Here is a 57,671-nt window from a genome sequence, read left to right on the forward strand (position 1 = left end):
CCCTGCCGAGGCCCTCGCTAGGATGTTGTCCGAGGAGCCGGATCCGCCTGGTGTTGCGACGACCGCATGAATCCACCGGCTCCTGGAGGGTGCAATCGGTAACACTTCCGGGCGCGGGCGGCGGCACGCACGCCGCTCGGAGAACGGCGCGGGCAGTTGTGGAGGACTGCAGCGCCCCGCACGCAATTCGGCTCAGCAGTGGCGCCGCCGCGCGCAGTAGCTAGCGCCAGGTCTGCCTTGTCGGGTGCCCGCGGAGCATCAGCGCAGTTCAAGACTCAACTATGCGCAAGCTCTTGCAAGCACTTTGGCCCATTCTGCTTGCTGGGGTTAAAAACTGAATCGATACAGTTAGACAAAACATTGACCCGTGTCTAGTGTGCAAACGGGCTAGGGCTTATAGTCAAACAGGAAAGCCGCTATGACATCGGGGTCTAGCGCATGGACAAAGTTAGGCATGATGTAATGACTGCATCGACGCACGATGCGTCCGCCGGGTCCAACGGTGACGCGCACGAGTACGACGACAACCTCGAGCGCTGGCGGGATCGCAAGCGCCACCTGTGGATCTACTCGCTGGTCCCAGCGGCCGCTGTCTTCATCGCGGTCGGACTGGTCGAGCTCACCGGCTGGGGATGGCTCTACTGGGGCGGGCCGATCATCGTATTCGGCTTGATCCCGCTGCTCGACATTGTTTTCGCTGCCGACGGCCAGAACCCGCCGGATGAGTTCATGGATGAGCTCGACCAGGACAAGTACTACCGCTGGGTCACCTACGCCTACATCCCGCTGCAGTACGCCGGGTTCGCGCTCGCGATCTACCTCTGGGCCACCGGCAATCTCTCCGTCTTCGAGAGCATCGGCCTGGCCACCACGGTCGCCGTGACCTCCGGCATCGGCATCAACGTCGCGCACGAGATGGGCCACAAGAAGGAGGAGCACGAGCGCTGGCTCTCCCGCATCGTGCTCGCGCAGTCCTTCTACGGGCACTTCTACATCGAGCACAACCGTGGCCACCACGTTCGCGTTGCCACCCCTGAGGATCCCGCTTCGTCCCGCTTCGGCGAGTCGTTCTACAGCTTCTGGCCGCGCTCCGTGAAGGGCGCGCTGACCTCCGCCTGGGAGATCGAGAAGAACCGCCTCGAGCGCCTTGGCAAGTCGACCTGGACGCTGAAGAACGACGTGCTCAACGCATGGCTGATGTCGGTCGTGCTGTTCGGCGGAATCCTGATCGTCCTGCAGGCCCTGAGCTTCGCTGGCGTGCTGGACAACTACAGCATCTGGAACGTCCTGCCGTACCTGGCCATCCAGGCAGTGCTCGGCTTCTCGCTCCTCGAGGTCGTCAACTACCTCGAGCACTATGGCCTCAAGCGCCAGAAGCTCGCGTCCGGCCGGTACGAGCGCTGCTCCCCGCAGCACAGCTGGAACAGCGACCACCTGGTCACCAACCTCTTCCTGTATCAGCTGCAGCGCCACTCCGATCACCACGCCAACCCGACTCGCCGCTACCAGATCCTGCGCAGCATGAAGGGCTCGCCCCAGCTGCCCGGCGGCTACGCGTCGATGATCGTTCTCGCGGTCTTCCCGCCCGTCTGGCGCGCAGTAATGGACAAGAGAGTCCTGGCCCACTACGACGGCGACATCACGCAAGCTAATATCGACCCCAAGAAGCGTGACAAGATCCTCGCCAAGTACGGTCAAGCCAACACTGTGGAAACTGCCTAGGAGGTTGGGCCCGATGAGTCGATTCGTCTGCCCGGTATGCGACTACGTATACGACGAGGAGAAGGGTGCCTCCCGCGAGGGGTTCCCGCCCGGGACCCTCTGGGCTGACATCCCGGATGACTGGCCCTGCCCCGATTGCGGGGTCCGCGAAAAGGTCGATTTCGAGCCTGCATCCTGAACATGACGTGCTCCCAGCCTGAGGTGGACAACCACAGGCTGGGAGTTCGCGCAACTACGGCTGCGCGCCGAAAAGACAACGCCGTCGACGATTGTGAGATGGAAACGACATGAGCACCGAGTACAAGCTCTATCGCTGCCTGCAGTGCGGATTCGAGTACGACGAGTCCGAGGGGTGGCCCGAGGACGACATCGCTCCAGGAACCCGCTGGGAGGACATCCCGGACGACTGGAGCTGCCCCGACTGTGGCGCGGCCAAGTCTGACTTCGAGATGGTCGAGGTTTCGCGAGCGTGAGCGAAGGCGTAGTTCAAGACGGAACCGTTGTCATCATCGGCTCGGGAGTGTGTGGCGCCACGGCCGCGGAGACCCTTCGCAAGGAAGGGTTCGCCGGCAAGGTCGTGATGATCAGCACCGACGCCGAGTACCCCTACCGCCGCCCGCAGCTCTCCAAGGAACTCCTCCAGGGCACTGTCACGGTCGAGCGGTCCAGGCTGCGTCCCCCGACGTTCTGGGAAGAGCAGAACGTCGAGATCGTCACCGGGACCACCGTTGCCGAGATCAAGCCCGCCGACAAGAAGATCCTTCTCGAGGATGGCACCGAGCAGCCCTACGATGCGTTGCTCATCGCCACCGGGGGCCGCCCCCGGATCATCCCTGGCCTGGATCCCCACGCCCAGCCGAACGTGCACTACCTGCGCAGCATGGCGGACGTCCCCACGCTGCGCGAGGCCATCGACGGCAAGGGCAAGCTGCTCATCATCGGCGCTGGCCTGATCGGTTCCGAGGTCGCGTCCTCGGCGCGCGCCCTGGGTTCCGAGGTCATCCTGCTCGAGGCTGCCGAGCGTCCGCTCGCGCGGATGCTGCCCGAGCCCATCTCGCGCCTCTACGCGAAGATGCACGAGGACAACGGGGTGGAGCTCCACACCGGCGTCCAGCTCGACCGCGTCGATGTCGACAAGAAGGGCGTCACGGCGGTCTCGCCGGACGGTCGCAGCTGGAAGGCCGCCGCGGCGCTCGTCTCGGTCGGAATGATGCCCAATGCCGAGCTTGCCGAGGAGGCCGGGCTCGCGGTGGACACCTCGGGCCGCCGCGGCATCATCGTGGACAAGTTCTGCCGCACGTCGGATTCCGCGATCTTCGCCGCCGGTGACGTAGCGATGTTCCCGAACCTGTTGCTCGGCGGAATGCAGCGCGTGGAGCACTGGAGCAACGCGCAGGAGCAGGGCGCGCACGCGGCGCGGGCCATCCTGGGCATGCCCACGCCGTACGCGGATGTGCCGTGGTGCTGGACCAAGCAGTACGGCAAGAACCTGCAGATCGCCGGCTGGCCGACGCCGGAGGATGACCTGATCATCCACGGCGACCTCGATGCGCTCGACTTCACCGTCCTATGCTTGCGCGACGATCAGTTGGTGGGCGTGATCTCCATGGGCAGGCCCAAGGAGTTCCGGAACGCGAAGGCGCTCATCCCGGACGCGCCGTACATCAGCCGCAAGGACCTGGAAGAGGGCGTTCCCGCCACTGCTCCAGTACGGGCTGGCGCGCAGGGCAACAACGACAAGTAGTAGTTGTCTAGAGCTTTGACACCGGGCATAGTTTTGACTAGGGTCTTGACTATGCCCGGTGGACGCTCGAGAGTCACGTACCAGGAGGCTGCGCGGCGTCTGCTGCGAGACTCCGTCCTCGATGCTGTCCGGGAACTCCTCGACGAGAAGGAGTGGTCCGACATCACTATGGCGGAGGTCGCCCGGAATGCCGGAGTGAGCCGCCAGACGCTCTACAACGAGTTCGAGTCCCGGCAGGGCGTGGCCCAGCAATACATCCTTCGCCTTGTCGATCACTTCCTCGATGAGGCCAATGAAGCAGTGCAAACGCACGTCGGGGATGCGCGCGGCGCGATCAGCGACGCGTTCCAGCGATTCCTCGGCGCCGCCACCCAGGATCCCGCTGTGCGCTGGGCGCTGCTCGGCCGCGCGAAGGCCGAGATCCTCAGTCTCATCACCACCGACGGCTGGCCCGTGCTCGAGCGCGCGGTGGACCGGCTTGCTCGGATCATGCAGGACAACTGGCCACGGCTCGATGAGCGGGAGGCGCAGGTCACCGCGATGTACGTCGGTCGCATCGCCCTGAGCTTCATCGCTATCCCGCCACGGGCTCCCGACACCATGATCGAGGATTTCACCGATTTCGTGGCGCCCTATCTCGAGGCTGCCTACCGCAAGGCCAAGGCGCGCGACACCGCGTCCACCGCGTCCACCGCGTGATTCCCCGCGCGCCCAATCCCTGCGCGGTAGCAGCAACGTATCCCTAGCGACGTATTCCAGACAACGATGGAACAGGCCGGCTCGCGGCCCCACCAAGAAGATCCCCCAACAAGAAGATGGTGACGATAATGTCGGCTCTGCCGGTCGCAGACGTCCACAACGGAATCGAGTACAAGGTCGCGGACCTCGGGCTCGCGGAGTTCGGTCGCAAGGAGATCCGCCTCGCCGAGCATGAGATGCCCGGCCTGATGTCCCTGCGCCGCGAGTATGCCGAGGTGCAGCCGCTCAAGGGCGCGCGCATCACCGGGTCGCTGCACATGACCGTGCAGACGGCCGTGCTGATCGAGACCCTCACCGCGCTCGGCGCGCAGGTGCGCTGGGCCTCCTGCAACATCTTCTCCACCCAGGACCATGCGGCCGCTGCTGTCGTCGTGGGGCCTCACGGCACCCCGGAGGAGCCTCGCGGCACCGCCGTGTTCGCGTGGAAGGGCGAGTCCCTCGAGGAGTACTGGTGGTGCGCCGAGCAGGCGCTCACCTGGCCCGCGGCCGACGGCCCTGCCAACATGATCCTCGATGACGGTGGCGACGCCACCATGCTCGTGCTGCGCGGCGCGCAGTTCGAGGTCGCGGGAGTGGTCCCGCCGCTCGACGAGGATCAGCATTCCGCCGAGTACAAGGTATTCCTGGAGCTGCTGCGCGCGTCGACCGCCGCGGACGCGACCAAGTGGAGCACGATCGCCAAGTCGGTGCAGGGCGTGACCGAGGAGACCACCACGGGAGTCCTCCGCCTCTACCAGTTCGCCGCGGCGGGGGAGCTGACGTTCCCTGCGATCAACGTCAATGATTCCGTCACCAAGAGCAAGTTCGACAACAAGTACGGCACCCGCCACTCGTTGATCGACGGCATCAATCGCGGCACCGATGTGCTCATCGGCGGCAAGAAGGTGCTCATCTGCGGCTACGGCGATGTCGGCAAGGGCTGCGCCGAGTCGCTCGCCGGGCAGGGCGCCCGCGTGCAGGTCACCGAGGTCGATCCCATCAACGCGCTCCAGGCGCTGATGGACGGATACGACGTCGTCACCGTCGAGGAGGCGATAGACAAGGCCGATATCATCATCACCTCCACCGGAAACCTGGACGTCATCACCCTCGATCACATGCGGGCGATGAAGCACCAGGCGATCCTCGGCAACATCGGTCACTTCGACAACGAGATCGACATGGCCGCCCTCGAGCGCAGCCCGGAGACCTCCCGCATCAATATCAAGCCCCAGGTCGATGAGTGGGTCTTCGCCGACAAGGCCGGCAACCCGCTCAAGTCGATCATCGTGCTCTCCGAGGGGCGCTTGCTCAACCTCGGCAATGCCACTGGCCATCCCTCGTTCGTGATGAGCAACAGCTTCTCCAACCAGGTCATCGCCCAGATCGAGCTGTGGACGAAGCAGGATGAGTACGACAACGAGGTGTACCGCTTGCCCAAGCACCTCGACGAGAAGGTCGCGCGCATCCACGTCGAAGCGCTCGGCGGCAGCCTCACCAAGCTCACCAAGGAGCAGGCCGAGTACATCGGAGTGGACGTCGAGGGCCCCTACAAGCCGGAGCACTACCGCTACTGATGGGCACCCTCGTTGTCCTGGAGGGCCTGGACGGCTCCGGGAAGCGAACTCTCGCCGCGGCACTGCTGCGGGAGCTCGCCGACCGGGGCCTGCGGGCCACCAGCTTGGCTTTCCCGCGCTACGGGCAGTCCCAGCCCGCTGACATCGCGGCAGAGGCGCTCAGGGGCAAGCATGGCGATCTGCTTTCCTCGATCAATGGCATGGCCGTGCTCTGGGCGCTCGACCGGCACCAGGCCCGGCCCCTGCTCGATCAGTTGTGCGACGAGCACGATGTGGTGCTGCTCGATCGGTATGTCGCATCCAACGCGGCATACTCGGCCGCGCGCGGCGAGGTGCTGGACGAGGACAGCACGGTCGAGTGGGTGCGCGAGCTCGAGCATGGTCGGCTTGCCCTTCCTGAACCGGGCCTGCATATCCTCGTCGACGTCGATGTCGCGGTGGCGGAGCAGCGCGCCCGCCACCGCGAGGCCACCGAGCCTGGCCGAGCGCGCGATGCGTACGAGCGCGACGTCACGCTGCAGGAGCGCACCGCGCGGATCTACCGGCGGCTCGCGGAGCAGCACTGGACATCGCCGTGGATCCTCTACCGCGGCTCGGGAGCGGATGGCGCTGTCGCGGCGCTGGTCGACCGCATCGCGGACATCCGTGCGGACAGCGATGGGCGGGGCTAGAGTGGTAGGCAGCGCGGCGCGCCGGCGGCGTCAAAACCACGCCTGCAGGCATTTGAGTGTAACGATATGGGTATGAAGCCGAAGATTCTGGTTGTCGACGATGACGCAGCGCTAGCCGAAATGCTGACCATTGTGCTCCGTGGTGAGGGATTCGAGCCCTACGTCGTTGGAGACGGCACGCAGGCATTGAGCGCGGTCCGGGACATTCGACCCGACCTCGTGCTCCTTGACCTGATGCTCCCCGGAATGAATGGCATCGATGTATGCCGGGTGCTGCGCGCTGACTCGGGCGTCCCGATCGTGATGCTGACCGCCAAGACTGACACCGTTGACGTCGTGCTCGGCCTCGAATCCGGCGCTGATGACTACGTGATCAAGCCGTTCAAGCCGAAGGAGCTCGTGGCGCGCGTGCGTGCCCGGCTCCGCCGCCGCGAGGACGAGCCAGCCGAGCTGCTCAGCATCGGTGAGGTCGAGATCGACGTTCCCGCGCACAAGGTCACCCGCAATGGCGAGCTCATCAACCTGACGCCCCTGGAGTTCGATCTGCTGGTCGCGCTGGCCCGCAAGCCCCGCCAGGTCTTTACCCGCGAGGTGCTGCTCGAGCAGGTCTGGGGCTACCGGCATGCCGCCGATACCCGCCTGGTCAACGTGCATGTGCAGCGCCTGCGCGCCAAGGTCGAGAATGATCCCGAGAAGCCCGAGATCGTACTGACGGTGCGGGGAGTTGGATACAAGGCCGGACCGCCGTGATCGGTCGCGCCCGCACCCGGCGCAAGATCAATGGTCGGACCACGAGGTGGGTGCGCAGGTTCAGGGCGATAGGGTCGGCGCTGTCCCGCTGGTGGCGCCGTTCCCTGCAGCTGCGGGTCGTCGTATCCACGATGGCGCTTTCCCTCGTTGTCATCCTGGCGCTTGGATTCGCCCTGACGAACCAGCTCACCGCGCGGATGCTCGAGGCCAAGCTTGGTGCTGCGGTGCAACAGCTGGATTCGGCGCGGCAGACCGTGCAGCGCGAGCTCGCGGGAGCGGGGGACACCACTTCTCGGCAGGGCCGCATCAATAGCGCGCGCTCGGCACTGAACTGGCAGGTCGACAATGACCAGAACGCTGGTGGTGCTGGACTATGGACGCCCGTCCTCATCGCGACGGACCCGGAAGCGTCGCAGGGGCTGATCACCAGCGGTGCCGTGGAGCAGATCCCGGAATCGCTGCGCGATTATGTGCGCCAGGGCCAGGTCTCCTACGTGTACTCGACCGTGCCCGCGTCCGAGAACAGTGTCGTGTCCGCATTGATCATGGGCACGCCCACCGCCTCGGACATCCCCGGCCTGGAGCTGTACCTGGTGTTCCCTCTCGAGAGCGAGGCCCGGAGCCTGTCCTTGATGCGAGGGACGGTGCTCACGGGCAGCGCGGTGCTGCTCGTTCTGCTGACGGCGATCTCGCTGCTCGTGGCGCGCCAGGTCGTCATCCCCGTGCGTTCCGCGTCGCGGATCGCCGCCCGTTTCGCCGAGGGTCGGCTCAAGGAGCGCATGCCCGTTCGTGGCGAGGACGACATGGCGCGGCTCGCGATGTCGTTCAACGAGATGGCGGAGAGCTTGTCGCGCCAGATCACCCAGCTCGAGGAATTCGGCAATCTGCAGAAGCGATTCACCTCCGACGTGAGCCATGAGCTGCGAACTCCGCTGACCACCGTCCGCATGGCCGCCGATGTGATCTACGACAGCCGGGACGAGCTGGACCCCATGCTCGAGCGCTCGGCCGAGCTGATGATGCGCGAGCTCGACAGGTTCGAGAGCCTGCTCGCCGACCTGCTCGAGATCAGTCGCCACGATGCGGGCGTCGCCGAGCTCTCCGCGGAGCAGATCGACGTGCGCTCGTGCGTGCAGGCCGCGCTCTCCACGGTGCAGCGACTCGCTACCGACGCCGGCGTCGCCCTGATCGTGGACATGCCCGACGATCCGATCATCGCCGAGGTGGATCCACGCCGCGTCGAGCGCGTCGTCCGCAACCTCCTCGCCAACGCCATCGACCACAGCGAGGGCAACCCGGTGCTGCTCCGGATGCGCTCCGACAACGACACCCTCGCGGTCATCGTGCGCGACTGGGGCGTGGGGCTCAAGGCAGGCGAGGAGAAGCTGGTGTTCAATCGGTTCTGGCGCTCCGACCCCTCGCGCGTCCGGCGCTCCGGCGGCACCGGTCTCGGCCTCGCGATCAGCGTGGAGGACGCCCGGCTGCACAATGGCCGCCTCGACGCATGGGGCGAGCGCGGCTACGGATCGGTATTCCGGCTCGCGCTCCCGCTCTCGCGCGGTCGCAGGGTCACCACATCGCCGTTGCCGCTCAAGCCCGATCCCGAGGACATGGACATGCCGGTGATCGCCACGCCCACGGAACGAAGCACCAAGTCCGAGGTGGAGATCATGCTGGACCCGATGGAATCTGCCTCGGTGTTCACTCCCGACGACGTCGCCGATTCCCGCTCGGGAAGGGACTCCGAGGACGCGGGGTGGCACGCGCAATGAGGATCGATCAGCGCCCCGCCGCTCGGCGGATGCTTGGCTGGATGGCCATCGCCGCGGCCGCCATGCTGGCTGCCGCGTGCACGACCCTTCCGACCGACTCCCAGCCCCGCGCAATAGGCACGATCCCGCAGGAATCCATCTCCACCTCGGTGCCCGAGCCCACCCCCGGCATCGACGCCTTCCCTCTTGTGCGCGAGTTCCTGCGCGCCAGCGCTGACCCGAGGGGGCGGCACGCCGCGGCCCGCGAGTTCCTCACGCCCTCCGCCGACAGCCAGTGGAACGACAACGCGAACATCGTCATCGCCAACCGCATCGACGTGCTGTCCGAGGGCCTGCGCACTGCCGACACCGCGACGTTCGCCATCCGCGCCGACAAGGTCGGCCAGCTCAGCTCCGACGGGGTTTTCACCGCGGAGGAAGGGACCGTCGAGTCCCAGGTCACGGTGGTGATGAGCGATGGCGAATGGCGCATCGATGAGCTCGACAATGGCGTGATCATCGAGCGCCCGCACTTCCTGACCAGCTATGAGCGCTTCTCCGTGTACTTCCTCGACCCCTCCGGGGAGCACCTCGTCCCGGACCTGCGGTGGGCCGCGGTGTCCGAGGACCAGAAGGTCTCCCAGTTGATGGCCATGCTCATCGACGGGCCAAGCTCCAGGCTCGCGCCGGGCGTGCGGACCAGCTTCAATGGCGATGTGCGCTTGCGCGGTCCCATTACCAAGGCCGACGGCCGGGCCTCGCAGGTGGGCGTCGGGCTTGGTGGAGTGAGCATGGACTTCCAGGGCCTTGGCTCGGTTCCTCTTGAGGATCGCAGGCGGCTGGCCGCGCAGATCGTATGGACCCTCGACAGCGCAGGCATTCCCGGTCCCTATCTGATCGAGGCGGACGGGGCTCCGCTCGTGGAGGAGCATGCCTCGGGGTGGGGCCCGCAGGAGGTCGCGTCGATGGATCCGGTGAGCAGCACCGCCACCGAGGTGGGCCTGCACGCGGTTGTCGACGGCCAGGTCGTGGCAGTGACCGACACCTCCATCACCCCGGTGCCCGGGACAGCCGGAGCGCTCGACAGCGTGGAGTACGCGGCCATCTCCCACGATGGGCAGTCTGTCGCTCTCGTCGCCCGCAGCGACCAGTCCGACGAGGCGCCCTATCAATTGCTCATCGGCGACTACGGTGGCGCTTTGTCGGTCGTGGGGGAGGGCATGTCCATCACCCGGCCCACGTGGTCCACTAGCGACAGCGCGGCATGGGCAGTGATCGACGGGGAGACCGTCACCCGGGTGGCCCGGGATTCCGGCACCGGCACGTTCTCCACGACGACCGTCGAGTCCGGATCGCTCTCGGCGCTGCAGGGGCAGATCACCAGCCTGCGCCTTGCCTCCGACGGCACCCGGGTAGCCCTCATCATCGGGGGACGCGTCCATGTCGCTGTGGTCGCCGAGCCCCGTGCGGGCGAGTTCACCCTGGTAAACCCCCAGCCGGTAGCGCTGAACCTGACGGATACCGCGGTGGCGCTCGACTGGGGCACCCCCGATGCCCTGCTCGTCGTGCGCGGCGTGGCTGATGCGCCGGTAGCGCGGGTCGCGGCCGATGGATCTCGCGTCGAGCAGCTTCCGCGCAGCAACCTCTCGCCGCCCGTGACCTCGGTCGATGCCTCGCCGACCACCGAGTACGTGACGGATTCCCGGGGCGTGCTGCGGCTTGGCCGCGACGAGCCGCAGGGCGAGCGGTTCTGGCGCGAGGTCACCCGACTGATGGGCACCGACGCCAAGCCGATCCTGCCGGGCTAGGCGGTCGGCTGTGGATAGCGCGGCCGTTATCCACAGATCCGGCATCGCTGCGGCCTGCGCGTTGGCAATGCCAGAAGATCGTGGCATGCAGGCCTTGTGGGAGCTCATCGTGCCTCGCGAATGCGGGGGGTGCGGAACGCCAGGCACGAGCTGGTGTGGCGCGTGCGATATGACCGTGCCGTGGGAGCCCGCGAGGTGGATGCCCCGGCACGATCCAGGCGTGCCGGTGTGGACGCTGGCCCGGCATCGGGGACCGCTGCGCCGGGCACTCGCGGGGTGGAAGGAGCAGGGGCGCAGTGATCTTTCGCCAGTGCTCGCGTACCGGATGGCCCATGCCCTCGCGGTCACGGCCGGGGTCACTGGCCCAGACGCTTCTGGAGGCGCGAGCCGTACTGTGCTCCTGCCCGCCCCGAGCCGTTGGTGGGCCACGCGCATGCGGGGTCGTGATGCCATCGCCGGACTGGCCTCGCATTCCGCTCGTGTTCTCGAGGAGCATGGGGGTGGCGATGCTGTCGTGGAGCGCGCGCTAGTGCTGCACTGGCGCGCGCGGGACTCTGTCGGATTGACCGCGCGGCAGAGAGCCGCGAACGTGCGTGGACGGGTCCGCGCGCGCGGAGGCCGTCGCCGCTCGTCTCCCAGCATGGAGAGCATGGCGCGGGCCCGCGTTGTGCTGATCGACGACGTGGTCACCACCGGGGCGCTGCTCGCGGAATCAGTCCGTGTTCTGGGAGAGAATGGCATCCCTGTGCACGCGGCAATGGTGCTTGCTGCGGCCTGAGCCGGCCAGTGCAAACTTTCCGTGACTTTTCGGTCCGATCGGTAGCGCAACGGGAAACGACGTACTACCGTCGCGTTCACAACCCATAGCGCGGCGATCTGGGGAGGTGACGTCATCGATCCCTTGTGCCGGGTGCGGTTGATGAGGTTCCCGGCACTCTCGCACTGCAGCTGACACCGCAGGAACGGTGAGCAGCGGAATCTGGGAGGTATTGTGTCGACTGTTTCTCAAGCGGATCTTGTCCGGGCCCGAAACGGCGAGCCAGTAGAGCTCGACGAGGCCACCGAGGATCGCGGCAATCACGCGGACATTGTTGTCAAGGGCCGAAACGTCGAGGTTCCCGATCATTTCCGGATCCATATCGAGGAGAAGGTAAGTCGTCTCGAGCGGTTCCACCACGATGTCCATCTGTATGACGTCGAGCTCCAGCACGAGAAGAATCGTCGCCAGGCGAAACATTGCCAGCGCATCGAGATCACCGCGCGTGGCAAGGGGCCTGTCATCCGTGCGGAGGCGTCCGCCGAGAATTTCTACGCAGCGCTCGAGATCGCGGTGGACAAGCTCGAGAGCAGGTTCCGCAGGACGCGCGACCGGCGCAAGGTCCATCACGGCAGTCGCACCCCCATCTCGTTGGCCGAGGCGACGGCTGTCATGGAGCGCGAATCCATGATGGAGGCGGGCTCGCCCGCGCTCAACGGCAACGCCCGGGAGAGCAGCTCCAACGAGGACACGATGGCTGCGGCCGCAACCGTGCCGGACGACGGGATCGAGGAGTATCCAGGTCCGGGACATATCGTGCGCACGAAGGTGCACTCGTCCAAGCCCATGACTGTCGACGAGGCCCTATACGAGATGGAGCTCGTGGGGCATGACTTCTATTTGTTCCATGATGTGGATTCCGACAGTCCTTCGGTGGTGTATCGGCGCCATGCCTTCGACTACGGTTTGATCAGGCTGGCTTGAGGAAAGCGACGGATCACGATCCGCGCACTACCATGGAGTCCGGCTAGGTGGATGCCTAGCCGGATTTTCCATGGCAGGATGCCGCCCCGGGGGTGGTCACGCCGCCCGGGTGCACGCTGTCACGACGACGATTGAGGAAACCTGTACATGCTCTCGAAGCTGCTGCGAGTGGGCGAAGGCCGGATGGTCAAGCGGCTCCAGGTCATCGCGGACCACATTGGAACGCTCTCGCCCGACGTGGAAAAGCTGTCGGATGACGAGCTGCGCGCGAAGACCGACGAGTTCAAGCGCCGCCATGAAGCCGGGGAATCACTCGATGACCTGCTCCCCGAGGCGTTCGCTGTCGCGCGGGAGGCATCGTCGCGGGTGCTGTCCCAGCGGCACTTCGATGTGCAGGTCATGGGTGGCGCGGCGCTGCATCTCGGCAATATCGCCGAGATGAAGACCGGCGAGGGCAAGACCCTCACCTGCGTGCTGCCGGCGTACCTCAATGCCGTGGCGGGCAAGGGCGTGCATGTGGTCACCGTCAATGACTACCTCGCCAAGCGTGACTCCGAGTGGATGGGGCGCGTGCACCGGTTCCTCGGGCTCGAGGTCGGCTCGATCCTGTCCGGCATGACTCCCACCCAGCGGCGGGCCGCCTACAAGGCGGACATCACCTACGGCACCAATAACGAGTTCGGATTCGACTACCTGCGCGACAACATGGCGCATTCCACCGAGGAACTCGTGCAGCGCGGCCACAGCTTCGCCGTCGTCGATGAGGTCGACTCCATCCTCATCGACGAGGCCCGTACTCCGCTGATCATCTCGGGCCCGGCTGACGGATCCTCCAAGTGGTACGGCGAGTTCGCGCGCATCGTCCCCCTGATGAAGCCTGACGTGCACTACGAGGTGGATATCAAGAAGCGCACGATCGGTGTGCACGAGGCTGGCGTCGAGTTCGTCGAGGATCAGCTTGGCATCGACAACCTGTACGAGGCCGCGAACTCGCCCCTCGTCAGCTACCTCAACAACGCCATCAAGGCCAAGGAGCTGTTCCAGAAGGACAAGGACTACATCGTCCGCGATGGCGACGTCATCATCGTTGACGAGTTCACTGGGCGCATCATGCAGGGCCGCCGCTACAACGAGGGCATGCACCAGGCCATCGAGGCAAAGGAAGGCGTAGAGATCAAGGCCGAGAACCAGACTCTCGCCTCGATCACCCTGCAGAACTACTTCCGCATGTACGACAAGCTCTCCGGCATGACCGGCACCGCCCAGACCGAGGCTGCCGAGCTGCACGAGATCTACTCGCTCGGCGTGGTATCCATCCCGACGAACCGTACGATGCAGCGGGTGGACCAGGCCGACCTGATCTACAAGACCGAGCGCGCCAAGTTCGATGCCGTCGCCGATGACATCGCCGAGCGCTTCCACAAGGGCCAGCCCGTGCTCGTGGGCACCACTAGCGTGGAGCGATCCGAGTACCTCTCGCAGCTTCTGCAGCAGCGCAAGATCAAGCACAGCGTGCTCAACGCGAAGTATCACGAGCAGGAGGCGCAGATCATTGCCGAGGCCGGTCGCGCGGGCTCGGTGACGGTGGCGACGAACATGGCCGGCCGTGGTACTGACATCGTGCTCGGTGGCAACCCCGAGATCATCCTCGACATGCGGCTGCGCGCAATGGGCCTCGATCCCGTCGAGCACGACGAGGAGTACCAGGCCAAGTGGGATGCCCAGATCGACGATGTTCGCGCCGAGGTCTCGGCGGAGGCGAAGAAGGTCTGCGAGGCCGGCGGACTGTACGTCCTTGGCACCGAGCGTCACGAGTCGCGGCGCATCGACAACCAGCTGCGTGGCCGCTCTGGCCGCCAGGGCGACCCCGGCGAATCGCGGTTCTACCTGTCCCTCGGTGATGAGCTGATGCGCCGCTTCGGGGCTGTCGAGGTCATCATGTCCCGGCTCAACCTGCCCGAGGACGTGCCCATCGAGTCGAAGATGGTCTCACGCTCGATCCGCTCCGCGCAGACCCAGGTGGAGCAGCAGAACTTCGAGGTGCGCAAGAACGTCCTCAAGTACGACGAGGTGATGAACCAGCAGCGCAAGGTCATCTATGCCGAGCGCAACCGCATCCTGCGCGGTGAGTCGCTCGACGGCCAGATCAGCCACATGATCGACGATGTCCTCACCGCGTACGTCAACGGTGCGACCGCCGAGGGGTTCGCCGAGGACTGGGACCTCGAGCAGCTCTGGGCGGCCTTGAAGACGCTGTACCCGGTGAGCTTTGGCTGGCAGGAGCTCGCGGGCGAGACCAAGCCCGGCGAGCATTCCGATCTCACTCGCGAGCAGCTTCTCGACGCGCTTCTCAAGGATTGCCACGCGGCATACGCAAAGCGCGAGGCTGACATCGAGGCCGTCGCCGGGGAAGGCGCGATGCGACAGCTCGAGCGTCGTGTGCTGCTGTCCGTGCTCGACCGCAAGTGGCGCGAGCACCTCTACGAGATGGACTACCTCAAGGAAGGCATCGGTCTGCGCGCGATGGCGCAGCGCGATCCACTCGTTGAGTACCAGCGCGAGGGCTACGACATGTTCACCGGCATGATCGACGGCGTGAAGGAGGAAGTCGTCGGCTTCCTGTTCAACGTCTCGATCGAGAAGCAGCCCTCCCGGACGGTCCAGCCGGCGGCTGGGCTCAGCGGTGCTGGCGCGAGCCCGCTCGCCCAGGCCGCGGCCGCCTCGCGTGCCCAGCAGGCACAGGGCGCGCCCGCAGCGCGGCCCGCCCAGGATCCCGCTCCGGCGCAACCGGCGGCAGGCAGTTCCGCGCAGCCGCTCGGCGTGCAGGCCAAGGGGCTCGAGGACGACGAGCAGCCACCGCGGCTCACCTACAGCGGCCCCTCCGAGACGGGCGAGGCCCAGGTTCGCGGCGAGAGCAACACCGTCGAGGAAGGCGTGAGCACCAACCGTCGCGTGCGGCGCCAGGCCGAGAAGGAACGCAAGAAGGCCACCCGCGGGCTTCGCCGCTAGGCCTGCGGCCGTGGCCCCATGAGTGTGCGAAGAACGACAGGTTTGAGCACTGGACCTGTCGTTTTTCGCACTCTCGGGGCCTCGCACTCTCGGGGCCTCGCACTCTCGGGGCCTCGCACTCTCGGGGCCGAGGGCGATAGGCTCCCTAGCCCAGGTCGAGCGCGGTGCAGTGCCATGCGCCATGGCGACCGATCTCGAACCGCGCAGCGATGGCGAACGCGCGCTCGCCCCGCTCGCAGGTGCACGACGCCTCGATGCACTCGGCCGAGACTGGACGCACATGGACGCTGAGGATCCGTGCCGCTCCGGCTCCCGCAGGACACGGCTTCGAGTGCCGGGCGAGCAGAGCGATCACTGAGGGTGTCGCCGCGCGCTTGAGGTGACCGGTATCGCGCCGTTGATCGAGCACGTCGATCATGAGGCGGAACAGCGCAGCCGCGGCGGCCCCCGCGGTGTGCCCCTCGCGCTGCTCGTCGGCGCGGCGGTTGAGGGGCCTGGCCCTTCGAGCCGAGGAGATCCCGGGGAGCCGGCTCGGGCTGGCGCAGGGCGAAGCGTGCCGCCCGGGGGAGGGCTCGCTGCATGGTGGCGCAACGATGCGCGTGCCGAATACGCGCGTGACGTCGGCAGGCGCGCTGGGGCGTGGTGATGATGTGGCCATGATGGTCCCTCCGTGTCCGCTGTGATGCGGTGACCGTTCGCGACGGTGCCCGTATCATCCATTACGTGGTGTAGCGGCCGCGCGGAGAGGAGCGAGGCAGCAATAGACTACCTCGCTGTGTCAAGCGCGCGCGTCGACAGGCCCGCTGGATCGGACATGGCGCGGCCAAACCGGGTAGTCTGTGGTGCGGTATCGCTGACGAAGCGTGAGTGAGGGAGATTACAAGCTTGGTGCCGGTGTGTCCGCGCCGCCACATCGGGGGTGTCGTGAGAAGGATTTCCGCGTCGCGCGGTGTTGATGCGCGCCCGGTGCATGGTGGCGCTGGGTGGCGCGCTGGCGTGGTGGACCGGGAGGTCGTGCTGTGGTGAAGAAGCTGTCCAATCTCGACGCCTCGTTCTATTACATGGAGGAGAGCACGACGCCCATGCATGTGGGCACGTTGGCGATCTTCCAGAGCTCCGACGATGAGCAGCTTGACTATGACAGCTTGCTCAACCTGGTCGAGGAGCGGATCGGGCTCGTGCCCCAGTATCGCCAGAAGGTGCGCGAGGTGGCGCGTGGCCTGGGGCGGCCCATATGGATCGATGACGCGGATTTCGACATCACCTATCACGTGCGCCGGTCGGCATTGCCGCGGCCAGGCGACGATGAGCAGCTGCATGACCTGATCGCGCGGCTCGTCTCGCGCCCGCTGGATCGGTCGCGCCCGCTGTGGGAGATGTATCTCGTCGAGGGGCTCTCCGCGGGTCGCTCGGCGATCTTCATCAAGTCGCACGAGTCCCTGGTCGATGGCATCGAGAACATGGAGATCGGGCAGGTCATCTTCGATCGCAAGCCGCGCCCGGCCGAGCTCTCGGATGACTTGTGGATGCCGGAGCGCGAGCCCGGTGACCTCCGGCTGGTGGCGGGCGCCGTGATGGACCTCGTGTCGCGCCCGCGCGACGGCGTGCACACGTTGCGCATGGCGACGAAGGACGTATCCGCGACCGTGGGCAAGGTGGCGCAGGGCGCGGGCAAGGTTGCCTCGATGGTGTGGTCGGCAGCGAGCACCGCGCCCACGAGCCCGCTCAACGTGACGATCTCGCGGAACCGCCGGTATGCGGTGGCGGCGAGCTCGCTGGATGAGTTCCGGCGGATTCGCGCCCGCTACGGCTGCACGGTCAATGATGTGGTGCTCTCGGTGATCACGGGGGCGCTGCGCAACTGGCTGGTGTCGCGGGGCGAGCCCGTTTCGGCGTCATCGACAGTCCGGGCGCTGGTGCCGATGGCGGTGTACCTGGAGGGCTCGATCGATGGCACGGGCGGCGAGGCTCGCCGGAACGTGTCATCGTTCCTGATCGATCTGCCGGTGGGGGAGCCGAATCCGGTGGTGCGGCTCTCGCAGGTGGCGCATGCCACGGAGGTCCATGCCCATTCTGGTCGCTCCGTGGACGCCGGCACTTTGGTGCAGCTATCCGGTTTCGCGCCCGCGACGCTGCACGCGATGGGCGCGCGCGTCGCGAGCTCGTTCCCGCAGCGGGTGTTCAACCTGATCGTCACGAACGCTCCCGGCCCGCAGTCGCCGCTCTATTCGGCGGGCGTGCGGATGACGGAGATGTACCCGGTGCCGCCCCTGGTGAAGAACCAGGCTCTCTCGATCGGTGTGACGTCCTACAACGGTCGGATCTATTTTGGCCTGAACGCGGATCGGGGGGCGATGTCGGACGTTGACGTTTTTGCATCGATGCTCGCCGAGTCGCTCGATGAGCTGCGCGAAGCGTGTAGCTGAAGGAGTTCGAGTGCGGATCTATGTGCCGGTCACGATCAGGATGCTGCAGCAGCTCGTCGCGGAGCAGCAGTTGTTCCCGGTCGGGGGGACGGCCTTCGCGGTGACCCCGGCGCTGCGGGAAGCCTATGCCTCCGGTGACGAGGAGGAGCTCGCCGAGGTGGCGATGCGGGATGCTGGGCGCGCCTCGCTGCGCCTGCTTGCCGCCGAGACCGATGGCGCCGGGACCGATGCCGCCGAAACCGGCGCGGGGCCCGTGCTGCGGCGCGCGGTGCTGGCCGTCGATGCCGGGGACGCCGTGCTGCGGCCGGATCTTGATGATGCGGTAGTGAAGGTTTCCGGTCCGGTGCTGCTGAGCGATGTGGCGAGCGCGCATATCGATCTGGCCGCCGCCGAAGAGCCGGTCGCGCGCTTGCTGCCGGTGATCGATCAGGCCGACCTCGGGGACGAGGATGCCGAGCTCGCCCTCGGAGACGTGGAGGACCATGATCTCGCGTGGTACGCGACGCAGGAGCTGCACTTCCTCCTCGAGCTGCTGTGAGCCATGAGGCTGCGGAAGTGGCTGGAGAAGCCGGTCGAGGACCTGCCGGAGGTAGCGGATCGCAGGCTGCACCAAGCGCGCGCGGTGCTGACCCGGTTGACCACGCCGCTCATCCCGGATGACTACCTGCACCTGATCAATCCCTTGTGGTCCGCGCGGGAGCTGCGTGGCCGGGTCATCGAGGTCCGTGCCGAGACGGCGGACTCCGCGACAGTCGTCATCAAGCCGGGGTGGGGCTTCGATCACCGCTATCGGGCCGGGCAGTTCGTGGGCATTGGCCTGGAGATCGATGGCCGGTGGCATTGGCGCTCCTACTCCCTGACGAGTTCCCCGCGCGCGGGCGGCGGGGTCATCTCGATCGCGGTGAAGGCCATGCCAGAAGGTTTCCTGTCGACTCACCTCGTCGACGGGGTGGAGCCGGGAACGATCATCAGGCTCGCTGCCCCGCAGGGCGAGTTCGTCCTGCCCGAGCCGCCTCCGTCGAAGATCCTGTTCGTGACGGCGGGCAGTGGCATCACCCCGGTGATCAGCATGCTGCGGACGCTGGGCAATCGTGGCGGGGCGCCCGACGTCGTCCATGTGCATTGCGCGCCGCGCGAGAGCGAGGTGATGTTCCGCGCGGAGCTCGCCCGGCACGAGGCGCGGCCAGGCTATCGGTTGCACCTGCAGCTGACCGAAGATCAGGGCTTCTTCTCGCCCGCGATGCTCGATGCCATGGCCGCGGACTGGCGCGACCGGGAGGCGTGGGCATGTGGTCCGCAGGGGTTGCTGGATGCCATGGAGGCGCAGTACGAGGCCGAGGGGGTGGGGGAACGCTTGCATGTGGAGCGGTTCTCGGTGGATCGCACCGCGCACGCGACCGATGGCGGCACGGTGCGCTTTGCCCTCTCCGGCAAGGAGGTCGCGGTCGATGGCGCGACGACATTGCTCGAGGCGGGCGAGCAGGCGGGCGTCCGCATGCCGTTCGGGTGCCGGATGGGCATCTGCCACACCTGTGTCACGCAACTTGGGGACGGTTTCGCGCGTGACCTGCGCAGTGGCCGGGAGGCGTGCCCGGGGGAGCGGATCAAGACCTGCATCTCGGTCCCCGCGGGGGATTGCCAGCTGATACTGTGAACTGCATCACAGGCTGTTTGCCGTAGCCTACGGTGCACTAACCTGCGCACCAGTGGGTACATGTTGTTGCTCTGCCAAGGACGGTTGCGGATGGCCATCACCGATATCAAGGAGTACGCGCACCTCACCCCGGAGGACGTCGAAGCACTGGGGCGGGAGCTGGACCAGATCCGCGCGGGCATCGAGGCATCCCTGGGCGAGCGCGACGCGCGCTACATCCGAAAGACCATCCGGTTCCAGCGCGGCCTGGAGATCGCTAGCCGGGGCGTGCTCTTCGCGAGCTGGTTCCCGCCCGCCTGGCTCCTCGGCACTGTAGGGCTGGGCATCTCCAAGATCGTGGAGAACATGGAGATCGGCCACAACGTCATCCACGGCCAATGGGACTGGATGAACGACCCCGAGATCCACAGCAGCTCGTGGGAATGGGACATCTGCGACCCCTCCGCGCACTGGAAGCAGACCCACAACCACCTGCACCACAAGTACACCAACATCATCGGGCTCGACCCCGACGTGGGCTACGGCCTGCTACGCGTCACTCGCGATAGCAAGTGGGAGCCCTTCAACCTCGGCAATCCGATCTACAACCTCGTTCTCGCCCTGCTGTTCGAGTACGGAGTCGCGGTCCAGCACCTCGAGCTCGCGAACGTTGCCGCTGGGCTCAAGGACATGGATGAGTTCGCGGAGCAGCGCGACGAGGTCCTGCGCAAGATGCGCAAGCAGATCGCCAAGGACTACCTGTTCTTCCCCGCGCTCACTGGTCCCGGCTTCCTCACCACGCTTGCCGCGAACGTCGTCGCGAACATCATTCGCAACGTCTGGGCGCACGGCATCATCTTCTGCGGGCACTTCCCCGACGGGGCCGAGAAGTTCACCCAGGAGCAGTACCTCAGCGAGACCAGGGGAGACTGGTACCTGCGACAGATGCTTGGCTCCGCCAACTTCAAGGCAGGCCCGATCATGCGGTTCATGAGCGGCACCCTGTGCTACCAGATCGAGCACCACCTGTTCCCGGACCTGCCCAGCAACCGGCTCCAGGAGATCTCCGAGCGCGTGCAGGTCCTCGCCGAGGAGTACGACCTGCCCTACACGATGGCCTCGTTCCCGAGGATGTACCTGCAGACCTGGCGCACCATCATCAAGCTCGCGCTGCCGGATCGCTTTCTCACCGGCACCACCGATGATGCCCCCGAGACCAACTCCGAGCTCAAGTTCCGCATCGCCGGAGGCATCCGCGACTCCTTTGTCGGCGCCGACCCAGTCACTGGTGCCCGGCGGGGCCTGCGCACCGCGCTGGCCGCGCGGCGCAAGCGCCCGGGCATCGTGGTCGCGCTCCGCCAGGCGATCTCCGGTCCGTCCGCCGGGGCGCGGGCTGCCCAGCCCGTCGCCGCCTGACGCTCGGGCCCGCAGGTCGATTCCTAGCGCCGCCGGTCACCACTGGTCATTGGTTCCCAGGGCCGCCAGCAGCAGGCGCACCGCCATCGCCCTGCGCAGCACCGCGCCCTCCAGCTGATCGAACGCGCATCCCGGATCCTCCGGCGCCCCCAGGTGCCCGCATCCGCGCGGGCAGCGCTCCACGATCTCGGTGAGGTCATCGAACGCCCCCACCACGTCCTCCACACCGATATGGGCGAGCCCGAAGGAACGCACCCCTGGGGTGTCGATCACCCATCCGCCGCCGGGGAGGGCCAGCGCGATCGACTGCGAGGACGTGTGCCGTCCCTTGCCCACGCCCGAGACCCGGCCTGTCGCCCGGTACGCATCCGGCACCAGGCGATTGACCAAAGTGGACTTGCCCACGCCCGAATGACCGATGAGCGCGGACATGGTCCCCGAGATGCGTTCGAAAAGCGGCTCCAGATCATCCTCGACGCCCGTCGGCACGATGGGAAGGTCCAGGCCATCGAAGTGCGCGGTGAACACGCTCGGGTCCGCGAGATCGCTCTTGGTGACGCACAGCACCGGCTTGAGCCCGCCCACGTACGCGGCGATCAGTGCCCGCTCCACGAAGCCTGTGCGCGGCGTGGGCTCCGCCGCCGCGACGACGATGAGCAGCACCGTGGCATTGGCCACCACGATCCGCTCGAACGGATCAGTATCGTCGGCCGTCCGGCGCAGCACGCTCGAGCGCTCCTCGAGGCGCACGATGCGCGCGAGGGTGTCGTGGGTGCCGCTGGTGTCCCCAACGATGCCCACATAGTCGCCGACCACGATCGGTGTGCGGCCGAGCTCGCGCGCCCGCATCGCGACCACCAGGCGCTCGCCCGGCTCGCCGTCGAGGACCATGCAGCCCCACCGGCCACGATCCACCGAGACCACCAGGGCCCGCTCGGCATCAAGGTGCTCCGGGCGGTTCTTGGTGCGCGGCCGGGTGCCCTTGCCCGGTCGGATCCGCACATCCGATTCGTCGTAGCGGCGACGGCTCAGCGTGGATCGCCTCCCTCGAGCATGCGGGTCCACATTCCGTCGAAGCCCGGCAGCGTCTTGGCCGTGGTGCCGATGTCATCGACCTCTACATCGGGAACCACAAGGCCGATGATCGCCCCGGCCGTGGCCATCCGGTGATCGGCGTAGGCGTGCCACAGGCCAGCATGCAGCGGCACCGGGGTGATCTCCAGGCCATCCTCGGTCTCCACGCACTGCCCGCCGAGCCGGGTGATCTCGGTGGCGAGCGCGGCCAAGCGATCGGTCTCGTGCCCGCGCAGGTGCGCGATGCCTCGCAGCCGGGACGGAGCGGAGGCGAGCGCGGCGAGCGCGGCGACGGTGGGGGTGAGCTCACCGATGTCCCCGAGGTCCGCGTCGATGCCCTCGAGAGCGCCGGTGCCGGTGACGGTGAGCCCGTCCGCATCGAGCCGGACCTCGCACCCCATGCGCTCGAGCAGGCCGCGGATCTGATCGCCCGCCTGCGTCGTCTCCTTCGGCCAGCCCGGCACCGTCACCGAGCCGCCGGTGACCGCCGCGGCCGCGAGGAACGGCGTCGCGTTGGACAGGTCGGGCTCGATATCCCAGGTGGTCGCCGCCACCGGTGCGGGCGCGATCCGCCAGGTCGTGGGATCTGGTCGCTCCACCTCGATCCCAGCATGGGCCAGCATCTCCACGGTCATGTCGATGTGTGGCGTGGAGGGGACCTTGCCACCCGAATGCCGGACTGTCACACCTTGCTCGAAGCGTGCGCCGGCGAGGAGCAGGCCCGAGACGAACTGCGAGGATCCCGAGGCGTCGATCGTTACCTCGCCACCGCGCACCGCTCCTGTGCCCCGGACGGTGAACGGCAGCGCTGAACCCTCGACGTCGGCTCCGAGCGCCCGCAGCGCATCGAGCGTCACGCCCTGGGGACGGACGCGGGCCTGCTCATCGCCGTCGAAGCGCACCGCGCCGCTGGCGAGCGCCGCGACCCCCGGCAGGAAGCGCATCACGGTGCCCGCGAGCCCGCAATCTATCTCGGTGCCATGCAATGGGCCCGGCTCGACGAGTAGCTCGGTCTGGGCCAGCTCGGGGGCCGACTGCTCGGTGATGCCGGTGCCGAGCGCGCGCAAGCCCGCGATCATCAGGTTCGTGTCCCGGCTGCGGAGCGCCCCCCGCACCGTGGACGGGCCATTTGCGAGCGCCGCGAGCACCAGCGCCCGGTTGGTCGCTGATTTTGAACCGGGAACGGGAACAACAGCGGAGATCGGGGCAGGGTGATGCGGGGCGCGCCATGAGCTCATGCGCCTATCTTCCCGCATCCGGTACGTCCGCCGCGACAACGGGGCCGATCATGGCGTGATCAGCCGGAATTGTCAGGGACCCGTGCCAGGATGGAGGCATGTGCGGACGATATGCCGTGACAGCGGACCCAGCGACGCTCGCCGAGGAGCTCGATGCCCTCGACGAGACCGGGGGCGCGGCGCGGACGGGCTACAACATCGCGCCCACCACGGAGATCGCGGCGGTCGTTGACCGGCACGACCGCTCCGACGGCGACGACAATGCCGGGGCAGCCGTGCGGCGCAGGATCAGGGCCATGCGCTGGGGGCTCGTTCCCGTGTGGGCCAAGGATCTGAAATCCGGTCCCTTGCTGTTCAACGCGCGGTCGGAGACGGTGGCCACCAAGCCCGCGTTCCGGACGTCCTATTCGCGCCACCGGTGCCTCGTGCCCATGGACGGCTGGTACGAGTGGCGGCCCGCCACAACGGGCAGCCGACCCGCCAAGACCCCGTACTTCATGAGCCACCGAGATGGCGAGCGGCTCTACGCCGCCGGGATCTGGTCGGCATGGAAGGACCCCCAGGGGGCGAAAGACGAGGGCTCCCTGCTCAGCTGCTCCATCCTCACCACCGCGGCGGTGGGGAACCTCGCGGCCATCCACGATCGCATGCCGCTGATGCTCCATGCCGGGCAGTGGGACCAGTGGCTCGACCCTGATGGAGGCCCGCCCGACGCGCTGCTCGCTAGCCCTGGCGAGGCCTTCGCGGCGGCGATCTCCATCCGCGAGGTTCGTCCCCTCGTCAACAGCGTCCGCAATGATGGTCCCGAGCTGCTCCAGCCCGTTGCGCAGGCCGACGACAGCGCCACCGACGAGGGGGACGGGCCGGCGTTGTTCTAGCGAGCGCTGGCGTCATCCGCGGCCCACCCGGGAACAAACAACCTCGTCCACGGGTTGCACCGGACGGACGATATACAAGGGCGATCTGGGTTAGAGGTGTCGCGTGGGCTCGTTGTGCATGGAAGCGCCGGTGGATCAGCGCCTCGGGCAGGCGGTAGTCTTGAAGACTGCTATCAGTGAAGGGGCGCCTGTGCCAAAAGCGAATCAGTACAGCCCAGCCGAGGGCACTGACGAGTCAGCCAACGCCGCGGAGACCGCCACGCAGCTCGTGGAGCGGTTCGAGCGCGACGCCATGCCCATGATCGACCAGCTCTACGGGGCGGCGCTGCGGATGACGCGCAACCCGACTGACGCTGAGGACCTCGTCCAGGAGACCTACCTCAAGGCATACTCCGCGTTCAGCTCGTTCAAGGAGGGCACGAACCTCAAGGCGTGGCTGTATCGCATCATGACCAACACCTACATCAATGGGTACCGCAAGAAGCAGCGGCAGCCCGCGCAGTATCCCACTGACGAGATCACCGACTGGCAGATGGCCGCCTCCGCCGAGCATCAGTCCACTGGGCTGAAGTCCGCCGAGGTAGAGGCGCTCGACGCGCTGCCGGACGATGAGATCAAGAACGCGCTGCAATCCCTTCCCGAGGAATTCCGCATGGCTGTCTACTACGCCGACGTGGAGGGGTTCCCCTACAAGGAGATCGCGGACATCATGGGCACGCCCATCGGCACCGTGATGTCCAGGCTGCATCGCGGCCGCAAGCAGCTCCGCGCAGCGCTTGCCGATGTCGCCCGTGATCGGGGATTCATGCGCAACGCCGCCAACGGCGAGGAGGACAACGCGTGATGAGCACCCACGACCACACCGGCTCCGGCATGGACCCCCACGGCGACGATCACGAGCATGGGCTCGACTGCTCCGCCGTGATGGCTGACGTCTACCTCCTGCTCGACAATGAATGCGCCGACGGGGTCCGCGACCGGCTCCAGGCTCACCTCGACAACTGCGGGCCATGCCTCGAGCACTATGGCATCGAGGAGAAGATCAAGCGCATGCTATCCCGCAAGTGCGCGGGGGAGCGGGCGCCCGAGAGCCTGCGCGAGCGTCTCACGCTGGAGATCCGGCGCCAGGTCATCTACGGCGAGGTCACCCGCGTCCGCTACGAGGACTAGCACCAGCGCGGTGCTGGTGGCAGCCGGGGCCTCCCGCCTGCCGCAACCCGCGGGAGTGCCGCTCGTCGGCGCCGGGGCCTCCTGCCTGTCGGCAAAAGCACCGGATACCGTCAAACGCGATAGAAACTGTCCTGCAAATTGCACAGTTTCTATCGCGTTTGCTGTCGCGCCTCGATCAAGCCATCCGCGGCTCTGCTCAGCGGCCACATCCGCGGCGCTGATCCGGCGGCCACATCCGCGGCTCTGATCCGGCGGCGCCCGGTTCCGCCCGCAAATACACCTGTGGGGCCTGACCGGGATCTCGGTCGGGCCCCACAGGTGACGGCTGAGAGCGTTCGATGCTCAGGCGTTTGGGCGCTTGCCGTGGTTTGCCTTGTTCTTGCGGCGGTCACGACGCTTGCGGCCTCGCTTGCTCATGGGCTGTCTCCTCGGACATGAAATGGTTATCCACGCATTGTGTTGCCGATCCAGTGTACTCGTTGCCGGAGGGTGCCCCGCACAGTTGCCGCATGGGTCCGGAGCGTCGTCCCCGTGACCCGCCGAGGCCATCGACGGCCTGCTGCGTCCAGGCGGCTCCACCGGCCGTTCTCGCGGTGGGCTGAGGCGGGGCGGCGCGCGAGATGCCTGCCGGTGCGCGGTGGCGAGTAGTGACTGGGCTAGCCTTGGTGGATCAGTGTGATCGATGTCGCTGCGGAGGAACCCATGGCGGAAAATGTGCGTGCAGAAATGGTCGCGAAGGTGCTCGAAGTCGTGGTCCATGCCGGTGATGTCGTGAAGGAGGGGGACACCCTTGTGCTGCTGGAGTCGATGAAGATGGAGATTCCCGTCTTGTCCGAGTTCAATGGCACGGTCGACGTGGTGAACGTCACGAAGGATGACGTGATCCAGCAAGGTGACCTCATCGCGGTTATCTCCTAGGGCCTGCTTGTGTCCACGCTGAGCACGCTGCTGGCCGATCACACCGATCTGCCGGGCGAGGCCGTGAACCATCTGCAGCGACTCGTGGGCGAGTGGCAGTTGATCGCTGACCTGGCTTTCTCCGACTTCCTGATGTGGGTCGCCACCGGGGACCTCGAAGACGATGACGGTGCTGACGATCTGTCCGGGGCGCGGGCGGTGTGCGTGGCGCAATGCCGTCCGACGACATCGCCGACGGTGTATCCGCAGGACCTCGTGAGCAGTGGCGTCGATTGGGAGGATCATCCGGAGCTCGTGGCGGCGATGCTGCGGGGGGAGATCCTGCGGGAGGATGCGCCCCGCTGGCACGAGGGGACCCCGCTGGCGCGCGAGGCCATCCCGGTGCAGTCGGGCGGGCAGATCATCGCGGTGCTCACGCGGGATTCCTCGCTGGCGCAATTGCGGGTGCCGAGCGCCCTGGAGATGGCCTACATCGCGTGCGCGGGCGATCTGTGCCAGATGATCTGCGATGGCAGCTTCCCGTTGCGGGAGGATCTCGCCGGCATCCAGTCGAGCCCGCGGGCGGGTGATGGCCTCATCCGCATCGGCGTCGATGGCGTGGCGGAGTACGCGAGCCCCAACGCGTTGTCGGCGTATCACCGGATGGGCCTGAGCACCGAGATCTCGGGCCATGACCTCGTAGCCCTGACGCGACCATTGATCTCGGATCCGTTCGACGCCCAGGAGTTCGCGGTGCGGGTCAAGGCCGTGACGGCCCGGGAGTCGAGCATGCGGATGGAGGTCGATGCGCGTGGGGCGACCGTTCTGTTCCGTGCATTGCCGCTGTATCCGCATGCGGTTCCCGGTGGCGCCCTGGTGCTGGTGCGCGATATCACGGAGGTGAAGCGGCGCGATCGGGCGCTGCTATCGAAGGACGCGACGATCCGCGAGATCCACCATCGGGTGAAGAACAACCTGCAGACGGTCGCGGCATTGCTGCGGCTGCAGGTACGGCGGACTACGAACGAGGAGGCGCGGCAGGCGCTCGCGGAATCGGTGCGGCGGGTGAGCTCGATCGCGCTGGTCCATGACACGTTGTCGATGTCGGTCGACGAGCAGGTGAACCTCGATGAGGTCATTGATCGCTTGGTGCCGATGATGGTGGATGTGGCGACGATAGGGAAACCGATCGATGTGCGGCGCGAGGGCAGCATGGGCGTGATGCCCGCGGACAAGGCGACGCCGCTGGTGATGGTGCTGACCGAGCTCGTGCAGAACGCGATCGAGCATGCGTTCAACATGGGCGCGACGGCCGACCTGCACTATTCCGCGATGGAAGTGGCTGAGGCAGACGATCGTCGTGGCGAGATCGTGCTGCGCGCGGAGCGTTCCGCGCGGTGGCTCGATGTGGTGATCCACGACAACGGGAACGGCCTGCCCGATGGCTTCAGCCTGGAGAAGTCCGATCGGCTGGGCCTGCAGATCGTGCGGACGCTGGTCGCGGCCGAGCTCGGGGGATCGCTGACACTCGAGGAGAGCGCGGATGGCGGCACTGATGCATTGCTGCGGGTCCCGCTCGGGCGGCGGCGCTGAGGTGCGCGGGCAGATGCGCAAGGAAGTACGCGCGCATGAGCAAGCCCGGGGCCACGTATGGTCCCCGGGCGTTGTGCTCGATGCGAGTGGGCCTCCTGCTAGCGAGGCTCCCGCCAGTAGTGTGCTAGACCGTGCTGCGTGCGCGGGTACGAGCCTTGCGACGCTTGAGCGCACGTCGCTCGTCCTCGCTCATCCCGCCCCAGACGCCCGCGTCCTGTCCGGACTCCAGTGCCCACGAGAGGCATTCCGGGGTGACGGGGCATCGGTTGCATACAATCTTGGCCTGTGCGATCTGTGCCAGCGCCGGACCGCTGTTTCCCACGGGGAAGAACAGTTCGGGGTCCTCGTCGCGGCAGACCGCCCTATGGCGCCAGTCCATAATCGGTACTCCTCACTGGGTGTGCCGCGCACGAGGGGGCGAGGTGCGTCACACCGTTGTTGTTAGCAATTTACCCACGCGTAGCCATATTGTTTCCGCGCTGTTAACTAAGAATCGTGTCACGATCTCTGGGGAAGTCAATAGGTTTCCCCTGGACGTAACCTAAGTCACTGCGAGGAACCCGTGTGCGCGTCTTCGTGGCGCAATCTCGGACAGGAGTGTGATGTTGCTCACTCCAATAGTTCTACGCTCGGAAACTCTAGTGTGCGGCAATTCGGGCAGATTCGCTACCATTGGAGGAGAGCTAGGACTCTTCTGTGTCGAGTATCACACGCGGGGATTCGCCTGCGCGATCACGTCCAGCATGTCCGGCACCGCATGGAAGGCCACATCGTCCCGCATGCCGATGTAGTCCCCGTCCACCTGCAGGCCCATCGGTCGCGACGCCCGGACCCGCACTCTAGGCACATCATCGACACGGAGCAGGTGCCGGTGCGCGGGGCCTCCGCTGCCGAACACGATCTGCCGGGCCACCCGGGCTATCGGAACGATGCCCGCCGAGCGCATCGCGAACACGCCAAGTCCATTATCGAAACTCACGCCCGGATTCGTCAGGACAGGCCGTTCATCGATGAATGTCCATGGGCTCGCGTTCGAGACGAACGCGAAATATACGCCGTCATGGACTGCTCCATCAGGAAGCTCGACCGTCAACGCCGGAGGAAGCCGCCGCTCCCGCAGGAACGCCCGCGCCGCGGCCCGCATGTACCGGCCTGGCGTCGCCGTGCGACCGGCCGCGCGCTTCTTCTCCACCGCCCGCACCGCATGGGCATCGAGGCCCACGCCAGCATTGAACAGGAACCAGCGCCCCTCGCAATGCGCGAGCCCGATCCGTCGATGCTCGCGGCGCGCGATCAGGTCGAGGATCTGGTTGGCGGCATCGAGCGGGTCCGGCGCGATACCGAGCGACCGCGCGAAGACGTTCGCCGAGCCTCCCGGGATCACTGCTACCGACGGCACTGCGCCGAGCGGCAGCGAGGTCAGCAGGCCCTCGCGCGGCGGCTCGAGGATGCCGTTGACGACTTCGTTGACGGTGCCATCGCCGCCATGCACGATGATCAGCGGATAGCCCTGCTTGGTCGCCTCCGCCGCGAGCTCGGCGGCGTGGCCGCGGTGCGCGGTCTGCTTGATGCGCAGCGAGAGCTTGCTCGAGAGCGCATGACCGATGAGGTCACGTCCAGCTGACGAGGTGGTCGTCGCGTGAGGATTCACGATCAACAAGGCGCGCACGAGGACTCAGCCTAGCCGGTGATCGCGCGACCAGCGCGCCACCTGCCTCCGCGGGTTGGCCGGCTCGGCGCCCCCGGGGTTGCCGCGCTACCACCCGGCGGCACCGCTGCCTTACCCTGGCAGGGTGCCTAGGACTGGACCAGACATGCCCCCCGAGCCGGACGATACCCTGCCGCTGCCGGTGCCCTGGGGCATCCGCGCTGCCGGAGCGATCGTCGCGGCGCAGGGCGCCACATGCCTGGGGCTCGGTGCCTGGTACGCCGCGCGAGCGATCGCGTCCGAGGGCAACGAGGCGCGCTTCGGGATCGCCCTGTCATCGTGGTTCTTGCTGCTCGGTGCTGCGGTCCTCGCTGGTGGCATCGCGCTCGCGCTGGGCAAGAGGTGGGGCAGGGCCGTAGCGATCGTGATGCAGCTGCTCCTGCTACCGGTGGTGTTCTCGATGATCACCACCTCGCACCAGTACGCCCTTGGCTTCGGCCTTGGCGCCGTCGTCGTGCTGACGCTGGTGCTGATGATGTCCGGGCGCTCGAGCGACTGGCTCAACGCCGACTGAGCCCCTGCCCGGCAGGAGATATCGGATCGCCCGGCAAAACGCCCGCGCCGGTCCTCGCTTCGCGCGTGTTGATCAGGGACTATAGGACTCGTGACCAGAGTTCTCGCAATCGCCAATCAAAAAGGTGGCGTCGCCAAGACCACCACAGTGGCATCGCTGGGGGCTGCCCTCGCCTCGATGCAGCAACGCGTGCTGATCGTTGATCTCGACCCGCAGGCATGCCTGACCTTCTCGCTCGGTCACGACCCCGACAACATCGACGCGTCGGTGCATGACGTGCTCGTGGGCTCCCAGAAGGTCAGCAACGTCGTCCTCGAGACCAGCGACGGAATGACCCTGCTGCCGTCGACGATCGATCTCGCCGGTGCCGAGGCCATGCTGCTCATGCGGGCCGGGCGGGAGTTCACCCTCCGCCGCGCTCTCGATGCCGTGGCCCCCGAGTTCGACATCATGCTCATCGATTGCCCGCCGTCGCTCGGCGTGCTCACGCTCAATGGGCTCACCGCCGCGGATTCGGTGATCGTGCCCCTGCAGTGCGAGACGCTCGCGCACCGGGGAGTGGGGCAATTGCTGCGCACGGTCTCGGAGGTGCAGCAGATCACCAATCCTGACCTGTCGCTGCTCGGCGCGCTGCCCACGCTGTATGACGCCCGCACCACCCACAGTCGTGATGTCCTCGCTGACGTCTCGGACCGGTATGGGCTGCCCGTGCTCGCGCCACCGATCCCGCGCACCGTGAAGTTCGCGGAAGCCAGCGCCTCCGGTGCCTCGATCCTCGCGGCCCGCCGCAACAAGGGCGCGGATGCCTATCGGGCGCTCGCGCGCCAGCTGCTTGATCACTGGCAGAAGGGCACCCCGCTCGCTACGTTCGACCCCTACGCCAAGGTCTCCTGATCGGCAGCAGCCGCTAGGAGCGTGGTGCCAGCGCGACCAGGGCGTCGCCGCGCTGCTCGATGATCATCTCGCCCACAACGGCGAGATGGATGCTGCCCGGCGCGCCATCGCGCTCCACGGGAATGAGGCGTTCCTGCTCGCCGGTGCGGACGTCCACGACTGCGATGCCGGACGCGATGGGCACGAGCAGGCTGCCCGCCATCATCGCTGGCTGGCCCAGCGACCCCGGGAACTCCCAGATGGGGCGCTGATCGTTCGGTGACAGCGCCACGAGCCCTGCCCCTGCGCCCCAGACCCTGATGCCGGAATCGCCAGCAAGGACCGCGGGCAGGCCGGCCCCAGCGAAGGCATGGGCAGCGGTAGCCCCATCCTCGCGCGACACGTCTGCTGGCACCACGTTCGCGGGCAGCTCGTGCCGCCCGCGTGGGTTTGCCTGGCCGTCGAACATGGCGAGGGCGGGTCGGTCCCCGGGTATGGCGATCACGGTGGACTGGGGGGTGGCGAAGACGATGCGCGCGCCGTCCACCCCCGGCACCTCACCGAGCGTCCCGTCAGTGCGGGTCAGCAGGGCATCCCCGAACTCCTCGGGCTCGCGGAAGCTCTCGGGGTCGCTGGCCAGCATGACCAGGCGCTCGCCGACGTCGTCCGGGCACTTGACGATCATGGGGATGCGGCTCTGCGTGATAGCGGCATCACGGATCGCGCAATCGGCGCGTGGCTGCAATCCTGGCTCGATCGGTGCGCTGACCCGGCCTGCTTCCACCGTCCGCACGAGATCCGAGCGCCAGGCCTCGAGGCGGGCCGGGCCAAAGGATACGAAGCGGGATCCATTCGACTCGATCGTCACCGCGTCGTCCGCCTCGCTCGTGCGTTGCGGGCCCCGGTCGCCCGACGCTGGGTCGAACGCCGAGACCTCGCCGCATCCCCGCGGCCCACGGAAGATGGCGATCACCTTGTTCCACGTCGCGGTCACTGTGCAGATCGCCTCGGCGCGACGGTAGGACCATGCTCGATCACCACTGCGCGCATCGTGGCCAACTATTTCGTGAGCACGTACAGAGATGACCGCGCCCCGCGCGACGAGGGGCACTACCGAGCCGGGGCTTTCCGTGCGCCACGCCTCGACGACCGCGTCGGGTACCGCGGTGGCCTGCACGGCCTCGGGGATCGGCACGGCTGCGGTGCCGAGCGATGCGTGGCGGGCTGGGCTCGCCCACCACGCTCCAAATGCGGCGACGGCCAGGATCACGACCAGGAGAGCCGCCACCGCGAGATCAGCACGGTGGCGACGTTCGGGCGCGATCATGGCACGCTAGCTGCTCGCGGTACCAGGGCCGGTAGCCGATCCGGTGCCGGTGGGGGCCACGGACTGCGCGTCGCCGGCTGGCTTGCGGCGGCGCCGGCGGCGACGTGGTCCACCGGATCCCTTCTCGCCCGCGCCGGCATCATCGCCGCCACTTCCTGCCGAGCCGCCCTTGCCGGGGCCGCTGCCACCAGGCGTGGATCCGCTGGAGCCCGCGCCCGCGGGCTCGCCGCTGCTCGCGGACTGCTTGTTGCCCGTCCGCTGCCCGCCACGGGTGCGGCGACGCTGGCGATTATCGTCGTTCTTGCGAGGCGGCCGGGATGCTTCGGGCTTGCTGGACTGCTCCGCGGGGCCGTCGGTGCTCGAGCGCGCGGGGATGGAGACCCGGCCGGTCACCTCCTTGGGGATGTCCAGATCGGAGTACAGGTGCTCCGACGTCGAGTACGTCTCCACGGGATCGGGCTTGTCCAGGCTCAGCGACGCATTGATCGCCTTCCACCGCGCGGTGTCCTCCCAGTCGACGAGCGTGATCGCGATCCCCGTGCGGCCCGCGCGACCGGTGCGGCCGACGCGGTGCACGAAGGTGTTCTCGTCATCGGGGCAATGCAGGTTGATGACGTGGGTGACGTCGTCGATGTCGATGCCACGGGCCGCGACATCAGTGGCGACGAGGATGTCCACCTTGCCGGTGCGGAACGCCTTGAGCGCCTTCTCGCGCGCGATCTGGCCCAGGTCACCGTGGATCGGCCGCACCGAGAAGCCGCGCTCCTCGAGATCCTTGCTGAGCTGGTCCGCCTGCCTCTTGGTGCGGGTGAAGATCATCGTCGCGCCGCGGTCCCGTGCCTGCAGCACGCGGGAGACCAGCTCGAGCTTGTCGAGCGCGTGCGCCCGGTAGACGAACTGCGCGGTGCGCGCGTGCACGGCGGGGGAGTCATGCTCCTCGGCCCGGACGTGGGTGGGGCGGCGCAGGAACGTGCGGGCGAGCGTGATGATCGGCCCCGGCATGGTGGCCGAGAACAGCATGGTCTGGCGGTTCTCCGGCACCCTGCTGAGCAGCTTCTCGATATCGGGGAGGAAGCCGAGGTCGAGCATCTCGTCGGCCTCGTCGAGCACGGCCACCGAGACGCGATCGAGCTTGAGGTGCTTCTGCGAGCAGAGGTCGAGCAGGCGCCCCGGCGTGCCCACGATGACGTCCACGCCCTCGTTGAGCGCCGAGATCTGCTCCTCGTAGGGCCGTCCGCCGTAGATCGCCTGCACGCGCAGCATGCGGGGCTCGTCCGCGGATCCGACTGGCACTTCCTGCGAGATGCCAGTGAGGTCCTTGGTGACCTGCAGGCATAGCTCGCGGGTGGGCACCACTACCAGGGCCCGGGGCGTTCCGTCGAGATCGTCGCCGGTAGAGATGCGGTGGAGCAGGGGCACGCCGAAGCCGAAGGTCTTGCCCATTCCCGTCCGGGCCTGGCCGATCAGATCATCGCCGGCCATGGCGAGGGGCAGCGTCAGCTCCTGGATGGCGAAGGTGCGCTCGATTCCGAGCTTCTGCAGCGCGGCGACGATCTCGGGCCGCACCCCCAGCTCGGCGAAGCTCGGCGATTCGTGGGGTGTCGCCAGCACATCCGCGTCGGCGACAACGGTCTTGCCGGCTTCATGCGTCGTGTCGGATTCACTGTCATGGGTGAAGGTGCTCAGGATGTCCCTTTCGTTCGGGCTGCTCCCGGGCTTCCAGGCACAGGGAGCAGCATCCGGGCTATGCGGGCGCGCAGGGGCACGCCGTGCAGGTTCGAGCGCGACGACTCGCATGCATCCGGTCGCAGGCCATCCCAGGCCGCACGGAGCCACCCACAGGGCGGGTCGCCCGGCGACTCGACATCGCGACCGGGACGTGCGCTATAAGGATGCGCGCGCATCGCGTCCCCCCTATGGTAACTGCCGCGCGGCCCGCCGCTGTCCTGTCGCGCGGCCGGGCACGCCAGCGCGGCAGCCTCGGGGTCCGGATCGGTCTGGGGCAGGAGCAGGTTTCGCTACTAGCGCAGCCGCGCACCGGTGCCGCGGGCGCTGCGTTCGCTAGCCTTGCTGGAGTAGGGATGCCGGTCCCGGGCCCGACCATCGCGCGGGCCGCCGGTGTCGTTGAAGGCGTGACCGGCCATGCGGGCCGGGACGGATCGGAGGACAGCGTGGAGGTCAAGATCGGCATCGCCGACAGCAACCGGGAGCTCGTGGTCAACAGCACCCAATCGGTCGAGGACGTGGAGAAGCAGGCACGCGCGGCGTTCGAGTCCGGCAACCCGACGACCCTGGAACTGATCGATGAGAAGGGGCGCAAGTACCTGGTGCCCTCGGACAAGGTCGCCTACGTGGAGATCGGTCCCGCGGATCCGCGCAAGGTTGGATTCGCTGCGCTCTGAGCCTGGGACCACGGTGCCGGGTCGCGTGCCCCGCGGCCAGGTGATGTGCGTGGCTGCCAGATGGCGTGCCCCGCGGCCAGGTGATGGCAAAAGCACTAGAAGCAGCTAAACGCGATAGAAGCCGAGCGGATGGTTCGGCGGCTTCTATCGCGTTTGCTATGCGGTGGCCGGGTAGCTGCGGCGGAGCAGCTGTCCTATTCGGGCACGGGAATGTCGCGGGCTAGCGGCTCGGGCAGCGTGGTGCCCGCTCGCTGGTAGGGCACGTGGGACAGCCCGCCCCAGGCCAGCGCGACGGTCGTCTCCACCGCGTCGGACTTGCTGATGGGGCGGCGCGCCTCGAGCCAGTAGCGGGCATTGACCTGGCTAATGCCCACGAGCCCCACGGCGAGCATCCGGGCCCGGTAGGGGTCGAGACCCGAATCGTGGCTGACGAGGTCGAAGACCGCATCGATGCATGCCTCGCTGGCTTCCTCGACCCGCGCCTGCACCGAGGGATCGCCCAGCGCATCCGATTCGAAGATAAGCCGGTATCCCTGCGTGTCGTTGTCGACGAAATCAAAGAACGCTTGGATCGCGGCGCGGAGACGGCGCCGGTTGTCCGTCGTCGAGCGCAAAGCCTGTCGGACGCTTGCCACCAGGTTCTCCACGTGCGATTGCAGTACCGCGAGATAGAGCTCGAGCTTGCTCGGGAAATGCTGGTACAGCACCGGCTTGCTCACTCCGGCCCGCTCGGCGATGTCATCCATCCCCGTCGCGTGGTAGCCCTGCCCAGCGAAGACCTCGCTCGCGGTGGCCAGCAACTGGGCGCGGCGGGCACCCCGGGGAAGCCGGCCACTGCGACGGGGCAGCGGGCCTCCGGGGCCGGGAGCCTTGCCGCGCGCGGCGATCGCGCTGGGCGCTCCAGGCGGACGATCCGCAGCCCGGGTCACGTCCTTCACAGTGCGTCCCACCACCTTCCTGGTTGCACCGGCTTCGCCGCATCGCGCTCATCGCTCACGGGCATCGATGCCTGCGGCTTTGCTGGTAACACGACACTACCTTGCCGGTCCTGGGGCGGTCAGCGACCAGGAGACGCGGCCGATTCGCTGCTCGGCCGAACGGTGCTCGCTGGTTTACCCTGGACCCTGGTGGTGGACGGCCGTCCCGGGCGCGGTGCCATGCGACGGGAAACGGGACACCTGGAAGCAGCAACGAGAAAAACTGTGATGCGGCATCGGCGAGCGAGCGCATCACGAGGGGGACGGCGAGCGCAATCATGAGGACCCGCAGGACGCGACAGCGCCAGGACCGGCGCGGGCCAGCCCGGCACTTCATCGCCGCGACAGGGTGGCGGATCGCCGCGGTGCCCCTGCTGGTTCTCGCGATCGTGGTAGCGGTGCTGCATCCGTTGGAACGCACGGCGACGGGTACGGGCGAGGTCGAGGCCCGCCTCTCCGAGGCGGCGCACGGCTCGGTCCCGTTGCTCGATGGCGGGGTGCATGGCACGCAGCACGATCGCGACGAGCCAGCCGCGATCCCGTCCCCGAACGAAGGATTTGTTGTTGATCTGCCCACCGGGCACCTTCCCGGCGGCGGTGGCTACGCGACCGACGGTGCCGGGCAGTGGCGGATCGTTCCTGGCGGAACGGAGCCGGTCGGCGCCCCGGGAGCGCGCGTGTTCCGCTACACCGTGGAGATCGAGGACGGCGTTGATACCACCAGCTATGGCGGCGACGAGGCGTTCGCGCGGATGGTCGATGCGACACTAGCGAACCCGAAGAGCTGGACCGGCGATCCCCGGTTCGGCTTCCAGCGCATCTCTGATCCCGCGCATGGCGAGCCAGACTTCCGCGTGTCCCTGACCGCCGCGATGACGGTCCGTGAGATGTGCGGCTACACCATTGAGCTCGAGGTCTCCTGCTACAACCCCATTCCTGGCCGCGTCATCGTCAACGACGCGCGCTGGGTGCGGGGAGCGGTCCCGTTCCAGGGAGACATCGGCTCGTACCGGCAGTACGTGATCAATCACGAGATCGGCCATGCGATCGGTTTCGCCGCCCACGTGCCCTGCGAGTCGGAGGGCGCGCTCGCGCACGTGATGATGCAGCAGACGCTCTCCACCGCCAACAATGACATCGCCCAGCTCGACCCCTATGGCAGCATTCCTGCCAACGGGCTCACCTGCCGGTACAACCCGTGGCCCTTCCCGCCGGTCCAGTAGGGCAGGGACGACGATGACTTCCAGTGGGTCCCTGCCGCCGCTCGTGGAGCCCGGCCCGCCGCTCGCGCCCGCCGAGGCGACCCGCTATAGCCGCCACCTGCTCATCCCCGGCATCGGGGCGGCGGGCCAGCGCAGACTGCGCAACGCGCGCGTCCTGGTGATCGGCGCTGGCGGGCTTGGCTCACCGATCCTGATGTATCTCGCTGCCGCAGGCATCGGGACCCTCGGTGTCGTGGAGTTCGACGATGTCGAGCTCTCCAACCTGCAAAGGCAGGTCATCCACGGCGAGTCCGGCATTGGTCGGCCCAAGGGGGCGAGCGCGCGGGATGCCATCCGCGAGCTCAACCCCGGCGTCGAGGTGCGCTGGCACGATGTCCGGCTCTCGCCACGCAACGCGGTCAACATCTTCCGCCAGTACGACCTCATCCTCGATGGCACCGACAACTTCGCCACCCGCTACCTCGTCAGCGATGCCGCGGTGCTCGCCGGGAAGCCCTGCGTGTGGGGGGCGATCTTCCGCTTCGAGGGCCAGGCCTCGGTGTTCTGGGACGCGGCCCCGGACGAGCGGGGCGCGACCTATCGGGACCTGTTCCCCGAGCCCCCAGCGGCGGGCACCGTGCCCTCCTGCGGCGAGGGCGGGGTGTTCGGGGCGCTGTGCGGCACCATCGGCTCGATCATGGCGACCGAAGCGATCAAGCTGATCACCGGCACCGGCGACCCGCTCCTCGGCCGCGTGCTCGTCTACGACGCGCTGGCCATGTCCTTCCGGACGCTGCGGCTGCGGCGCAACGACGCGGCGCCCCCGGTCACCGCGCTCGCTGACTACGAGCAGCTCTGCGGCCTCCCCACTACTGATGTGCCCCCCGGGGCCGAGATCGCGCCCACCGAGCTGCAGGATCTCCTCGGCACGACCGCCGAGCCCGTGCTGATCGACGTGCGCAGCGAGGGCGAATGGGCACTGGCCCACCTGCCGGGCGCGCAGTGGATACCGCATACCGATTTCCTCTCGGGGGAGGCGCTCGCACGCATGCCAGCGGATAGCGATCTTGTGCTCTATTGCAAGACCGGCGTCCGGTCCGCGGCCGCGCTCGAGGTCCTGCGAGCCCAGGGATTCGCGACCGCGCGGCACCTCGCCGGAGGCATCGACGCCTGGGCCGAGCAGATCGACCCCAGCCTGCCCCGGTACTGACCCCAGCGGGCGCCCGTGCTGGGTATTTCTCGTGCTGGGAGTTTTGGCGACACCACGGCCTGTCTGCGGCGCCCCGGCGCCGGGAGCAGGTAGGTTACCGATCGTGAGTCCTGCCCCGCCCCCGGAACATGTGCGCGCCACCTTTGGCCTGCGCGAGATCGAGCCAGTGTTTCTCGGAGACGACTGGGACGGTGGGTGGCGGCTCGGGGACGTGGTGCTCTCCCCAGTCGGTGATCACGCCCGCGCCGCCTGGTCGGCGAAGGTCCGCGAGACCCTGCTCGTCGATGGTGCCCGCGTCGCCAAGCCTGTCCGCGCCACCGATGGCCGCTACGTGGTCTCGGGCTGGCGGGCCGAGACCTTCCTCGAGGGCTCGCCCGAGCCCCGGCACGACGAGGTCGTCTCCCTCTCGGTGCGACTGCATGCCGCCACAGCCCGCATGGAGAAGCCGCGATTCCTCACGCAGCAGCCTGTCGCGCCGTTCTCCGAGATCGATGTGTTCGTCGCCGCCGATCGCGCCGCGTGGGAGCCCACGCCGCTGCGCGACCCGCGCCGCACCGGATTGCTCGACATGGCCAAGCCCGGCGTCGACCGCAGCCTCGATCTGCTCAAGCACCTCGGTGAGCAACGGCGCGAGGTCAACCTGCCAGGCCAGCTCGTGCATGGCGACCTCTTTGGCACCGTCCTGTTCTCCGACATCGCCGCGCCCGGCATCACCGACATCAGCCCCTACTGGCGACCCATGTCCTGGGCGGCCGGGGTCGTGGTCATTGACGCCCTCTCCTGGGGTGGCGCCGATGACGGGCTCATCGAGCGGTGGGACGGCATGAAGGAGTGGTCGCAGATGCTGCTGCGAGCCCTCATGTTCCGCGTCGCGGTGCATGCCCTGCATCCGCGATCCACCGACTCCGCGCTCATCGCGCTCGAGAGCACCGCCGAGCGTGTGCTCGAGCTCGTTCGCGAGCAGGCCAGCACCGCCCGCTAGGAACTGCGGCTAGGGGAACTGTGGCTTGGCCCCGCCCGGTTGTGTGCGCTTTTGCACCCGGAAACGGTCGCGGCAGGGTGCATTCGGTAACACTTCCGAGCCCCGGTGCCCCCCGGGCAGCGGCCCGGGGCTGCCACTAGCCGTCGAGCTGGTCGAGGAGGCTGGTGAGGAACTGCTGCGCCTCGCGGCTTGCCCGGTCGGGGTTGCCGTCGATGATGGCCTGGACGAGTCGCTCGTGCTCGGGGTCGTAGTGGGGGGCCTCGCCGGGATGCGCGTCGGCGTGGGCGTGGATGGTGGTGCTGATGATGGGGAGCAGCGAGTCGTAGAACTCGACGTAGAGGGCGTTGTGGCTGGCGGCGACGATGGCGCGGTGGAGGGCGATGTCGGCCTGGACGGAGGCGTCGTGCTTGCCCTGGGCGGCGAGGTCCCGGCGTTGCTGGAGGAGGTCGCGCAGCGTGGCGATGTCATCGGGGGTGCGGCGGCAGGCGGCAAGCGCCGCGGCGGTGACGTCGAGGGCCTGGCGGAGCTCGAGGACGTCGCGGTCCGCAGCGGCGGCGAGATGGGTGGCGAGCGCGCCTGAGACGGGGGAGTCGGACAGCACGTAGGTGCCGGAGCCTTGCCGGCGCTCGAGCAGGCCGGCGTGGACGAGGGCCTGCACGGCCTCGCGGATGGTATTGCGGCCTGTCCCGGTCATCTCGGTGAGCTCGGGCTCGGTGGGGATGCGGGTGCCGACTGGCCATTTCCCGCTCGTGATCTCGTGGCGCAGCATGGTGGTGACCTGCGCGATGAGGCTGTTGCGTTGCACGGGCCGCACCATGTGTGCTCCTTCGTTGCTGTGCTGGGGCGTGAGCGTTGGGGCGAGGGCTTGAGCGCCGGGGCCGGGGGACGGGGCTCGGGCCGGGGGATGGGACGAATCGCGTGAGTGGGACGTGACCAACAATACTGTTGCCTCCTGACGATAATTCATCCTATGATTCGATGAATCCATGAGAGCGAGGTGACCAGCCCCCATGCCCCCCTATCTCCCATCGCAGGCCGTCGATGCCGAGCCCGCCACCGTGCCCCGCTTGGCCGCCCCGGCCCAGCCCGCGCCGCGCCTGGCCTGGCGCGGACGCGCGCTGGTGCTCCTCGGCATCGTCCTCGCTGCCTTCACGCTGCGCCTCGCGGTCACCTCGTTCACCCCGCTCCTCGCGGAGATCGGCACCGACATCGGCTTCGGCTCGGTCATGGCGGGCGTCTTTGGCATGTCCGCCCCGGCGATGTTCGCCATCGCGGGCATCACCGCGCCCCGCATCATGGCGCGCATCGAGCTCGAGCGTGTCGCGCTGCTGTCAGTAGCGCTCACCACGGCAGGGCTCGCCCTGCGCCCGCTCATGGGCTCGTCCACCCCCATGCTCGCCGCCACGATGCTGGCGCTCTACGGGATGGGCATCGGCAACATCGTGCTGCCACCACTGGTCAAGCGCTATTTCTCCGACCGTCTGGCACTGATCTCCACGCTGTACATCACCTTCGTGCAGCTCGGCACCGTCGTGCCCGCGGTCGTGGCGATCCCGGTCGCGGACCAGCATGGGTGGAGGGCCTCGCTCGCCATCTGGGCCTTCGTCGCGGCCGCTGCGGTCCTGCCCTGGATCGGGCTGCGCAATGCTTTCAAGGGCAACGCATCCAGGAGCAACGCTTCCACCACCGCGCCAGGCACGGCGGGGGATGCTAGCCACACGTTGATCGCTACGCCGCCCACGGGCCGGCCCTGGCGCTCACCGGTCGGGTGGGGCCTCGCGGTGATGTTTGGCATGACCTCGTTGATCACCTACAGCTTCCTGACCTGGCTGCCCACCATGCTCACCGATGCCGGGGTCGATCGCGTGGATGCGGGGGCGTACCTCGGGGTGTTCATCTTCTCGGGACTGCTTGCGATCATGGTGGTTCCCGCGATCACCACCCGCATGACCAACCCGTTCCCGCTCGCGCTGGCCAGCATGATCGCCCTCGCGATCGGCATGGCTGGTCTCGCGATCGCGCCCGCCGCGTTCCCGCTCGCCTGGGCGATCCTGCTCGGGCTCGGGCCCGCGACGTTCCCGATGGCGCTGACGCTGATCAACCTGCGCACCCGCAGCGCGCACGCCGCGGGAGCCCTGTCGGGCTTCACGCAGGGGGTGGGCTATCTGCTCGCGTGTGGCGGGCCCCTCCTCGTTGGCCTGCTCCACGATGCGACCGGTGGCTGGAACTTGGCCCTCGGGCTGCTCGCCGTCGCGATGGTGACGCTGATCACGGGCGCCTTCCACGCGTGCAAGCCCCGTGTGATCGAGGACACCTGGAACTAGAGGATCTTGCATCCCCGATACGCCCGCGAAACACCGGATTAACGCTCACCGTGCACTATTTGTCCAGGTGAGGAGATCTTGACGGTGAGGTCATCGCACGCAGCACCGAGGCAACACCTCGTGCCTAGCGTGAGATCCACGGTCCAGCAGCAGCGCTTTCCCGCGCCGCTGCTGGCTACACAACACCTTCGTCGTCGAAACCTTCGTCGTCGAACCGCTCGGCCACCACGCCGGACGGGGTCAACGAGGCCTAGGAAAGGGATCCAGCGATGACTCTAGTGAGCGAGAAGCCCACTCCGGGCGAGAGCGTGCCCTCCGGCGCGAGCATCAGCGGCGGCCAGTGGATCGATCACTGGGAGCCCGAGGACGAGACGTTCTGGGAGAAGACAGGCAAGAAGGTCGCCAACCGCAACCTGTGGTTCTCGGTCTTCGCCGAGCATCTCGGGTTCAACGTCTGGGTGCTCATGAGCATCGTGGTCGTCTACCTCGACCAGGTGGGCATCGCGTTCAGCGCGAGCCAGATCTTCTGGTTGCTGATCGTGCCCAACCTCGTTGGTGCCGCGCTGCGCGTGCCCTACACCTTCGCCGTTCCCAAGTTCGGTGGCCGGGCCTTCACCACGTTCTCCGCCGGCGCCCTGCTCATCCCCACCAGCATGCTGGCCTACGCGGTCACCACTGGTGCTCCATATTGGTTCTTCCTGCTCACCGCAGCGCTCATGGGCCTCGGTGGCGGCAATTTCTCCTCCTCCATGGCCAACATCTCCTTCTTCTTCCCGGAGAAGAAGAAGGGCCTCGCGCTGGGCATCAACGCTGCCGGTGGCAACATCGGTGTCGCGGTCTCCCAGTTGCTCGTTCCGTTCGTCATCAGCCTGGGCACGGGCATCGACCTGATCTGGGCCGCCCTCATCTGGATGCCGTTCATCGTTGTCGGTGCTATCGGCTCGTTCTTCTTCATGAACAGCCTCACCGCCGCGAAGCCGGACAAGGACTCCTACAAGCTCGCCCTGCAGAACCGCCAGACCTGGATCATGGCGTTCCTCTACGTCGGCACCTTCGGCTCGTTCATCGGCTACTCCTTCGCGTTCCCCACGCTGATCAAGCTCGAGTTCATGGATCTCGGGTTCGGTGGCTGGGTGCGCATGGCCTTCCTCGGCGCGCTCATCGGCTCGATCAGCCGCCCGTTCGGAGGCTGGCTCGCTGACCGCGTTGGCGGGGCGAAGATCACTCTCCTGGCCTTCGGGGCCATGGCGATCGGCACCATGACGGCACTCCTCGCGGTCAGCATCGGCAACTTCTGGCTGTTCTTCGCCGCGTTCGTCGCCCTGTTCATCCTCTCCGGCGTCAGCAACGGCTCGGCCTACCGGATGATCCCGCTCATCTTCTCGGCCCAGACCCGGGCGCAGGTCGCTGAGTTCGGCGGCGACCTCAGCGACGAGCTCAAGCGCTCGAAGCGTCGCGCGGCGGCCGCGGTCGGCGTGATCGGTGCGGCCGGTGCCTTTGGTGGCGTGCTCGTCAACCTGACGTTCAAGCAATCGGTGGCGATGGCCGGCACGCTGGTGCCCGCGCTGCTGGTCATCACCGGCTTCTACCTCGTGTGCGGAGCCGTCACGTGGTGGTTCTACCTGCGCTCGAGCTTCGCTATCGAACGCGTCCCCAACCTGGCCTACGCGAACGTGTAGGTCCCGCCTGATCCGCTTGCTGCCAGCATCGCCGAAGCGCGGTGCTGGCAGCGGCATTTGGAGGTATTCGCTGCGATGTCCATCACATCACGCAACCTGGTCGCGACCAGCACGCACTGCCCCTACTGCGGGCTGCAGTGCGCGATGACGATCACCGCGGACAGCGCAGCGGCAACTCCTGGGGACAGTGCCCGCTCGGCAACAGTGACGGGCCGCGCGTTCCCCACCAATCGTGGCGGGCTCTGCCAGAAGGGCTGGACCAGCGCGGAGCTGCTGCGCTCGCCCGATCGCCTCACCACCCCATTGGTGCGCCGTGGCGACCAGTTCGTCGAGGCCAGCTGGGACGAGGCTCTCGACCTGATAGCTGGCAAGATCCGTGCGATCCAGCAGCTCCACGGCAACGATGCGATCGGTGTGTTCGGCGGCGGCGGGCTCACCAACGAGAAGGCCTACATCCTCGGCAAGTTCGCCCGCGTGGCGCTGCGCACCTCCAATATCGACTACAACGGCCGCTGGTGCATGTCGTCGGCGGCCGCGGCCGGAATCCGCTCCTTCGGCGTGGACCGGGGGCTGCCGTTCCCGGTCAGCGACCTGACCAGCGCGCGGGCCATCATGATCTTCGGCGGCAATGTCGCCGAGACCATGCCCCCGTTCGTGGGCCACCTCGCCACCGCCGCGGACGCGGGCGGGCTCATCGTCGTCGATCCGCGCCGCACCGCCACCGCGGCACGTGCCGAGGACGGCGGAGGGCTGCACCTGCAGGTCAAGCCCGGCACCGATATGGCGCTCGCGCTCGGGCTCGCGCACATCGCGATCACCGAGGGCTTGATCGACCGCGACTACCTCGACGCCCGCACCGAGGGCTACGACGAGTACTGGCCGGAGGTGGCGCAGTGGTTGCCCGAGCGCACCGAGCGCGTCACGGGCGTACCGGTGGCGCACATGCGTCGCGCGGTGCGGATCCTCGCGGCCTCGCAGCGCGACGACACCGGCGCTTACATCCTCACCGCGCGCGGCGCCGAGCAGCATGCCGATGGCACGGACACCGTCTCCGCGATCATCGGGCTCGCGATGGTCCTCGGGATGCCCGGCAACAGGGGGAGCGGCTACGGCTGCATCACGGGCCAGGGCAACGGCCAGGGCGGGCGCGAGCACGGGCAGAAGGCGGACCAGCTGCCCGGCTATCGCAAGATCACCGATCCCGCGGCTCGTGCCCATGTCGCGGGCGTGTGGGGCATCGACCCCGAGGACCTGCCCGGCCCGGGCAAGAGCGCCTACGAGCTGCTCGACAGCCTCGGCCAGCCCGGTGGCGTCCACGCGCTGCTCGTGCATGGCTCCAACATCGCGCTCTCCGCCCCGCGCGCCGGTCATATCGTCGAGCGGCTCGAGGCGCTCGACCTGCTCGTGGTGTGTGACTTCGTGATGTCGGAGACCGCGGCGATGGCCGATGTGGTCCTGCCGGTGCTGCAATGGGCGGAGGAGGAAGGCACCCTCACCAGCCTGGAGGGCCGCGTGATCCGGCGCCGGACCGCCGTGGTTCCCCCCGAGGGCGCGCGCGGCGAGCTCGGGATCTGGCGGGGCCTCGCTGAGCGGCTCGGGCAGCCCGCTGATCGCTTCCCGGTGGCGCCGCAGGTCGTGTTCGATGAGCTGCGCCGAGCCTCGGCAGGGGGCATCGCCGATTACAGCGGCGTCACCTATGAGCGCCTCGACGCGGGCGAGGCATTGCACTGGCCGTGCCCGGAGCGGCCTGATGGCGCGCACCCTGGCACGCCACGGATGTTCCTCGAGCGCTTCGCTACCCCCAGCGGCCGGGCACGCTTCATCGCCGTCGGCTACCGGGGCCCTGCCGAGTCCGTCGACGCGGCATATCCGCTGATCGCCATCACGGGCCGGGTGCTCGCCCAGTACCAGTCCGGCGCGCAGACCAGGCGCATCGCCGAGCTCGCCAAGGCCGCGGGGGAGATGTTCGTGCAGGCTCACCCCGATACCGCCGAGCGGTGCGGCCTGCGTAACGGCGATTTAGCACAACTGGTAAGCCGCCGTGGCACCACGCGCGCCCGGGTTCACTGTGACGAAACAATGCGCGCCGACACTGTGTTCATACCGTTCCACTATCCCGACGCGGAGCGCGCCAACCTGATCACCAATCCCGCGCTGGACCCGACCAGCCGGATGCCGGAGTTCAAGGTCAGCGCGATCCGATTGGAGAACGCGACATGATCAGCCAGCACGCTTCCGGCGAGCGCGACATCGTTATCGTCGGCAACGGCATGGCCGGTGCCCGCATGGCGGAGGAGCTGCGCCTGCGCCAGCCCGACCCGCGCCAGCTCACCATCACCGTCATCGGCGACGAGCCGTGCCCCGCCTACAACCGCATCCTGCTCTCCACCGTCCTCGCGGGCGGGCTGACCGCGCGGGAGACCCGCCTCAAGCCGGACACCTGGTACGAGCGCAACGCCATCACCGTTCGCACCGGCGTGCTCGCGGAGAAGGTCGACCGCGACGCGCGGAGGGTCTACCTCAATGATGGCTCCATCGTGGAGTACGACGACCTCGTGCTCGCCACCGGCAGCAGGTCGTTCATCCCGCCGATGGACGGCATCCGCAACAGCGATGGGGTGCTCGCGCCTGGCGTGCGGGCGTTCCGCACCGTCGAGGATTGCGATGCCATCCTTGCCGCGACGACCCCGGGCGCGCGCATCACGGTGCTTGGTGGTGGCTTGCTCGGCCTCGAGGCCGCGCGCGGTGCCCTTGGCCGCGGCGCTGAGGTCACGGTGGTTCACCCGGCCGGCCACCCGATGGAGCGGCAGCTCGACGGGGACGGCGGCGCCGTGCTCGCGCGCGTCCTCGAGGACATGGGCATGCGACTGGTGCTCGGGCAGCGCGCCCGCTCGCTCATCCATGACGAGGACGGCACCCTGACGGGGCTGCTCCTGGAGGACGGCACCGAGCTCGCCACCGATCTCGTCGTGCTCTCCGCGGGCATCCGGCCCTGCACCGAGCTCGCCGACCAGTGCGGGCTCGACATCGGCCGCGGAGTGATCGTCGATGATCAGCTCCGCACCTCCGATGCGCGCATCCGTGCCATCGGCGAGTGCGCGGAGCATCGCGGCATGGTCTATGGGCTCGTGCAGCCCGCCTGGGAGCACGCAGCGGTCGTCGCCGATCATCTCACCGGCACCAACGCCACGAGCAGCTATGAGGGGACATCGCAGACGACCCGGCTGAAGGCCCATGGCATCGATCTCGCCTCGATGGGGGAGGTCTACACCGACCTGCATGACCGCGAGGCGGAGGTGCTGGCGCTGGCCGACCCGGTGCGCGGCCGATACGCGAAGGTGATCGTGCGCGACGACCGGCTGGTGGGGGCGGTCCTGCTGGGAAACCCCGAGGTCACCGGCATGCTCGCGCAGTACTTCGACTCGGGCATGGCCGTGCCGGCGGACCGGATGGCTCTGCTGCTCGGTCGCGGGGCAGCGGGAATAGCGGAGGCTGCCAGCCCGGCCAACATGCCCGGCTCGGCCGTCGTGTGCAAGTGCAACTCCGTCACCAAGTCCCAGATCACCGCCGCCTTCCGCGATGGTGCCCGCGATACCAAGGCCGTGGCGTCGGTGACGCGCGCCACCACCGGATGCGGGGGCTGCACCAGCGCGGTGGACGGCCTGTGCGGATGGCTTAAAAAGGGCGACCCGGACGCGAAACACGCACGCAACGAAGCGTCCATACCTTTGAAGCATAAGCACGAAGAAGGAGCGGCATGATGCAGAAGAACATCGTTGTCGTCGGCCACGGAATGGTCGGCCACCGATTCATCGAAGCGCTCCGGGCACGCGATGAGCAGGGCGAGTGGAAGATCACGGTCCTTTGCGAGGAGCCCGTGGCAGCCTACGACCGAGTAGCGCTCTCGTCCTATGTCAGCACGTGGGACCACAAGGAGCTCGCTCTCAGTGGCAACGATTACCCCGGCGACACGCATGTCGAGCTCCGGCTGGGCGAGCGGGGCGAGGCCATCGATCCCGAGGCGCGCACCGTCACGACCACCCGCGGCGACGTCATCAACTATGACAAGCTTGTCCTCGCCACGGGTTCGTACGCGTTCGTGCCGCCTGTTCCGGGCAAGGATGCCGAGCGCTGCTTCGTGTACCGCACACTCGAGGACCTCGACAAGATCCGCGCCGCGGCAGAGACCTCGCCCGCCGGATCCGTCGGTGTGGTCGTCGGCGGAGGGCTGCTCGGGCTCGAGGCCGCCAACGCGCTCAAGCTGATGGGCCTCACCCCGCACGTCGTCGAGCTCGCGCCCCGGCTCATGCCGCTGCAGGTCGACGAGGGCGGCGGCGCCCAGCTCAAGAGCCTCGTCACCGAACTCGGACTCACCATCCATACCGGTGTCTCTACCGCCGCGGTCATCGAGCAGCAGGATGGCACCCTTGCCGTCGAGCTCTCCGACGGCTCGGTCATCGACGCCTCCCTGCTCGTGTTCTCGGCAGGCGTCCGGCCCCGCGACGAGCTCGCCCGCGCCTCCGGCATCGAGGTGGGCGAGCGCGGCGGCATCATCACCGACCTTTCCTGCCGCACCTCCAACGACGACGTCTACGCCATCGGCGAGGTCGCTGCGATCGAGGGCCGTTGCTACGGCCTCGTCGGGCCCGGCTACGCCACCGCTGAGGTGGTCGCCGATCGGCTGCTCGGCGGCACCGCCGAGTTCCCCGGCGCGGACCTGTCCACCAAGCTCAAGCTGCTCGGCGTGGACGTCGCGAGCTTCGGCGATGCCTTCGCCACCACCCCGGGCGCGCTCGAGGTGGTCCTCAGCAACCCCGCGGCCGGGACCTACGCGAAGATCGTCCTCTCCGACGACGCGAAGACCCTGCTCGGCGGCATCCTCGTCGGCGACGCCAGCGCGTACGCCACCCTGCGCCCCATGGTCGGCCGCGAGCTGCCCGGCGACCCCGCATCCCTCATCGCGCCAGCTGGCGGCGGAGCGGCCGAGATCGGCACCGCCGCCCTGCCTGACGACGCGCAGATCTGCTCCTGCAACGCCGTCACCAAGGGCGACATCTGCGGGGCCATCGACAACGGCGCCTGCGACGTCGCCTCCGTGAAGTCATGCACCAAGGCCGGAGCCTCCTGCGGTGGTTGCCTGCCGCTGGTCAAGAAGCTCCTCGCCGACTCGGGCGTCGAGCTGTCCAAGGCGCTGTGCGAGCACTTCAACCACTCGCGCCAGGAACTCTTCCAGATCGTCCAGATGACCGGCATCCGCACGTTCTCCGAGCTGATCGCCAAGCATGGCACCGGCAAGGGCTGCGATATCTGCAAGCCCACCGTCGCCTCGATCCTTGCCTCGACCTCCAGCGAGCACATCCTCGATGGGGAGCAGGCAACGCTGCAGGACACCAACGACCACTTCCTCGCCAACCTGCAGAAGAACGGCACCTACTCCGTGGTGCCGCGCATGCCCGGCGGCGAGGTCACGCCCGATCAGCTCATCGTGATCGGCCAGATCGCCAAGGAGTTCGACCTCTACGTCAAGGTCACCGGCGGCCAGCGCATCGACATGTTCGGCGCCCGCGTCGAGCAGCTGCCGCGGATCTGGCAGCAACTCGTCGACGCCGGCATGGAATCCGGCCACGCATACGGCAAGTCCCTGCGCACCGTCAAGAGCTGCGTCGGCTCCTCCTGGTGCCGCTACGGGCAGCAGGATTCGGTCAAGATGGCCGTTGACCTCGAGAAGCGCTATCGCGGACTGCGCTCCCCGCACAAGCTCAAGCTCGCCGTGTCCGGGTGTGCCCGCGAGTGCGCCGAGGCCCGCGGCAAGGACGTCGGCGTCATCGCCACCGAGCGTGGCTGGAACCTCTACGTCGGCGGCAACGGAGGCCAGACCCCCAAGCACGCGGTGCTGCTCGCCACCGACCTCGACGACGAGACCCTCATCAAGTACATCGACCGCTACCTGATGTTCTACATCCGCACCGCTGATCGGCTCCAGCGCACCGCCCCCTGGCAGGAATCCCTCGACGGCGGCATCGACCACGTGCGCCAGGTGGTGTGCGAGGACAGCCTGGGCCTCGCCGAGGAGCTCGAGGCCGCAATGGAGAAGCACGTCGCCGGATACAAGGACGAGTGGGCGGGTGTCCTCGAGGACCCGGAGAAGCTGTCCCGATTCGTTTCCTTCGTCAACGCGCCGGAGCAGTCCGACCCGACAGTCCAGTTCACCGAGAGCGACGGCCGCAAGGTTCCCGTCGGGCTCGGAATGCCCGGAATGCCCGAGACGACCACAGCAGGGGTGAAGTAATGACCGCGCTCGATTTCCGCCAGCCCGTCCACGGCGAGGACACCGCCTGGACCCGAGCCTGCCCCTACGACTTCCTCATCCCCAATAGGGGAGTGGCGGTGCTTCTGCCAGGCCACGAGCAGGTCGCGCTGTTCCGGCTCGACGATGGCACCCTCCGCGCCGTCGGCAACATCGACCCCTTCATGAACGCCGCCGTGATGTCCCGTGGCATCGTCGGCGACCGCAAGGGCACCCCGGTAGTGGCATCGCCACTGCTGAAGCAAGCCTTTTCCCTCGAGACCGGGGCATGCCTCGACGACGAAGCGGTGGCGCTGCCCATCTACGACGTGCGAGTCAGCGAGGGCATGGTGGAGGTCCGTCCAGCTGACCCGCGGTGGCGCGAAGAAGTAGCGTGAGAACCGTGCCTCCATCCGCGACGACCCCCCGGCCCCTCACGACACAGGGAGAAGATGCCACCGACATGCTCGCGGGCTTCACCATCGGCATCACCGCAGCGCGGCGCGCCGAGGAGTTCGCCACGTTGCTCGAGCGCCGGGGCGCCACGATCATGCATGCCCCTGCGATCCGCATCATTCCTCTCGTCGACGACACCGAGCTCCGGCGCGCCACCGAGTCAGTGATCGCGGACCCGCCGGACATCGCCGTCGCCACCACCGGCATCGGCTTCCGCGGCTGGGTCGAGGCCGCCGACAACTGGGGCCTCGCCGAGCCACTGATCGAGGCGTTGGGCCAAGCACGCTCGCTGGCCCGCGGCCCCAAGGCCAAGGGCGCCATGCGCGCGGCAGGATTGCGCGAGGAATGGTCCCCGGAATCCGAATCCTCCGCAGAGGTGCTCGACCACCTGCTCGAGGAAGGCGTCGAGGGCAAGCGAATCGCCGTGCAGCTGCACGGCGCCACCACAGAATGGGAGCCCATCCCCGACTTCTGCGAGGTCATGCGCAGCGCCGGGGCGACGGTCATTCCCGTGCCCGTGTACCGCTGGCTCCCGCCCAAGGACCTCAGCCACCTCGACCGGATGATCGAGTCCGCGATCAACGGCGAGCTCGACGCGATCACGTTCACCAGCGCCCCCGCCGTCGCCTCGCTTCTCGGCCGTGCCCAGGACACCCACGTCCTCGAGCTGCTTCTCAACGCGATGCGCACCCGGGTCATCGCGTTCAGCGTGGGCCCCGTCACCTCGGCACCGCTCGAGACGCTCGGCGTCGCGACCACCCAGCCCCACCGCGCCCGGCTCGGCGCGCTCGCCCGTCACATCGCCGAGGAGCTCCCGCGCCGCGCCCGCAACCTGCAGGCCGGCGGGCATCACCTCAGCCTGCGCGGCAGCTGCGTCGTGGTCGACGGAGAGGTCAAGCAGGTCCCGCCAGCGTCCCTCGCCATCATGCGTGCCCTCGCGAAGCGCCCCGGGATGGTCGTCTCGCGGGAGGACCTGCTCGCGGTACTGCCGGGCGCCGGCGACGATACCCACGCCGTCGAGACAGCAGTAGCACGCTTGCGCGCAGCGCTCGGAGCGCCCAAAGTGGTGCAGACCGTCGTCAAGCGTGGCTACCGCCTCGCCCTCGACCCAGTGCATACCCATCCGACGGAGGACCGATGAGCCGAGCAGCAGCACAGCGCGGGCCCACTGTGGTGCTCGTCGCGCACGGGACCCGCAACCCCCACGGCGTCGAGATCATCGCCCGGATCGCCGAGTCGGTCGCTGCTCGCATCGGGCACGTCCCCGTCGCTTTCGTTGATGTGCTCGGGCCATCGCCGAGCGAGGTGCTGCGCGGCATCGACGGGCCCGCGATCGTGGTGCCCGCGTTCCTCGCCTCGGGCTACCACGTGCGCTCCGATGTGCCACGGGAGATCGCCGAGAGCGGCCATCAGGAAACGGTCGTGGCGCGCGCCCTCGGGCCCGACCCCATCCTCGCCGGGATCCTTGCGGATCGGCTGCGCGACGCGGGCTGGCAGCGCGGTGATGCCGTTGTGCTGGCCGCGGCGGGATCGTCCGACCAGCGAGCACTCGCGGATGTCGAGGAAGCCGCCCGGTTGCTCTCGACGCTTCTCGGCGCACAGGTCGAGGTCGGTTTCGCGGCCACCGCCGAGCCGCGCGTCACCGACGTGGTCGCCGACGTGCGCGCGCGCACTGGTTCGCGCGTTTTCATCGCGAGCTACCTGCTCGCCGAGGGCCTGTTCCAGAACCGCCTCCGCGAGTCCGGCGCCGATGGCGTCGCCGATCCCATCGGCGTGCATCCTGGCCTCATCGACCTCGTCTGCCGACGGGCCGGCGAAGCACAGCGTCCTGGCCGAGCTCGTGCTGGCGTCTCCCGCGCGGGATTGCTGGGCATCACTGCTGGGCGTCCTGGTCGCGGCCTGGTCGGCCGCTGGTCCGTGCGCGCCCGCTAGCTGCTCGGGCCGGGTTGTCGCGCCGGGTTGCCGCGCCGCGCGCGAACCGGGACCGAGCCCGCCCGCTCAAGCGGGAAAGACGTGGCGAACCGGCCGCAGTCGCACACGATCGCCGGACACCGAGATGTTCTCGGTCCGCAACCGCCGTGCTTGCTCCTGCGCGAGGTGCGGGGCCAGTGATCCGTCCGCACGCACCACCCGGTGCCAGGGCAGGTCCGCGCCATCGGTCCGGAGGATCCATCCCACCAGGCGGGCATTGCCCAGTCCGGCGGCACGCGCGACATCGCCATAGGTGGTCACCTGGCCGGGCGGCACCGAGCGGATGAGCGCGCGCACCCTTTCGACGTCAGCATCCTGGAGGGCAGGCACGTACTGTTCTGGCCCCCAATCGATATCGCGCGGTCTTGGCCGTGCGGCCTGGTGTCGCTCGACTGCCCGAGCGAGGGAGGTGCCGGTCACGGGCATGATGCCCGATCATGGGGCGCCGGTCCGGGAATGGCGTCGGCATTGTCACCACATGTAAGCTATGTCACGCTGCACGGCAGGCTATTGGTCACGGCGAGCAAATGATCACAAGGTTCCGCGGTCAATGTTCGCGGCAGGAATGCGAAGTCGTCGCAATCTTGTCGAGAATTGACGTGACTGTAATCATGCCCCCTGTAGCCTGGTAACACCACGATCACAAGCTACTACCAGAAGTGATCGTGCAGCGTGTCCCGAGGTGCGGCAAGCAAGACCGGCTAGCCGGAGCTTGTGCCGGCGCAGCACTCGAGGGAGTGCACGCATGATGCCATGTCGACCCGCGAGCCCATGCGCGGATCGGCTGACTCGCATTTTTAAGGAGTGCCTGAAGATGGATGACGCACCCCACGGCCAAGCCGGACGGGGCGGCGAGCACCTTCGCCCCTCGCCGTCGCCCGCGACAAGCGCGAGCGACTTCCACCGGTGCCGTCCGTCCCGGATCCCGCTCTCCCTCGCCGAGCAGCGACTCTGGCTCATCAACCGCTTCGATCCACGCGCGGACGTGCACAACGTGCCGATCTCCGTCGAGGTCACCGGCGACCTGGACCAGGCCGCGCTAGCCGCAGCGACCGCCGACCTGCTCGAGCGCCACGAGATCCTCCGCACCCGGTTCCCTGTCGCGACCGAGGGCCCGCACCAGGAGATCATTCCCGCGTCCGCGGTGCCCATCGACATCGCACCGGTTCCCATCCCTGATCATGTGGACCCGGCCGGGGCCATCGAGCAGTTCGCCGCGACCGGATTCGACCTCGCGGTCGAGCCTCCTTTCCGCGCCCGGCTCTTCCAGATCGCTGCCGACGAGTACATCCTCACGATCGTCGTGCACCACATCGCTGTCGATCGTGCATCGCTCAAGCAACTCATCGCCGACCTGTTCCAGGCCTACGAGGCGCGGTGCGCGCGCCGCGAGCCGGACTGGTGCGAGCTCCCCGTGCAATACGCCGACTACGCGCTGTGGCAGCGCGAGCTCCTCGGCGAGGAGGGCGACCCCGGCAGCGTCACGGCGCGCGAGATCGATTTCTGGCGGTCCGAGCTGGCCGGCGCACTGGAACTCCTCGACCTGCCCCTGGATCGGCCGCGTCCGGAATACCAGCTGCAGCGGGGGAGGACCGTCGAGTTCTTCGTCGGCGACACCGCCCACGCAAGCCTGCGGCGGATCGCCGCCGAGCAGCAGGTCTCGGTGTTCGCCGTGCTGCAGGGCGCGCTCACCCTGCTGTTCTCGAGGCTGTGCGGCACCGATGACGTCACGATCGGCACCACCGTCGAGGCGCGGGTGGACGAGTCCCTCGCCCCGATCGTCGGCATGTTTGGCAATACCCTCGCCCTGCGCAACCAGGTGACCGCCACCGAGACGGTCGCGCAGTTCCTGCGGCAGGTCCATGCGCGCGGCACCGATGCATTCGCGCACGCCGAGACACCGTTCGAGCGCCTCCTCGACGTTCTTGACATCAAGCGGACCACCTCGTACCACCCTGTGTTCCAGGTGGCCATGTCCATGCACTCCGACGACGAGTACGTGGCCTCTGTCGCAGGCATCGATATCTCGATGGGATCGATGCAGGCGAGCTCCGCGGACTGCGATCTCGAGCTGGTCCTCACCGAGTACACCGATGCCCATGGCGGGCCCGCGGGCATCGCGGGCTCGATGGTGTACGCCATCGACCTGTTCGACGAGTCCACGGTCGTGGCCATCGTGCAGCGGTTCCAGCGGCTGCTCACCGCGATCGTCGAGGATATCGATACTCCCATCCGTGATATCGATGTGCTCACCGACAAGGAGCGCGGGCTGCTGCTGCCGCGCCGCACGCTGGTGCATCGGTCCCTCGACCAGGCTTTGCGCGCCACCAGCACGCGACTCGCAGCGCTGACCGCATCGCCGCTCGCCCGGCGCGCGGAGTCCGGCTATGACGAGGTCATGGGCAAGGTATCGGGCGCCGCCAGCAAGATGGCCCCGGCCGCTACGGGCAACGAGCTCGCGCTAGCCCTGCTCAGCTATGCCACCGGCAAGATGGATTCCGCGACCGCCCAGCGCCTCGCTGACACCATGATGCGTTCTCGCGACGCCAGTGCTGAAACGCGCGAGATCACGGCCTAGCCCGCCTCGCGCGACCCCGGGCCCCCAAGGCGGGCGAATCCCGCAGCATTGTCGGACCCACATGATTGCATAGGACCATGGCAGCCAAGGCGGGGATACCGGAGGGCGTGCGGCTCGAGCTCGCCCAGGCGAGTCCCCGGGCATCGGTGGCGCGCGTATGGACCGGCGAGCCCGGCCGCTTGCTGGCCCTCGTCTCTGCCAGTAGCCAGGCCGCGGAGGGAACCAGCACCGCGCTCGCCTGGCGTCCATACCAGGTCCTTGGCGGTCCGGGCACGGGGAAATCATCGCTGATGGCAGACCTTGTGGTCGAGGCTCTGCGCGGCGGCGCCGATCCGGAGTCCATCCTCGTGCTGGTCCCGTCGAAGCATGCGGCAGGCACGATGCGTGATGCCATCAGCGAGGCGATCGTTGATGACCCGCCCCATGGTGCGCCCCGCGCGAGCCGCGAGCCGCTCGTGCGGACCGTGCATTCCTATGCCTTCGCTGTGCTCGCGCTCCATGCCGGCTTGTATGGGAATCCACCGCCCCGCCTGATCACGAGCAGCGAGCAGGACGCAGTGATGCGCGAGCTGCTGCACGGCGACATCGAGGATGACGCGGAGTACTGGCCGCCCGAGCTGAGGCCAGCTCTTGGGCTGGACGGTTTTGCTTCCGAGCTGCGGGATCTGGTGCGCCGGGCGGGCGAGCGGGGGCTCGGACCGGAGGACCTCGCGAGGCTCGGCAAGTCGCACAAGCGGCCCGCGTGGGTCGCGGCGGGGCGGTTCGCCATGGTCTACGAGCAGGTGATGATGCTGCGGGGCTCGGTCGGCATGGAGGCCCCGCAGGCGACCGCTCCCGCGCTCGACGCCGCGGAGCTCGTCAGCGCCGCCGTCACCGCGTTTGCTTCCGATGCCAACCTGCTCGACCAGGAACGATCGCGGGTTCGCTACCTCTTCGTCGATGATGCCCAGCATCTTGATCCGCAGGCCGCGCAGCTCGTCGAGCTCATCGGTACCGGCGCGCGGATCGCCGTCCTGTCCGGTGATCCGGACCAGGGGATCTACCGCTTCCGTGGTGCGGATGCCCGCTTCCTGGAGGGGCTCGCCGGGACTGGCTCGGATCGCCAGGTCGTGCTCGGCGAGAGCTTTCGCATGCCGGTCGCTATCGCGGGCGTTGCGGCGCGGATCTCCGCGCGCATTCCGGGGAGCCAGCCGCATCGGTCGCCCAGCCCATGGCAAGCCAGTCCAGGGCAGGCCAGTCCAGGGCAGGGCCATGTCCTCGCCGAGATCGTCCCCACCCAGGCGCGCGAGGCCGCTCTCATCGCGGACGTGCTGCGGCGCGCGCACTTGATGGAGGGCATTGCCTGGTCCGACATGGCCGTCGTGGTGCGCTCGGTCCCCACGTTGTCCGCGCCGCTGCGCCGCGCGCTAGTCTCCGCGGGGGTGCCGGTGACAACGCCGGTTCCCGAGCATCCACTAGCCGTCCAGCGCGCCTCGCAGGCCATGCTCGTCGTGGCGAGGGCAGCGGCGCGGCGAACGGTGCCGGCCCTGGTTGCCGAGGACGCGCTGCTCTTGCTGACCGGCCCGATCGGCGGCGCCGACCCACTGCTGCTCAGGCGCGTGCGGCGTGGTGCCCGGCGGGCAGAGATGCGCCGGGGCGGGGAGCGTGATTCCGCCGAGCTGCTCGCGCTGCTCCTCACCGCGGAGGATGACGATGCGGATGCCGAGGGACTGCGCCGTGACCTGACACGCGCGGAGGCGGCACCGATCAACCGGGTACGCACCGTGCTGCGCCGGGCGCGGCGGGCGGAACGGCGCGGCAGGGGAGTGGAGGACGTTCTCTGGGAGGCATGGTCGGCGACCGGGCTGCAGCAGCACTGGCTCGCGAGCGCGCTGCGTGGCGGTGCCGCCGGAGCACAGGCCGATCGGGATCTTGATGCCATCGTTGCCCTGTTCGACGCCGCCGCCTCGTACGTCGATCGGCTCCCCGGCGGCTCGCTCGCGGGCTTCGTCGAGCACGTCGAGCAGCAGCAGATCGCGGCGGAGCCCTTCCAGCAATCCCAGTTGCACGAGGAGTCGGTGACCCTGCTCAGCGCGCATGCTGCCGCCGGGCGGGAGTGGGATGTCGTGGCGGTCGCGGGCGTGCAGGAAGGCACCTGGCCCTCGCTGCGCGGGCGCAGCAGCCTCCTCGGTGCCGAGGACCTCGATGACATCCTGGAGCGGGAAGCGAGCGGCGAGCCGGAATCTCCGCTCTCCCGGCTCGCCCCGCTGCTGGCCGACGAGCGCAAGCTCTTCCTGGTCGCGTGCAGCCGGGCCCGGCGCACCCTGCTGGTCACCGCGGTCGAATCGATCACCGGTGACGCGGACCTCGCGCCCTCTCGCTTTCTCCTGGATCTGCGGGACAGCCTGGACCCGTCCGGGCCCCCGATGCCCGAGGCGCAGGTACTGCCCGTCGAGCACCCGGCGCGCACCGTTCTCGCCCTGCCCGCGCTGGTGGCCCGCCTGCGTTCCGTGGTGTGCTCGCCGCACGAGACCGAGCAGCGCCAGCACCATGCTGCGGCGCAGCTCGCCCGCCTCGCCGCGGCGGGGGTGCCCGGAGCGGACCCGAAGCGCTGGTACGGCCTGGCTTCGCCCAGCACCAGCGACAGCCTCTGGGAGATCGCGGACGGCCCCGTGCCCCTCTCGCCCTCCTCTGTGGAGGAACTGCTTGCTTGCCCGCTGCGGTGGTTGCTCACCAAGCACGGCGGCACGGATTCCGACACCCTCAGCGCCATCAAGGGAACGCTCGTCCATACGCTCGCGCAAGCCGTCGCGGGGCGCATTCCCGACGAGGAGATCACCGGAGCGCTCGAGCGGGCATGGCAGAAGGTCAACGTGGGCGCGCCCTGGCATGCCCGCCACGAGCTCGCCCGGATGGAAGGCATGCTCGACAATTTCCGGCATTGGTTGCAAGCCACCCGGCGCGAGCTCACCGAGGCCGGGGTGGAGGTCGTGATCGACGGCGTGCTGCCCGGCTCGTCGGGCGAGGACGGTGCCGCTGGTGACGGTACCGCTGGAAGCGCTGAGCTGCCCGACGTGCGGCTTCGTGGCCGCATCGACCGGCTCGAGCGTGACGCTGAGGGACGCCCGGTCGTGGTCGACATCAAGACGGCCCGCACCGCGATCACCGCGGGAAAGGCCGCCGAGCACGCGCAGCTCGCCACCTACCAGGTCGCCGCGCGGTCCGGCCTGATCCCCGGCGAGGACCTCGCGACCGGTGGCGCGCGCCTGCTCTACATCGCGCAATCCAATCGCACCACGGGCGCCGCGGAAAGATCGCAGGACCCGCTCGACGACGAGTCCTGGATCGAATGGACTGGGCTGATCCG

49 protein-coding genes (1 of these 49 running past the window's edge) are annotated in these 57,671 nt (G+C 68.0%); 38 read left to right on the plus strand and 11 right to left on the minus strand.

What is annotated here, in order from left to right; all coding sequences use genetic code 11:
• Nucleotides 1-462 precede the first annotated feature (462 nt).
• From QC765_RS08730 to secA, 13 genes are all read left to right on the plus strand, one after another.
• A complete protein-coding gene (locus QC765_RS08730; protein WP_278314065.1) occupies nt 463-1,722 on the plus strand; it encodes an alkane 1-monooxygenase in 1,260 nt (419 codons plus the stop codon).
• A 13-nt stretch (nt 1,723-1,735) separates the two neighbouring features.
• Nucleotides 1,736-1,900 carry a rubredoxin gene (locus QC765_RS08735; RefSeq protein WP_192039062.1) on the plus strand — a complete coding sequence of 55 codons (165 nt, stop codon included), beginning with the start codon at nt 1,736-1,738 and terminating at the stop codon, nt 1,898-1,900.
• 109 nt (nt 1,901-2,009) lie between these two features.
• Nucleotides 2,010-2,195, plus strand: coding sequence for a rubredoxin (locus tag QC765_RS08740; RefSeq protein WP_192039063.1), 186 nt, complete (start codon nt 2,010-2,012; stop codon nt 2,193-2,195).
• Nucleotides 2,192-3,466 carry an NAD(P)/FAD-dependent oxidoreductase gene (locus QC765_RS08745; RefSeq protein ID WP_278314066.1) on the plus strand — a complete coding sequence of 425 codons (1,275 nt, stop codon included), beginning with the start codon at nt 2,192-2,194 and terminating at the stop codon, nt 3,464-3,466. Before QC765_RS08740 ends, QC765_RS08745 begins: the two co-directional genes overlap by 4 nt.
• A 51-nt stretch (nt 3,467-3,517) precedes the next feature.
• Nucleotides 3,518-4,165: a TetR family transcriptional regulator gene (locus tag QC765_RS08750; protein ID WP_278314067.1), complete on the plus strand. Its 648-nt coding sequence runs from the start codon at nt 3,518-3,520 to the stop codon at nt 4,163-4,165.
• 116 nt (nt 4,166-4,281) lie between these two features.
• Nucleotides 4,282-5,781, plus strand: coding sequence for an adenosylhomocysteinase (ahcY, locus tag QC765_RS08755; protein ID WP_278314068.1), 1,500 nt, complete (start codon nt 4,282-4,284; stop codon nt 5,779-5,781).
• Nucleotides 5,781-6,452, plus strand: a complete 672-nt coding sequence (locus QC765_RS08760; RefSeq protein ID WP_278314069.1) for a dTMP kinase — start codon at nt 5,781-5,783, stop codon at nt 6,450-6,452. The genes ahcY and QC765_RS08760 overlap by 1 nt, the downstream gene beginning before the upstream one ends.
• Nucleotides 6,453-6,524: 72 nt before the next feature.
• A complete protein-coding gene (gene mtrA, locus QC765_RS08765) occupies nt 6,525-7,202 on the plus strand; it encodes an MtrAB system response regulator MtrA (RefSeq protein WP_149361265.1) in 678 nt (225 codons plus the stop codon).
• On the plus strand, nt 7,199-8,974 hold the full coding sequence (gene mtrB / locus QC765_RS08770; protein ID WP_278314070.1) for an MtrAB system histidine kinase MtrB: 1,776 nt from the start codon (nt 7,199-7,201) through the stop codon (nt 8,972-8,974). Before mtrA ends, mtrB begins: the two co-directional genes overlap by 4 nt.
• Nucleotides 8,971-10,761, plus strand: a complete 1,791-nt coding sequence (gene lpqB / locus QC765_RS08775; RefSeq protein ID WP_278314071.1) for an MtrAB system accessory lipoprotein LpqB — start codon at nt 8,971-8,973, stop codon at nt 10,759-10,761. Before mtrB ends, lpqB begins: the two co-directional genes overlap by 4 nt.
• 169 nt (nt 10,762-10,930) lie before the next feature.
• Nucleotides 10,931-11,539: a ComF family protein gene (locus tag QC765_RS08780; RefSeq protein ID WP_278314072.1), complete on the plus strand. Its 609-nt coding sequence runs from the start codon at nt 10,931-10,933 to the stop codon at nt 11,537-11,539.
• 309 nt (nt 11,540-11,848) lie between these two features.
• Complete coding sequence (hpf, locus tag QC765_RS08785; protein WP_373876722.1) at nt 11,849-12,502, plus strand: ribosome hibernation-promoting factor, HPF/YfiA family; 654 nt, start codon at nt 11,849-11,851, stop codon at nt 12,500-12,502.
• A gap of 147 nt (nt 12,503-12,649) precedes the next feature.
• Nucleotides 12,650-15,511: a preprotein translocase subunit SecA gene (gene secA / locus QC765_RS08790; RefSeq protein WP_278314074.1), complete on the plus strand. Its 2,862-nt coding sequence runs from the start codon at nt 12,650-12,652 to the stop codon at nt 15,509-15,511.
• A 145-nt stretch (nt 15,512-15,656) separates the two neighbouring features.
• Here secA and QC765_RS08795 read toward each other — a convergent pair whose 3' ends face one another.
• On the minus strand, nt 15,657-16,169 hold the full coding sequence (locus QC765_RS08795) for an Rv3235 family protein (protein WP_278314075.1): 513 nt from the start codon (nt 16,167-16,169) through the stop codon (nt 15,657-15,659).
• 361 nt (nt 16,170-16,530) lie between these two features.
• Here QC765_RS08795 and QC765_RS08800 point away from each other — a divergent pair, with 361 nt between their 5' ends.
• The 4 genes from QC765_RS08800 to QC765_RS08815 all read left to right on the plus strand — a co-directional run bounded on the left by QC765_RS08800 (nt 16,531) and on the right by QC765_RS08815 (nt 20,986).
• Nucleotides 16,531-17,937: a WS/DGAT/MGAT family O-acyltransferase gene (locus QC765_RS08800; RefSeq protein ID WP_278314076.1), complete on the plus strand. Its 1,407-nt coding sequence runs from the start codon at nt 16,531-16,533 to the stop codon at nt 17,935-17,937.
• A 10-nt stretch (nt 17,938-17,947) separates the two neighbouring features.
• The gene (locus QC765_RS08805; protein ID WP_278314077.1) at nt 17,948-18,475 is read left to right on the plus strand and encodes a DUF6912 family protein; all 528 of its coding nucleotides are present in this window, start codon (nt 17,948-17,950) and stop codon (nt 18,473-18,475) included.
• A gap of 3 nt (nt 18,476-18,478) precedes the next feature.
• Nucleotides 18,479-19,591, plus strand: a complete 1,113-nt coding sequence (locus QC765_RS08810) for a ferredoxin reductase (protein WP_278314078.1) — start codon at nt 18,479-18,481, stop codon at nt 19,589-19,591.
• A gap of 90 nt (nt 19,592-19,681) precedes the next feature.
• On the plus strand, nt 19,682-20,986 hold the full coding sequence (locus tag QC765_RS08815; protein ID WP_278314079.1) for a fatty acid desaturase family protein: 1,305 nt from the start codon (nt 19,682-19,684) through the stop codon (nt 20,984-20,986).
• A 36-nt stretch (nt 20,987-21,022) separates the two neighbouring features.
• Here the strand turns inward: QC765_RS08815 and rsgA are convergent, their stop codons facing one another.
• On the minus strand, nt 21,023-21,988 hold the full coding sequence (gene rsgA, locus QC765_RS08820) for a ribosome small subunit-dependent GTPase A (protein ID WP_373876715.1): 966 nt from the start codon (nt 21,986-21,988) through the stop codon (nt 21,023-21,025).
• Nucleotides 21,989-22,014: 26 nt separating this feature from the next.
• Nucleotides 22,015-23,298: a 3-phosphoshikimate 1-carboxyvinyltransferase gene (gene aroA, locus QC765_RS08825; RefSeq protein WP_278314080.1), complete on the minus strand. Its 1,284-nt coding sequence runs from the start codon at nt 23,296-23,298 to the stop codon at nt 22,015-22,017.
• 98 nt (nt 23,299-23,396) lie between these two features.
• On the opposite strand from aroA, the gene QC765_RS08830 reads away from it, so the two are divergent.
• From QC765_RS08830 to rsrA, 3 genes are all read left to right on the plus strand, one after another.
• On the plus strand, nt 23,397-24,176 hold the full coding sequence (locus tag QC765_RS08830) for an SOS response-associated peptidase (protein ID WP_278314081.1): 780 nt from the start codon (nt 23,397-23,399) through the stop codon (nt 24,174-24,176).
• A gap of 190 nt (nt 24,177-24,366) precedes the next feature.
• Nucleotides 24,367-25,020, plus strand: a complete 654-nt coding sequence (locus QC765_RS08835; protein WP_278314082.1) for a sigma-70 family RNA polymerase sigma factor — start codon at nt 24,367-24,369, stop codon at nt 25,018-25,020.
• A 29-nt stretch (nt 25,021-25,049) separates the two neighbouring features.
• Nucleotides 25,050-25,346 (plus strand): mycothiol system anti-sigma-R factor, encoded by a 297-nt coding sequence (gene rsrA / locus QC765_RS08840; protein WP_278314243.1) that lies wholly within the window; start codon nt 25,050-25,052, stop codon nt 25,344-25,346.
• 342 nt (nt 25,347-25,688) lie between these two features.
• Here rsrA and QC765_RS16490 read toward each other — a convergent pair whose 3' ends face one another.
• Entirely contained in the window at nt 25,689-25,763 is a 75-nt protein-coding gene (locus tag QC765_RS16490) for a 50S ribosomal protein bL37 (protein ID WP_131245889.1), read from the minus strand.
• 285 nt (nt 25,764-26,048) lie between these two features.
• Here QC765_RS16490 and QC765_RS08845 point away from each other — a divergent pair, with 285 nt between their 5' ends.
• Nucleotides 26,049-26,264 carry a biotin/lipoyl-binding carrier protein gene (locus QC765_RS08845; protein WP_278314083.1) on the plus strand — a complete coding sequence of 72 codons (216 nt, stop codon included), beginning with the start codon at nt 26,049-26,051 and terminating at the stop codon, nt 26,262-26,264.
• 9 nt (nt 26,265-26,273) lie between these two features.
• Entirely contained in the window at nt 26,274-27,836 is a 1,563-nt protein-coding gene (locus tag QC765_RS08850; RefSeq protein WP_278314084.1) for a sensor histidine kinase, read from the plus strand.
• A 124-nt stretch (nt 27,837-27,960) separates the two neighbouring features.
• Here the strand turns inward: QC765_RS08850 and QC765_RS08855 are convergent, their stop codons facing one another.
• Together QC765_RS08855 and QC765_RS08860 are read right to left on the minus strand one after the other, a co-directional pair.
• On the minus strand, nt 27,961-28,215 hold the full coding sequence (locus QC765_RS08855; protein ID WP_149361249.1) for a WhiB family transcriptional regulator: 255 nt from the start codon (nt 28,213-28,215) through the stop codon (nt 27,961-27,963).
• 327 nt (nt 28,216-28,542) lie between these two features.
• On the minus strand, nt 28,543-29,505 hold the full coding sequence (locus QC765_RS08860; RefSeq protein ID WP_278314085.1) for a diacylglycerol/lipid kinase family protein: 963 nt from the start codon (nt 29,503-29,505) through the stop codon (nt 28,543-28,545).
• A 124-nt stretch (nt 29,506-29,629) separates the two neighbouring features.
• Between QC765_RS08860 and QC765_RS08865 the strand changes: the two genes are divergently transcribed.
• Both QC765_RS08865 and QC765_RS08870 read left to right on the plus strand, forming a co-directional pair.
• Nucleotides 29,630-30,058 (plus strand): hypothetical protein, encoded by a 429-nt coding sequence (locus tag QC765_RS08865; RefSeq protein ID WP_278314086.1) that lies wholly within the window; start codon nt 29,630-29,632, stop codon nt 30,056-30,058.
• A 90-nt stretch (nt 30,059-30,148) separates the two neighbouring features.
• Entirely contained in the window at nt 30,149-30,952 is an 804-nt protein-coding gene (locus tag QC765_RS08870) for a ParA family protein (protein ID WP_278314087.1), read from the plus strand.
• Nucleotides 30,953-30,965: 13 nt separating this feature from the next.
• Here QC765_RS08870 and QC765_RS08875 read toward each other — a convergent pair whose 3' ends face one another.
• Both QC765_RS08875 and QC765_RS08880 read right to left on the minus strand, forming a co-directional pair.
• Nucleotides 30,966-32,258, minus strand: coding sequence for an Rv3212 family protein (locus QC765_RS08875; RefSeq protein ID WP_278314088.1), 1,293 nt, complete (start codon nt 32,256-32,258; stop codon nt 30,966-30,968).
• A gap of 6 nt (nt 32,259-32,264) precedes the next feature.
• Entirely contained in the window at nt 32,265-34,055 is a 1,791-nt protein-coding gene (locus tag QC765_RS08880) for a DEAD/DEAH box helicase (RefSeq protein WP_278314089.1), read from the minus strand.
• Nucleotides 34,056-34,429: 374 nt separating this feature from the next.
• Here QC765_RS08880 and QC765_RS08885 point away from each other — a divergent pair, with 374 nt between their 5' ends.
• Nucleotides 34,430-34,660, plus strand: coding sequence for a DUF3107 domain-containing protein (locus QC765_RS08885; protein ID WP_278314244.1), 231 nt, complete (start codon nt 34,430-34,432; stop codon nt 34,658-34,660).
• 194 nt (nt 34,661-34,854) lie between these two features.
• On the opposite strand, the gene fasR is transcribed toward QC765_RS08885, so the two are convergent.
• Entirely contained in the window at nt 34,855-35,547 is a 693-nt protein-coding gene (fasR, locus tag QC765_RS08890; protein WP_278314245.1) for an HTH-type transcriptional activator FasR, read from the minus strand.
• A 368-nt stretch (nt 35,548-35,915) separates the two neighbouring features.
• Here fasR and QC765_RS08895 point away from each other — a divergent pair, with 368 nt between their 5' ends.
• From QC765_RS08895 to QC765_RS08905, 3 genes are all read left to right on the plus strand, one after another.
• Complete coding sequence (locus QC765_RS08895; protein WP_278314090.1) at nt 35,916-36,860, plus strand: DUF3152 domain-containing protein; 945 nt, start codon at nt 35,916-35,918, stop codon at nt 36,858-36,860.
• Between the two features lie 13 nt (nt 36,861-36,873).
• A complete protein-coding gene (gene moeB / locus QC765_RS08900; RefSeq protein ID WP_278314091.1) occupies nt 36,874-38,049 on the plus strand; it encodes a molybdopterin-synthase adenylyltransferase MoeB in 1,176 nt (391 codons plus the stop codon).
• A gap of 103 nt (nt 38,050-38,152) precedes the next feature.
• Nucleotides 38,153-39,031, plus strand: a complete 879-nt coding sequence (locus tag QC765_RS08905) for a TIGR02569 family protein (protein WP_278314092.1) — start codon at nt 38,153-38,155, stop codon at nt 39,029-39,031.
• Nucleotides 39,032-39,167: 136 nt separating this feature from the next.
• Here the strand turns inward: QC765_RS08905 and QC765_RS08910 are convergent, their stop codons facing one another.
• Nucleotides 39,168-39,845 carry a FadR/GntR family transcriptional regulator gene (locus tag QC765_RS08910; protein ID WP_278314246.1) on the minus strand — a complete coding sequence of 226 codons (678 nt, stop codon included), beginning with the start codon at nt 39,843-39,845 and terminating at the stop codon, nt 39,168-39,170.
• A 196-nt stretch (nt 39,846-40,041) separates the two neighbouring features.
• On the opposite strand from QC765_RS08910, the gene QC765_RS08915 reads away from it, so the two are divergent.
• The 8 genes from QC765_RS08915 (at nt 40,042) to QC765_RS08950 (ending at nt 51,708) form a co-directional block, all read left to right on the plus strand.
• Entirely contained in the window at nt 40,042-41,355 is a 1,314-nt protein-coding gene (locus QC765_RS08915) for an MFS transporter (RefSeq protein ID WP_278314093.1), read from the plus strand.
• Nucleotides 41,356-41,624: 269 nt separating this feature from the next.
• A complete protein-coding gene (locus tag QC765_RS08920; RefSeq protein ID WP_278314094.1) occupies nt 41,625-43,034 on the plus strand; it encodes an MFS transporter in 1,410 nt (469 codons plus the stop codon).
• Nucleotides 43,035-43,109: 75 nt separating this feature from the next.
• On the plus strand, nt 43,110-45,254 hold the full coding sequence (locus QC765_RS08925; protein WP_278314095.1) for a molybdopterin oxidoreductase family protein: 2,145 nt from the start codon (nt 43,110-43,112) through the stop codon (nt 45,252-45,254).
• Complete coding sequence (locus QC765_RS08930; RefSeq protein WP_278314096.1) at nt 45,251-46,795, plus strand: FAD-dependent oxidoreductase; 1,545 nt, start codon at nt 45,251-45,253, stop codon at nt 46,793-46,795. Before QC765_RS08925 ends, QC765_RS08930 begins: the two co-directional genes overlap by 4 nt.
• Nucleotides 46,792-49,323 (plus strand): nitrite reductase large subunit NirB, encoded by a 2,532-nt coding sequence (gene nirB / locus QC765_RS08935; RefSeq protein ID WP_278314097.1) that lies wholly within the window; start codon nt 46,792-46,794, stop codon nt 49,321-49,323. Before QC765_RS08930 ends, nirB begins: the two co-directional genes overlap by 4 nt.
• Nucleotides 49,323-49,718, plus strand: coding sequence for a nitrite reductase small subunit NirD (nirD, locus tag QC765_RS08940; RefSeq protein WP_278314098.1), 396 nt, complete (start codon nt 49,323-49,325; stop codon nt 49,716-49,718). Before nirB ends, nirD begins: the two co-directional genes overlap by 1 nt.
• Nucleotides 49,719-49,783: 65 nt before the next feature.
• Nucleotides 49,784-50,917, plus strand: a complete 1,134-nt coding sequence (locus QC765_RS08945) for a uroporphyrinogen-III synthase (protein ID WP_278314247.1) — start codon at nt 49,784-49,786, stop codon at nt 50,915-50,917.
• Complete coding sequence (locus QC765_RS08950) at nt 50,914-51,708, plus strand: sirohydrochlorin chelatase (RefSeq protein ID WP_278314099.1); 795 nt, start codon at nt 50,914-50,916, stop codon at nt 51,706-51,708. The genes QC765_RS08945 and QC765_RS08950 overlap by 4 nt, the downstream gene beginning before the upstream one ends.
• Before the next feature lie 66 nt (nt 51,709-51,774).
• Here the strand turns inward: QC765_RS08950 and QC765_RS08955 are convergent, their stop codons facing one another.
• Nucleotides 51,775-52,077 carry an MGMT family protein gene (locus QC765_RS08955; protein ID WP_278314248.1) on the minus strand — a complete coding sequence of 101 codons (303 nt, stop codon included), beginning with the start codon at nt 52,075-52,077 and terminating at the stop codon, nt 51,775-51,777.
• Between the two features lie 484 nt (nt 52,078-52,561).
• On the opposite strand from QC765_RS08955, the gene QC765_RS08960 reads away from it, so the two are divergent.
• Complete coding sequence (locus QC765_RS08960; RefSeq protein WP_278314100.1) at nt 52,562-54,325, plus strand: condensation domain-containing protein; 1,764 nt, start codon at nt 52,562-52,564, stop codon at nt 54,323-54,325.
• A gap of 77 nt (nt 54,326-54,402) precedes the next feature.
• On the plus strand, nt 54,403-57,671 hold the 5' portion of the coding sequence (locus QC765_RS08965) for an ATP-dependent helicase (protein ID WP_278314101.1). The gene runs 124 nt beyond the window's last position; 3,269 of the gene's 3,393 nt are visible here — the first part of the coding sequence; its start codon is at nt 54,403-54,405; the stop codon falls past the right edge of the window.

It is taken from the genome of Hoyosella levis (assembly GCF_026008515.1).
GTDB lineage: Bacteria > Actinomycetota > Actinomycetes > Mycobacteriales > Mycobacteriaceae > Lolliginicoccus > Lolliginicoccus levis.

What these genes read in the sequence shown, in the direction of transcription:
- QC765_RS08730 (WP_278314065.1), top strand. Translation starts at nt 463, where the DNA reads ATGACTGCATCGACGCACGATGCGTCCGCCGGGTCCAACGGTGACGCG.
- QC765_RS08735 (WP_192039062.1), top strand. Translation starts at nt 1,736, where the DNA reads ATGAGTCGATTCGTCTGCCCGGTATGCGACTACGTATACGACGAGGAG.
- QC765_RS08740 (WP_192039063.1), top strand. Translation starts at nt 2,010, where the DNA reads ATGAGCACCGAGTACAAGCTCTATCGCTGCCTGCAGTGCGGATTCGAG.
- QC765_RS08750 (WP_278314067.1), top strand. Translation starts at nt 3,518, where the DNA reads ATGCCCGGTGGACGCTCGAGAGTCACGTACCAGGAGGCTGCGCGGCGT.
- ahcY (WP_278314068.1), top strand. Translation starts at nt 4,282, where the DNA reads ATGGTGACGATAATGTCGGCTCTGCCGGTCGCAGACGTCCACAACGGA.
- QC765_RS08760 (WP_278314069.1), top strand. Translation starts at nt 5,781, where the DNA reads ATGGGCACCCTCGTTGTCCTGGAGGGCCTGGACGGCTCCGGGAAGCGA.
- mtrA (WP_149361265.1), top strand. Translation starts at nt 6,525, where the DNA reads ATGAAGCCGAAGATTCTGGTTGTCGACGATGACGCAGCGCTAGCCGAA.
- lpqB (WP_278314071.1), top strand. Translation starts at nt 8,971, where the DNA reads ATGAGGATCGATCAGCGCCCCGCCGCTCGGCGGATGCTTGGCTGGATG.
- QC765_RS08780 (WP_278314072.1), top strand. Translation starts at nt 10,931, where the DNA reads ATGACCGTGCCGTGGGAGCCCGCGAGGTGGATGCCCCGGCACGATCCA.
- secA (WP_278314074.1), top strand. Translation starts at nt 12,650, where the DNA reads ATGCTCTCGAAGCTGCTGCGAGTGGGCGAAGGCCGGATGGTCAAGCGG.
- QC765_RS08795 (WP_278314075.1), bottom strand. Translation starts at nt 16,169, where the DNA reads ATGGCCACATCATCACCACGCCCCAGCGCGCCTGCCGACGTCACGCGC.
- QC765_RS08810 (WP_278314078.1), top strand. Translation starts at nt 18,479, where the DNA reads ATGAGGCTGCGGAAGTGGCTGGAGAAGCCGGTCGAGGACCTGCCGGAG.
- QC765_RS08815 (WP_278314079.1), top strand. Translation starts at nt 19,682, where the DNA reads ATGGCCATCACCGATATCAAGGAGTACGCGCACCTCACCCCGGAGGAC.
- aroA (WP_278314080.1), bottom strand. Translation starts at nt 23,298, where the DNA reads ATGAGCTCATGGCGCGCCCCGCATCACCCTGCCCCGATCTCCGCTGTT.
- QC765_RS08830 (WP_278314081.1), top strand. Translation starts at nt 23,397, where the DNA reads ATGTGCGGACGATATGCCGTGACAGCGGACCCAGCGACGCTCGCCGAG.
- rsrA (WP_278314243.1), top strand. Translation starts at nt 25,050, where the DNA reads ATGGACCCCCACGGCGACGATCACGAGCATGGGCTCGACTGCTCCGCC.
- QC765_RS08845 (WP_278314083.1), top strand. Translation starts at nt 26,049, where the DNA reads ATGGCGGAAAATGTGCGTGCAGAAATGGTCGCGAAGGTGCTCGAAGTC.
- QC765_RS08855 (WP_149361249.1), bottom strand. Translation starts at nt 28,215, where the DNA reads ATGGACTGGCGCCATAGGGCGGTCTGCCGCGACGAGGACCCCGAACTG.
- QC765_RS08875 (WP_278314088.1), bottom strand. Translation starts at nt 32,258, where the DNA reads ATGATCGCGCCCGAACGTCGCCACCGTGCTGATCTCGCGGTGGCGGCT.
- QC765_RS08880 (WP_278314089.1), bottom strand. Translation starts at nt 34,055, where the DNA reads ATGCGAGTCGTCGCGCTCGAACCTGCACGGCGTGCCCCTGCGCGCCCG.
- QC765_RS08895 (WP_278314090.1), top strand. Translation starts at nt 35,916, where the DNA reads ATGAGGACCCGCAGGACGCGACAGCGCCAGGACCGGCGCGGGCCAGCC.
- moeB (WP_278314091.1), top strand. Translation starts at nt 36,874, where the DNA reads ATGACTTCCAGTGGGTCCCTGCCGCCGCTCGTGGAGCCCGGCCCGCCG.
- QC765_RS08915 (WP_278314093.1), top strand. Translation starts at nt 40,042, where the DNA reads ATGCCCCCCTATCTCCCATCGCAGGCCGTCGATGCCGAGCCCGCCACC.
- QC765_RS08920 (WP_278314094.1), top strand. Translation starts at nt 41,625, where the DNA reads ATGACTCTAGTGAGCGAGAAGCCCACTCCGGGCGAGAGCGTGCCCTCC.
- QC765_RS08925 (WP_278314095.1), top strand. Translation starts at nt 43,110, where the DNA reads ATGTCCATCACATCACGCAACCTGGTCGCGACCAGCACGCACTGCCCC.
- QC765_RS08930 (WP_278314096.1), top strand. Translation starts at nt 45,251, where the DNA reads ATGATCAGCCAGCACGCTTCCGGCGAGCGCGACATCGTTATCGTCGGC.
- nirB (WP_278314097.1), top strand. Translation starts at nt 46,792, where the DNA reads ATGATGCAGAAGAACATCGTTGTCGTCGGCCACGGAATGGTCGGCCAC.
- nirD (WP_278314098.1), top strand. Translation starts at nt 49,323, where the DNA reads ATGACCGCGCTCGATTTCCGCCAGCCCGTCCACGGCGAGGACACCGCC.
- QC765_RS08945 (WP_278314247.1), top strand. Translation starts at nt 49,784, where the DNA reads ATGCTCGCGGGCTTCACCATCGGCATCACCGCAGCGCGGCGCGCCGAG.
- QC765_RS08950 (WP_278314099.1), top strand. Translation starts at nt 50,914, where the DNA reads ATGAGCCGAGCAGCAGCACAGCGCGGGCCCACTGTGGTGCTCGTCGCG.
- QC765_RS08960 (WP_278314100.1), top strand. Translation starts at nt 52,562, where the DNA reads ATGGATGACGCACCCCACGGCCAAGCCGGACGGGGCGGCGAGCACCTT.